We start from the raw sequence: 57,671 nt of genomic DNA on the forward strand, positions 1-57,671 counted from the left end.
TTAATTAATAAATGGATTCATATAGATCCAGGATACAATGCAGATGGTGCAGGAAGTCTTAACTGGATGACAAACTATTATAACCACTGGATTGTTGAACATCAAGATCCAGTCGAGTTACTTCAAAACTTCGAAACATGGTATAATAAGAATGTAAATCTTAAAGGTCCATTTGTTGTAATTATAAGCTACTATGAAACTACAGCAGAAGTAGAAGCATTAATTAAAGAATTTGAAAAACAAGGTAAACCAGTATTTTGTTTATATCAGTATGCTACTACAACTCCATCAATGACCGAATTACTTGAAATTGCAGCAACAAAAGGTTTAAAACGTGGAATTAGTGCTGGAAGTTCACTTTATGGATGGTCAACATCATATTCAACAATGAATACAAACACAACTGTTAATTCATACCTAAAAACTAACATAACAATACTAAATGCACTATCAGGTATTAGTAAAAAAAGTTATGAAAGTGAATATGGACCACAATCAGAATGGACATACCAAGTTACAATTCCAGAATTTGAAGGTATTATTGGACCTATTCCAATATCATATATTGATGATGATGGAAAAACAGTAATTATAAGTGAAAGTGTTAAAAAACATGTACAGCTTGTAAAAGGTTGGGCAAATCTTAAAGAAAAGAAAAATTCAGATAAAAAAATTACCATTATGGTTTATGATTATCCACCAGGAAAAGCAAACATAGGTGCATCATATCTTGATGTATTTACAAGTACACATGATTTACTTGTACAACTTGCACTCCAAGGATATGACCTAGGAATGGATATTAAAGATATTCCTACAGCAGAAGAATTAACTACAATGATGATTGATGCTGGTAACAAAGGTGGATGGGCACAAGGTTTCCTTGAAAAATATATCAAAGAAAACAATGCTACAATCACTAAAAATCATCAACTTATCAGTAAATCTGAATTTGAAGTAATGTTTAATCAACTACCTAAAAACTTACAAGATCAAATGATAAAGTCATGGAATACAGGTCTTGGAAATGGATCAATGATCTATAACAATTCATCAATTCTTATTCCAGGATTCTATCTTGGTAATGTTTTCATAACATCACAACCTGCAAGAGGTTGGGATTCAGTAGCTGATTACCACAGTGATACACTTGCACCACCACAACAATATGTAGCCTTCTATAAATACCTATACCAATACTTCCAAGGTGTTAAAGGATCAAGTACAGATGCTATAATAAGTATGGGTACACACGGAACCCTTGAATGGCTTCCAGGACGTAATCTTGGACTTCAAAGTAGTGATTGGACCTTCCAATTAACAGAAGTACCTATTATATATCCATACATTGTATCTAACCCTGGAGAAGGTATGACTGCAAAAGAAAGAAGCTTCGCTCAAGTTATTACACACATGACTCCTGTAACAACAGCTTCAACATTATATGGTGAATACTCACAACTTAGTGATGCTATATCAAATTATGATAATAACAAAAAAATTGGTGATGAAAGCAACATGGCATACTACAAAGAGTTAATATTAAATATTACCTCAACAAATAGTAGTTTCCCAACAGCAAACTTCCTTAAAATGCAGGAAAACATCACACAATATAAGTATGCACGTGATATGAACGATATAATGCTCATGGAATTAAGTAAAAGTTCAATCTTTAACTTATCAGAATCACTTAATAAATCCATGTATCAATACTTCAACTTCACATTACATAACCTTACATTTGATGAATACCTAGATAAAATGTATACATATGTAACAAGTCAAGAAGCATTTGAAGCATGGCTACAAACATTACATGAAAAACTTGAAAGTTTAAGTGGAGATACAATAACATATGGTGTACATACACTTGGATATGTATGGAATGATACAGAAATGGTTCAAGGTATAAAAACCATTGCATCTTCAAGAACAGAAATACTACAACATATCATGGAACTCTACTATCAAATAGATGGAGATTACTATAAAAAGATTAAATCAACAAGCTTCCTTGAACAACAAAAAAACATAGAAGCAACACTTGAAAATATAGTAACACGTCTTGTAAAAGATACATCACTTGCTATGGTAAATACTATTGCAGGAGAAGTAAACCAGAAACAAGGCAGTCCATTTTATGAAGATCTTCTTCAAATTAAAGGATTAATTGAAGGAGTACGAGATAACATGGAATGGAATTCCATACTTGGAGCATTAAGTGGTGGATATGTACAACCTGGTCTATCTGGTGATCCAGCATTATCAGATGTAATTCCTACTGGTAGAGCAATGTATTCAAGTGATACATCAAAAATGCCAAGTAAGGCTGCATGGTCAACAGCAGTAAAAACTGTTGATGAAACATTAATTAAATACATGAGAGACTTAGGTGAAGACACATATCCTGAACTTGTTGCAGAAGTAATATGGGGTACAGAAGTACTTCGTACAGAAGGTGTAAGTATTGCTCAATTCCTATACCTACTTGGAGTAAAACCTGTATGGGATCAAAGTGGAAAAGTAACAGGAATTGAAGTAATGCCACTAGATGAGCTTACACTCACAGTTGATGGTACAGTATATCAACGTCCAAGAATCGATGTATTTGCAACAATTGTTACAAATAACCCTCAATGGATAGGATTAATGTATAATGCAACACAACTTGTAAGTAAGTTAAATGAAAGTGTAGATGACAACTATGTCTTAAAACATCTTGAAAAGAACAACTCCACCTATAGACTATTTGGACTTAACGGTCCAAAACTTGAAGGTACAGGAGTATCAGATCTTCTAAACAACATTGCATCCTGGCAAAACTCCTCAGATGGAGTAAGTTATGAGGCAGCAAGTGTATATGAATCAAGAATTTCAAATGCTTGGACTGTTGATGCAAGTGGAAACATAGTTGTTAAACCTGCAGAAAAAGCAGCATTTGTATATCTACTTTCACACGTTGATCTTGTTATACAAAACCTTGACAGTACATGGAGATATCTTGACTCAGACGATTATACTGACTGGTTTGGAGGATTACTAAATGCAGCAAATGTACATGGAGCAGTACCAAATACAATGTTACTTGATATACGTAATAAAAATAACGTTGTAACAAACACTATTTCACAAGAGGTAAGTAAAGAAGTAATGGGTACAATTACAAACCCACAATGGTTACAAGCTATGACATCCTCAATTGGTGGATGGAACCAGCTATCACAAAACTTTGAAAACCTTATAAAATCAATCTTTACAACCCAGAAATATGCTGAAGATGAAAATGGTAAAGCTATCCATCAAACAAACAAAGGAAATAATACAGGACTTATAAGTAATGAATTATTTACCAATGTTGTTAAAACTGTTGTATATAGTGACTACCTCGTAGCAGATGCTGACTATAAATCATATGCTATGCAATCTATGACTGGATGGGCAATGACATTAGCAATGAATAATTATTGGAAAACAAATGACAATAAGCTAATGAAAGACTTAATCCAGAAATATGTTGATGGTGCAAATAAATATGGAGTTGCATGTTGTCACCACACATGTGGTAACGTAAACTTGCATGAATGGATTTTAAAAACAGGTTCTCAATTTGGTGTAAAAGGTTTAGAAAGATACTCACAACAGTACTACTCAGCTACAAAAACAGGTACAGTTCTTGGAACTGGTGACTCTGGAAATGGAGCTGGTTCAGGTTCTGGTGGAGAAGGTAACGGTACTGGTAGCAATGGCGGTACTCAAATTGGTGACTCAAGTTTCCAAGGATATGGAGATAATGGAGTATCAGATCCTAATTCTCAATATCAAGGTTCAGGATCTTCATCATCAGGAAGTAGTAGCAGTGCAGCTATAAGCCAGATGACAGGTCAATCAGGACAAAGTAGTGGAAATGATAAACCTAACTCTGGTAATAATACTGGTAATAATACCGGTAACCAAACATCAAATGGAACAAATGGAAATAGTACAGGCCAAAATGCAACAAATGGTACCAGCAATGGTAACAACAATGCTAATGGTCAAGCAAACAATAACCAAGGAAATGCAACAGGTAATGGAGATAAAACAGCAGGTGAATCACCAGCATCAGATGAAGCAGCATCAGCAGCTGAATCATCATCTTCACAAGCATCAGCAGCTTCAGCACCTGCTGGAACTACAAGTGCAACAGCAACAGTTCTAGAAGTATCAGCTTCTGGTGGACAGAAAGCATCATCTCAGGCTGAAATTTCACTCGGTTATCTTATTGCAATCGTACTACTTGCATTAATATTCCTTACAGGATTCCTTAAAAGAAATCCTAGGGATGGATAATTGAATCAAATTATAAATTACATCATACTTTGAAAGAAAAGTTAATTTAAAAAAATAAAATCCCCCCATTTTTTTATTTTTTTTATTTTTTTTAGTGTATATTGAATAGTGATTCCTAAAAATATCTCTATAAAATAAAAAAAATGATTTCTAAAATAATGTAAATTTTTTTTAATATCCTCACCACAAAAAAAAGTAGTAGTCTAATTTTAATAATAATTTAATAATTAATAATTTAAATAAAAAAAAAGAGGTTGAAAGAAAAGAACAACTTATAGTGTTTTTTGTTGCTCTTCAATTTTCATAGTTTCATAGTATTCTTCAGCTTCAGGTTTAAGTGTGAAACTATAAGTGTTTTGTTTATGTTTTTTAACTACTTGCTCTATATCACTAGGTTCTAATTTAAAGAATTTCATATGTGTTTTAATTTTATTTAGGTGTTTGTATTCAAATTTATGATAAAGTTAACTTTCAAGTATGAATGCTTTACCACTATAGATGAATACATGAATATAATTTAAATTTTATATTTTAAAAAAAAGGGGTATTGAGGTGGTGAAGTTATAATTTATATTTCTATAAGTTTTCTACTTTTGGATATAATCGTTGTGCATTTTCTTTGTACCAGTTTACTGTTTGCTCCATTGCATCTTCAAATTTCCATTTTGGTTCCCATCCAAGTTTTTTTGTTTTTGATGCATCGAGTGAGTATCTTCTGTCATGTCCTAGACGATCATCTACGTGTTTTATGAGACTTTCTGGTTTGTTTAGTTTTTCAAGTATTAGTTTTGTTATTTCGAGGTTGTTTTTCTCATTTCCTCCACCAATATTGTATACTTCTCCTATTTTTCCTTTGTGTAGTACTGTGTCTACTCCTGCACAGTTGTCTTCTACATAGATCCAGTCTCGTACATTTTTTCCATCCCCATATACTGGTAGTGGTTGGTCATTTAATGCTTTTAGTATAAATAGTGGTATGAGTTTTTCTGGGAATTGTCTTGGTCCGAAGTTGTTACTGCTTCTTGTTATTATTACTGGTATGTCATATGTTTTGTAGTATGCACTTACTAGCATGTCTCCTCCTGCTTTACTTGCAGAGTATGGACTTGATGGATCTATGTTATCTGTTTCTTTAAATGATCCTTCCTGTATACTACCATATACTTCATCTGTTGATATTTGTATGTAGCGTTCTATGTCGTATTTACGTACAAGTTCTAGTAGGTTTTGTGTTCCTAGTACATCTGATTTTACAAATGATGCTGGGTCTTCTATTGATTTATCAACATGTGTTTCTGCTGCAAAGTTTACTACATAGTCTGCATCTTTCATTGCATCTGCTGCATCTTTTTGTGATGCTATATCTCCTTTTATAAATTTAACATCTACACCATCAAGGTTTGCCATGTCTCCTGCATATGTTAATTTATCTAGTACTGTTATTTCATAATCATCGTATTTATTTGCTATGTAGTGTACAAAATTTGATCCTATAAATCCTGCTGCACCTGTTATCATTATTTTCAAAATAAGTCACCCTGTCTTTTTATTAGTTTATTATAGTTATTTATCTTTTAATTTATTAAAATAGATTATTATGAATATTTTTTTATATCTGAATTTATTATATCTTTTATTATGAAATTTTTTATAACAGGTGGTAGTGGTTTACTTGGTCAGAGAATTGCTACTGTTGCAGATAATAATGATGAAGTTATTTTAGCTCATAATTCTAATTGTATGGATAATAGTGTTAAATGTGATATTACAGATAAAAGTCAGGTTGCTGATGTTATTGGTGGATCTGATTGTGATGTTATTATTCATGCTGCTGCTATGACTAATGTTGATTTGTGTGAAGATGAAGTTGACATGGCATATGATATTAATGCTAATGCAACTGGATATATTGCTCAAACTGCAGAAGATATTGGTGCTAAGGTAATTTATGTTTCTACTGATTTTGTATTTGATGGTGAGGTTGGAAATTACACAGAAGACGATAGTGTTAATCCTCTTGGTATTTATGCAAAAAGTAAGTATGAAGGTGAGGTTATGCTACAGAAGTATTCATCTAACTGGGCTATTGCAAGGGTTAGTGTACTTTATGGTTGGCATGAGCGTAATAATTTTACTACTTGGCTTATTGATGAGTTAAGAAATCATAATAGTGTTAATATTGTTACAGATCAGATTAATTCTCCTACCTATGCTGATAATGCAGCAGAAGCTATGTTTGCTATTGCAAAAAGTGATGTTAATGGTATTTTCCATACTGCTGGTAATGATCTTATTAGTCGTTATGATTTTGCACTTAAAGTTGCAAGTGAATTTGATCTTGATGAGAGTTTAATTAATCCTATTACTTCTGATAAGTTTATTCAGAAGGCTCCAAGACCTCGTGATTCTTCTCTTAATGTTTCTAAAATTGAAGATGTTCTTGATTTTAAAATGGAGACTTGTTCTGAGTCTTTAAGACGTATGGCTGATTGTGAGAATTTATAGGTAATATTTTTTGTGATCATAGTATGTAACCGAAAAGTATATATACTATGATCACTAAACTTTATAATAGTTGCTATAGAGTGACATAGTAACATGCATTGGAAAATCCATCCAAAGTATAAAAACTAATTTTTTATATATGCGGGGGTGGTCGAGCGGTCAAAGGCGATAGGTTGAGGGCCTATTGAGGTAGTCTCTTCGCGGGTTCGATTCCCGTCTCCCGCACTTTACAATTTAAAAACTAATTTTAACAAATTTTTATTTTAATATTTATTTTCTCTAAAACTTTTAACAAACTTAATCTAAATTTTTTAACAATAACTAATTCTATAAAAAAAATATTTTTTCTTACTAATTTAAGATAACAATCTAAAATAATATAGTTTAATTGAAAAAATACAACAAATAAACTAAATATTTCTAAATTTCTATAATAAATACACTTTTATTAATAAAATCTATAATATTGTTAAAAGATAATATAATAACATCAAATTAAGAAAGTAAGAATTTAGATAAAACTGTTAAAGGTGAACTTAAATGATAAAAAATAAAAAAACCTTATCATTTCTATTTATCCTACTTTTTTTATGGTAACAATCACAGCAGCAACAGCAGCTGATGATAACACTACAACCACTACCACTACTACTGTAGATGCAACACACAACACTGATATAGTAGCAGATGAAAGTGTACAAACAACCACAAAAAGTAGTAATATAAATAAAGAAATAAAAAAATCTGAAAATAAAAAAGTCGAAACTAAAGAAGTTGAAACTAAAAAAAGTAATAATGATAATATAAAAACAGAAAAAAAAGACAACGAATATACAGTTGAAGACTACGCTGGACTTATCGAAAAATTTGAAGAAATAAAACAACAAACAACAGGAGACAGCGCAACAATCAACATTGATGGAGGATACTGGGGACTTGAAGATGGCTATGAATTATTAAACTGGACATCATCAAACAGTATTAAAACATTAATAATAAATGGAAACAACAACAGAATAAGTATGGACTCTAAAGGTATATTTATGAATGTTGGAGATGGTTTCACAGTATATCTTAATAATATAAGATTTAAATATGGATACACTCCTAAAACCGTTTCAGTAATTAACAACTCAAATGGACATATATACATGGAAAATGTAACTTTTAGTGACTGTAGAACTGATGGTATAGAAGATACTGGATTAATTTACCAGACAGGAGATAATGCAACACTAACACTTACTAATGTTTCAATGGATAATTCATGTAAAGGATCAATCTATGCTCTTGGTGGATCTGTAAATTTAATTAATTCTTCATTTATTGACAATAAAGAAACAGATGATACATATGCACAAGGTAGTAGACGATACAACATGATTATTGGTGAAAATGTAACATTTACATTAACAAATACCATTATAAGCTATGAAGTTAAACCATACGGTGATACAACAAGAGTAAATTTAATGTCACCAGTTAATTATAAAAAACTAACAAGTAATGATAATGTAACATTTATTGATAATGGAGTAGCACTAACTGATCCTGTTGCAATAGATGATGGATTTGTAAATACAACACATGAATTTGGAGAAAGTGTTGCAGATCCACATATAATTGAAATTAACTACCCTGGATTAACAGGTAATGCTACAAACAGCTCAATTAGACTCATAATTAAAGCAAGTATTGATGATTACATACAAATTCCATACACAACTACAGTTGAAGGAGTTGAAGTTACAACAACAGTAAAACTTTATGATAAACATGGAAATCCAATAACTGAAGATCTTCCAGTAGAAGTATTTATAACAGACTACAATGGACATGAATATAGATTACCTTCCATTGTTAAAGATAGTCAACTTTCATTTACAGTAACAGATAATGTAGATGCAGGACATTACACAGGATTTGTAAATACTCAAGCAACAGATATATATTCATCACATTCATTTAGTGCAGTAGTTGATGTAACACCAGCAAATGTTAAAATTACAGAAATAAGTGATGATATAAAAACAGCATCAAAACTTAATGCAACAGTAAGAGTTCAAGATGACAATCAAACACTAATTAATGGTGGATATGTAATCTTTAAAATTAATGGTGTAACACTAAAAGATGAAAATAATAAAACAATACAATCAGATGTAGTAGATGGTATTGCAAAACTTACAGAATATGAACTTAAAGGCAGATACAATACTGGAGATTATAAACTTGTAGCTGTATATAAAAATGGTAACGTTTCAAAAGAAGCTAAAAGAAGCTTTACAATTGAAAGAACAGACCTTGACTATTACATGGAACTTCCAGAATACACAACAAAAGCACTTACAAATACAACAATAGAATTAAATCTAACAGATGAATTTGGACAACAAGTTTATGGAAAAACAAAAGTATCAGTAAAAATAGGTGGAAAAACAGTAGTTGAAGCAGCAGAAGTAATTGATGGTAAAGTTAACATTACAGTTAACACAGAAAAAATGAAATGTAATGACTACTACATGGAAGTAATTATAGCAGGAAATAACAGATATAATGAACGTAGATTATACACATATTTAACAATTATTATACGTGATGCAACAATTGAAATAAGTCCAATTAATACAACAACAAAAGGAAATATTACAGCAAATATAACAGTTAAAGATGACGATGGAAAACTTGTAAATGGTGGATTTGTAATTGCTAAAGTTAATGGTAAAACATTAAAAGATGCAGATGGAAATACATTAAAATTCAATGTTGTTAATGGAAAAGCAGAAATAAATACAGCAGTTGCAGGTGGACTTAAAGCACAAGACTATGATCTTGAAGTTGTATATTCAAATGATAAATACTTCAACAGAGCATCAGAAATTTCAAAACTTAGCGTTGTAAAAACAGATATTAAAGATTTAGATATACCAAATGTACCTATAAATACTAATAAAGGTGAAAATACAACAATAGTTACACAAGTATACGATGTATATGGTAATGCTATTGAAGGAAAAACAAAAATAGCAGTGAAAATTAATAATAAATCAGTACAATTTACACCTAAAGAAAAATATATCATGAATGGAAATCTTAACATTACAATAGATACCAGTAATATGGGTGCTAAAGAATATACTATAGAAATTATACTTGGTGAAAATAATTATTATAACACCAAAAAATCTACAGTTGCTTTAAATATAACAGAACCAACTAATGTATTAGAAAGTAGAATTTAATTCTACTTTACATAACCTCCCCTTTTTTATTTAGAAAAAATATTTCTTTTTTTATACTTTTATTGTAACTTTAAGATCACAACTATTTTTAAGATCATCTACTAGTTTTTCATCAAGATCTGCTGCAGCTTTATCTGCATTTATCATGAGTGTTCTGCTACATGTAAAGTTACTTTTTCGACATACCATATCTGATGGATGATTGAGTGTTAATTTTTCTGATCCATAGCCTACGATTTTATCTTCACTATTTGGTGTTTGTAGTATTATTTCAATTTTTGTGTTATCTGTCATTATCTTTTCTCTTATTTCAGTTGGTATATCTTCTAGTGTTGTCCTGCTTGCCACACCTACTATACAATCTCCACGTGGTGTTAGTGTTTTATCTGTTGTTATTTCAAATGTTGATTTATGTTCTGATTTTACATTTTCATGTCCTTTTGCTATAAATGAAAATTCCATACTTAATCTACCGTCCCTTTAAAGTTTTTATTTTATATAATTATATTTTTATATTTCCTTATTTAATAATAAATTATTATGAAAGATGAAAATATAGACATTCCAGATAAGGGTAATTATTGTCTTATTATTGAGATGAAAAATGATACCACAATTAAAGTTGGTGCAAAAGGAGATATAGATTTTAGGAGGGGATTTTATGTTTATGTTGGATCTGCTCTTGGAAAACTTTCAAGTCGTATAAAAAGACATCTATCAGATGATAAGAAAAAACATTGGCATGCTGACTACCTTCTTTTAGATAAAAATACAAAAATACATCAGGTGATATACACCTATTGTACTGAGAAGATTGAATGTAGTATTGCAGGTGAAATTCTTAAAGATAGCTCTGATTATATTAAAGATTTTGGATGTTCTGATTGTAAATGTCCTAGTCATTTATATTATTTTAATACTTATGATGAAGCTCTAAGAAGTAGTATAAAGTCATATGAAAAAATAGGATACACAGCATATAAATGGTATGAATAAATTAATTCAAAAAAAAAGAGTATGGTGTGAGGATTTTATACATATGAAAAGAAGAAATCCTCAAATTCCTCAACACCCATAGGTTTAGGTGTTGAAATATCATCATTTTCCATGATATCACAAATTAACTTACGATAAATGTCAGCTTGTTGAGATTCTGGGAATGATTCAATAACAGTCTTTGCCTGATATTCACTTTTTTGTACAAGATCAGATCTTGGAACAACACCAATAACACGACTTGAAATACGCTGTGCAAATTCAGTGACAATTTCAACTTCACGATCAACATTACGACAGTTACAAATTACACCACCAAGCTTACCATTAAGTTTTTCAATACCTTTTGCAATGTTATTTGCAGCATAAAGTGACATGTACTCACCACTAGTTACAATATAAACCTCATCAGCATACTCATCACGAAGAGGTACACTAAAACCACCACATACAACATCACCTAAAACATCATACATTACAACATCAGGATCATCATCAAATGCACCAAGCTTATCTAGAAGCTGCATAGCAACAATAACACCACGACCAGCACATCCAACACCAGGCTCTGGACCTCCTGATTCAACACAATGAGTATTATTATATCCATCAAATTCAATATCCTCAAGTGAACAGTTACGATTTTCACGCATTGTATCAAGAATTGTAGGTATACGTTCACCTACAAGTGTACGTGTTGTATCAGCCTTAGGATCACATCCAATAACAAATGTTAATCCATCAAATGCTGCTGCCATATTTGAAACAGTTGTAGATTTTCCTATTCCACCTTTACCATAAATTGCAATTTTCTTTAAAACCATAAACTTAATCCTCCTTAATATCTTTTTTTAAGTATACATGATCATTTTCACGAACTAAATTATCAACCTTTATTCCAACAAGTCCAGAATCTATAGTTTTAATATTTTCACCATCAACTTGCATTGATTTTACAGATTCATTCACACTTCCTGTCTTATTTCCCTGAATTATTATTTCATCACCAACAGATAGTTTTGACCATAACTTTATTTCAGCAACACCTACTTTTTTATAGTAATTTGTAACCTGTCCTATGTCAATTTTTTTATATGTTGCCTTATTATCAAAGCTCATCTTTTTAGGAACACGGTAGTAAAATCCAGTGTCAAATCCACGATTAAATACAGATGATAGTTCTTCCATCCATCCTGGTAGTAGTTGTTGTGATTTTTCATTCCAAAGTTCCTCTTCATATAACTTTATTGCCTCATGATATGTATGTGTAACAGTTGCAACATAATCTGCAGCACGTGCACGTCCTTCTATTTTAAAAGCATCAATACCAGCATCTATTAGATCATCAACATGTTCTATCATACACATATCACGTGGACTTAGAAGTCTTGAATGTTCAATACTATTATTTTCAGGTTGAGTTAGTATTAATTCTTTATCTTCTGTTGATGATAGTTTCCATTCCTGACGGCATGGTTGCAGACATTCACCACAATTTGCATTACGATCATAGAAGTATGAACTAAGGAAGCACCGCCCTGATATTGCAACACACATTGCTCCATGAATAAATGTTTCAATTTCAATTGGTGAATTTTTCTTAATTTCTTTTATCTGCTGTAGTGATAATTCACGTGAAAGTACAGCACGACTAATTCCAAGATCCTTATATAACTTTAATGCTTCTGTATTTGTTGTATTTGCCTGTATACTAAGATGAAGTGGTATTGATGATTTATTTGCAATATTAATCAATCCCATATCTGAAATTATCAGTGCATCAACATTGAAACTTTCAAGCTTTGGAAGTTGACTTTTAAATAACTCCACTCCCATATCATCTACAATAGTATTTGTACATACATATAATTTTACATCATGATCATGGCAAATATCTACATAATCTTTTATTTCATCAACTGCTATATTTGCTACATTTGCACGCATATTATAGCCTTCAACTCCAACATAGATACTGTCAGCTTTATTGTTTATTGCAGCCATGAGTGATCTTTTATCTCTTGCTGGTGCTAGTAATTCAACCATAAAAATAATAACTCCTTAATTAAAATTATAAGCTAAAAATTATATAAAAAAAATAAAATTTAATAAAAAAAAAGAAAAGAAATTTTTAGAATCTAGAATTCATCTTCTAGTTCTTCTGGTATAACAGTTGGATAATTACCTGTAATACATCCTAAACAAAGATCATCATATGGTGTTCCTATTGCATCAACAAGTCCATCAATACTAATATAATGTACTGAATCTACACCAATTGCATCTCTGATTTCTTCATTGGTCTTACCAACTGCTAAAAGTTCATCTTTTGTTGCCATATCAACACCATAATAACATGGTGATATAATTTCAGGACATCCAACAAGAAGGTGAACCTCTTTTGCTCCAGCTTTACGTAGCATTTTTATAATACTTTTTGATGTTGTTCCACGTACAACACTGTCATCTATTACAATAACACGTTTATCTTTAATTTGTGATGTTACTGCATTCATTTTAAGTCTTACAGCAATTTCTCTATCTTCCTGTGTTGGCATAATAAATGTACGTCCAACATATCTGTTTTTAATTAATCCTTCAGCATATGGTATTCCTGATTTCTTCGCATATGCTAGTGTTGCAGGTATTGATGAGTCAGGTACTGCAATTACAACATCTGCATCTATTGGATATTCTTCTGCAAGCTTTTCTCCAACTTTTAATCTTACATCATATACACTTTTATCAAATATTGTACTGTCTGGTCTTGCAAAGTATAAGTATTCAAACATACAATTTGCTGTATGATCAGGTGTATCTAAAAAGTAGCTTGTTTCATTTCCATCTTCATCAATTTCTAGTATTTCTCCAGGTTGTAGTGTACGAACATAATCTACACCAATTGAATCAAATGCCACAGTTTCTGATGCTAGTACTGTGAATCTATCATCCATACCAAGTGATAATGGCTTCATTGCCAGTGGATCACATATTGCATATAGTTTTCCATTTAATAATAATACCAGTGCATATGATCCTATTAACATTCCACATACACTTTTAAGTGTTGCAATTATATCTTTTGTTTTAGGATATTCTCTGAGTATTAAATGACAGATAACTTCAGAATCAGTATTTGACTTAAATTTAAATCCATCATCAATTAACTGTTTTCTGAGTATTTCTGAATTTACAATGTCACCATTGTGTGCCATTGATATTTGTAGATGTTCTGTTTCTTCAACAAATGGTGAACAATTTTCATGGGATGATGTTCCTGTTGTTGAATAACGTACATGTCCTACACCCATATGTCCATTTAAAAGTTCTACTATATTATCACTAAATACATCAGCAACAAGTCCCATACCTACATGAGTATTTACTATACCATTTTTTATAACACTAATTCCTGCTGATTCCTGTCCTCTATGTTGAATTGTATGTAACCCTGATAATATCCAAGGTGCAACTTCAACATTTTCATCAGGAGAATATATTCCTATAACACCACATTTATCTTGCAAATCATTTTGCACTTTATGTCTCTCCATATCTTATCTTTAAAAAAAAATCTAGGTTTAAGTATAATTATATTTTTATTTTTAACAATACTTATAATTTTAGTATATAAAACATGACTAAAACTTCAGTTAATAATAATAATAAAAATTAGTTAATAAAAAGAAATGATTTTAAGACTATAAACTATAAAAAGGAGGTTAAGGGGTTGTGGAGTATTTACTTATAATAAGTTTTCTCCAAGTTTCTGTGCTCTTTTTATTTGTTCATCAGATAGACTATTTGGTTCATTAACATCTCCAAAGCATTCAATATCCATAATTTTAAATCCAAGTGATTCAAATCCTTTTGCTGCAAGTTCTGCAGATGCTCTGAATTCATCTTCATCTGCTATTTCTTGTGTTGTTATTATTGAAAACTTCTTACCTTTATATTCTTCTGGAAATGTTGAAAGATAGAATGCATATAGTCTATCAATAAATATTCTAGTTATTCCTGTTAGGTCAAAGAAGTATATTGGTGATGCTAAAACTACTCCATCACATTCTTTAAGTGCACTATATAGCTGTTGCATGTCATCATTTACTGGACATTCACCATTGTGTGATTTACAATAGTCATCTCCTTGACAGTCTGCTATATTCATCTTTGTTAGATCAAAGATTTCAACATCAGCACCATTATCTTTTGCTACATCCAATGCTAGATTTAATGCTGTTGTTGAATTACTTCCTTTTCCTCTTGGACTGGATGTTATACCTATTATTTTCATGTGAAATCACATGCTGGTTTATAATAAGTTTTCTCCGATTTTTTTAGCTTTTTCTACTTGTTCATCAGTTAAGCTGTTTGGTTGGTTTCCGTCTCCAAATGCTTCTACATCTACAACTTCAAAGCCTATTGTTGCAAATGCTTGTGCTGCAAGATCCATTGCTGCTTTAAATGCACTTTCATCAGGCATTCCTTGTGTTGTGATGAGTGAGAATTTTTTTGCACCGTAGTTTTCTGTAAATGGTGTCATGTAGAATGCATATAATCTGTCGATGAATGCTCTGGTTCTTGCTGTTAAGTCAAAGAAGTATATTGGTGATGCAAGAACTAATGCGTCACATTCTTTGATTGCTTCATATATTGGATCCATTCCATCTTTGATTGCACATTCATCACCGTGTGCTTTACAGTAGTTATCTCCGTGACAGTCTGAAATTTCCATTTCTGCTATGTTGAAGATTTCTACTTCTGCTCCTTTTGCTTCTGCTGCATCTAATGCTGTTTTTAATGCTATTGTTGAGTTACTTGCTTCGCCTCTTGGGCTTGATGCTATTCCTATAATTTTCATTTAAAATCACCTATTATGTTTATACATTGTTAAATATAGTATTTAAATATTATGAATGTTTAACAAACCTAAAACACTTAAAAGAACAGTAAATACTAAAATAATCCCTAAATTACCCTTATTTGATAAAAAAATATATTGTTAATCATTATATCATATTTAAAAAGAATATTATGACTATAAAAAAGATAATACAAACTTTCTTAAAAAAAATAAGAAATATTAAAATTTCCTTAAAAAACTTCAATATATACTATAAAATACAAATATAATATTATTATAAAAGATTCAAATAAAGAAAAAAGGAAACTTGAAAAAATGAAAGTAAACTATGAATGTGCACCATGTATGATGAGACAAGCATCAGAAGCAATAGAACATGCACTAGATGATGAAGATAAAAGAATGCAAGTAACACTAAAAATACTAGAATATTTAAATGAAAACTTTAAAGAAAATGTACGATCAAACAAGCTAGGAACAGATATGCATCATGAAATAATGAAACTAACAGACAACAACGACCCATACAAAGTACTCAGAGAGATGGGAAATAATGTTGCAGAAAAACTCATACCTTCAATGAAAAAAGTATTAGATGATGATCCAAGCTTTGCAAACTATGTGCAAATAGCAGTAGTAGGAAATATAATAGACTTTGGTGCTCTAACTCAGGATACTGATATGGAAGCAATGATAAAACAACAACTAACACAACCACCAGTAATAAATGATATAGACAAACTAGATGAAGCACTAAGAAATTCACAAAACATACTATATTTAGCTGATAATGGTGGAGAAATAGTATTTGATAAATTATTAATTGAAAAAATAAAACAAGACTACGATGTAAATATAACACTTGCACTAAAGGAAAATCCTATACTTAACGATGCACTACTACCAGATGCACAGAAACTTGAACTTGACAAGTATGCAAAACTAATAACAACAGGTGCAGCATCAGTAGGAGTAGTTGAAGACTACATATCAGATGAACTTAAAGAACTTATTGACACATCAGATATTATAATAAGTAAAGGTATGGGAAACTATGAAGGACTAACAGAGATGAACATAAAAACACCAGTATACTTCCTTCTTAACACAAAATGTCAAGTAATATCAGATGATGTTGGTGTACCACTTAAAAGTAATGTTGTAATAAAAAGAGATCTATCAGATAACTAGATTCATATATTACCTCTCCCCACCTACCATTTTTATATTAAATCTAATTTTTTTCATAAAAAAATAGTTCATGACATATAGATATCATGCTAAAAAAAGAATAAAAAAAGGGTGTTATGTGTTGAAGGTCATTTTTATGCTTTTGGATTTGTTGTTGTATTTAAAACATCGCTAAATTCTAGATCTGCTTCCCATTTATCTTTACATGCACATGTAAATTCTTCAAGTTCTTTTGTAACTTCTTGTTTAAGATTTGATTCAATTATAAGATTTTTAAGTTTTGAGTTACATTTTTTACAATTATATGGGCCACGTCTTGTTCCAAATCCTGCTGTATCCATTATCATTGGAATGTCAACATTTGCACGTACCTGTTTTATTATTTCAACTGTTGTCCATATCCATGGTGGATTGTATGATCCACGTTTCCAGAGTGAATCCATTAGTGTTCCTCCATGTACTGTTGCAGGACAGTATGCAAGACGTTTTACACCTACATCTTTTGCATATTGTGCAGATTGTACTGCTTCATTTAATGCATCTTTTTCAGATAGAAGTATTGGTTTTACAAGAAGATATGCTTTAGCACGTACATCATAATCTTTTATTGAATTAATTTTATTTACTGCATCTTCAAATGACTTATTTGTAATTCCCTTATTAATATTATTAAGACGTGTTTGTTCATTTGATGTTTCAAGACCTATACCAATTTCAAATATTTTATCAGGTATTAGTGATGCAAGATGAATAAGTGCATCTTCTTCTATAAATTCAGGTTTTGATTCAACAATTACCTCTTTTATGTTATCATACTTATTAAATTCATTGAAGATATGATCTTGTACATTTTCTGCAACTTCATTTCTATTAAGAAAACTACCTGATACAAAGAGTTTTATTGCAACATTTTCATGTGATGTAATATCTGTCTTTTCAAGTTGACGATTCCATTGTTCATCAAATATTTCAATAAGCTGATCATCACTAATTGGACAAAGTGGTGAATCTGCAATATAACTACACATTGTACATCCACCAGTATCTACAGCCCATTGACATCCACTTGTTGGAAGAACAATAAAGATTGTATATCCAACAGAATCATATAATCTATCTTCTCCTGCCCAGCTTGCTGCATACTTATTTATTGGCTTTTTATCTTTTTTACGTTCTCTTTTATTTTTAATATTTTCTATTGCATTTTCTCTTAATTGTTTATTTATCTTTTGTATCTGCATATTAACTCATAAACCCCTATTATATTTATTTCATATTTTTATTTAGAATGATGCCAGTACATCCTCTAGTAATCTTAGTGAATTTAGCCTATCTTTTCCTATTGGAGAACCTACAACAAATTCATTAATTCCAATATTTTCAAATAACTCAATTTTCTCCATTATATTTTCTGGATTTCCACATACAGCAAATGCATTACACATATCATCCGTTACAAGGCTTGCTGCCTTTTTAAAGTTATGACTTGCAAGGGCAACATTAATATCATCTGCAATACTTAGTGGTATGTTATGACGCTCTAGCACTACACTTGGTGCTCCTGCTATAATAAATGCCACAACTACCTTTGCATTATTATATGCTTTTTGCATGTCATCTTCAATACTACATGCTGTATATGCTGCATAATTAAATTTCTTATCCTTATTTGCTGATTTTTCAATTCCCTTATTTATCAGTGGTATTGCAACTTCAAAGTCTTTTTCATTTGATGCATTAATAAGTGCACCATCTGCAACTTCTCCTGAAGCTTCAAGCATACGTGGACCTTGTGCTGCCATATATATTGGAATATAGTCTTGAACCTTACTTATACCACTAAGTGATGCTTTATTATCATTTATCTTATCACCATCAACAAGAGATCTGATAGTTCCTATTGCATCTTTAACAGTTGACACAGGCTTATTCCATGAAATATTTAATGTTTCCATTGTAGCCTTATCACCAGGACCTACACCTACAATTGCACGACCATTTGATATTTCATCAAGTGTTGCAGTTGCAGCTGCAATTGTAACAGGATTACGTACATATGGATTTGACACACCTGATCCCATCTTAATTGTTGATGTTTCATGTGCAATAATTGCAAGTACTTCAAAAACATCACGATTATTATAATGATCTGTAATCCATACATTTTCAAAGCCAATATTCTCTGCTACCTTAACAACATCAACAACATCACCTATTGGCTCATTTGGAAGTAGTTCTAAACTAAATTTCATCTGATTTAATCCCCTATTTTTTAGTTGAATATAAAATTAATTAATTTTTAATAAATTTGATATAGATTTATTAATTATTAGAAAAATAATTTTTATTAATAAATACTATGTTTTACTTAACATATAATTTTTAATAACAAAATATACTAAAATTTAAGAAAAAAATTGAATTTATAGGAGTGTAACAATTTATATGAAACAAGAAAATTGGCTATTAAACAATATTATTGACACAGATCAATGTGCAAAATGCGGAACTTGTACAATACTATGTCCAAATAATATACTTACATTTGAAGATGTGCCAACTCTTACAGATAAATGTCTAAGAAATGGACGTGGAACATGCCATGAAGTATGTCCAAGAGTATCATCATCAAAATATCAGATACAAATCAGAGAAAAACTAGAAGATCACAGATATACAACACCACTAAGCTATGATGATGCACTAAAAGCTATAATTAAAACACTCATGGATAAAGATGAAATAGATGGTGCAATAATTGTAGGTGAAGACCACTGGAAATCATTATCACTTGTTGTAAATGAGCCAGGAGAACTAGAAGTTGAAGAACACACACATAACTACTACCAATCTCCTCTTGCAGCACTAGAGCATATGGGAGAAATTGACCTTGAACGTGTAGCAATAGTAGCACTTCCATGTCAAATACAAGGATTTAGAAAAATACAATACTTCCCATATATTGCAAAACATGAACTTGAAAAAAGTCTCAAAGGTCATAAGCCTGTAAAAATACCACAGATAAAATATCTGATTGGTCATTTCTGTACAGAAAAATATGATCATGGAAATATGATGGAAGTTCTAAGAAGTGAAGGAATTAATATTGAAGATGTAAAAAAATTCAAAAGAGAAGTTCCAAAACTTAAAGTTGAAACAGAAAATGACACATACACACTTCCACTTAAACCAATTGCAATGAATGAAGGATGTAAATTATGTAATGACTATGAAGCTAACATGGCAGATATTTCAATAGGTGTTGAAGGAAAAACAACATGTATTAACATACGAAAAGATGAACTTAACTACTTCAAAGACATACTAGATTTAACAGAAGATACAGAAGATCTTCCAAAAACAAGACATGAACATAAACTTAACAGATTCATGGTAAATGTTACAAAAAGACAAGATGAAGGAAAACCAGTATCATACTACTGGATGGGAGACTATCCTGGTGTTGGAAAACAGATGGATGGAAATCATTTCATACGTCTTAAAGCAGGAAAATCAGGATGGTATACACACAGACAACTTGAAGATATACTAGATATATCAAAAAGATATGATCTTGAAATTAAAATTACAACACGTGGAGCATATGAACTTCACAATGCAAAATCATCCATGGTACCTGTAATTATTGATGATCTTAAAAAACGTGACCTGGTATCAGGATCTGAAGGACCACTTCTCAGATCAACAATTGCATGTCCTGGAGATAAACACTGTAAAATGGGATTAATTGATACACTTGCACTTTCTGATAAAATTGAGGAAAAATTTGCAGAATATCCAACACCATATAAATTTAAAATTGCAATATCAGGATGTCCAAATAAATGTGTAAGACCTACAATACATGATATTGGTATTATGGGAGTTGTATATTCAACAGTAAATGCTGACATGTGTGTAAATTGTGGACGTTGTGCTGAGGTATGTAAAGTTGATGCAATAGACTTCACAGATGTTGCAGTGCCAAATAGTGATATATGTATTGATTGTGGTAAATGTTATCGTGCATGTCCAAATAATGCAATTGAACTAGATCATATGGGATTTGAAGTATTCCTTGGAGGTAAAAGTGGACGTGAAGTTGTAGAAGGACGTAAAGTTGATATTAAAGATGAAGATGAACTATTTGAATTCATTGAAAAAGTATTAATTTTATACAATAAACTCGCTGATATGCCACAAAAAGAAAGAGTTGCAGATACAATTAAAAAAGTTGGATTTGACAACTTCATAGCTCAACTTGATGATATAAAATTATAAAATAAGAAAGATATCTTCACCCTCCCCATAACCACCTTTTTTATGAGAAGACTAATTTTTAAAAATAGAATAAATTTTTTTTTGATAAAAATATTAAAAAAAAATAAAAAAAAAGAAAGTTAAATAACCTTAGAAATAATTCTAAAATGGTAGTTCTATGTATCGTTTATGATTAGTACAACTATACCAATTTACAATATTTCCAAAGCTGTTACGTTTTGATGTAGCATCACATTTATACCATTTACCATCTATATATACTTCTGCCCATACGTGTCCTGTTACAAGTCCACTTGAGAAGTAACATGTTGCATGGTTATATCTTGCTGGTATTCCAAGTGTACGCATCATTGCAATAACAAGATTTGACATATCACAACAGTTACCATATCCACGACTTAATGTACCTTTTGCACCATAACGTGTATTATAATATCCACTATATGATGTTCTATCACGTACATAGTTAAATATTGCAACTGCCTGGTTATAGATACCTGTAACACCAGATATTGCTGTATGTACTGCTTGTTTTATTGCAGAATCATTTACTTCACAGTTTGCTGTTCTTTTTACATAATCCTCATATCCCTCAGGTACAGGATATGGTTCATCTCCAGCTGAAAATGAAAGTACAGTTCCATATGCAGAACATATTCCATGATTTGCAATATATGCTACAGCTCTTGTATAGAAATAGAATGCATCAGCAAAGTCCATAACTTTACCATTTACTTCAAGAGTTCTTGGAGCACGTCCATTTTTAGCATAGCATTGAACTATTTCATTTGCAAGTTTAATGTAGTCTTCTTTGTATATTTTTTCATTATTACAATTTGTTTTTGATGTAACACCATTATCAAATCCTGCTACACAGAATGTTGAATTATCAGTATATACCTGACATAACATGTAGAGGAAATCCTCAGGTGATACATGGTCATCTGGAAATGTTACATAGTTTGGAAGTTGTCCCCATTTTTCAATGAAAACTTTTGTATCATTTGCTTTTCTGAGAACATCAGCATAGGAATAGTTTGCTACCCTTGATTGTACTCGAAGAGTTGATGTTGCATTTGATTGTGTTATATAACTATTACCTGAGTATTTTACTGTAATATTATTTATTACATTAGATAATGCATCAGTATTTGAATATACAACTTTTGCTTCACCATTTGATACTTTTACATTGTCAACTGTTTTTCCATTTACTTTAAATGCTACAGTTCCTGTATTTATTTTATTATTTTTTGAATCTAAAATTTGTGCAATTATTGTTACTGCACTACCTTTTTTTGCAAAAAATATGTCATTAATTATTATTTTTGAAGAACTTCTAAAGACAGCATTTGATGTCTTTGAGTTTTCATTAGTATATGAAGTTTCACCAACTTTAAGCATAAGTGAGTATTCTCCACTTGATGGTGCTGTGTAGTTAAGTGCTACTACTCCATTTTTTACTCGTGTTGAACCTATTGTTTTACCATTTAACTTAAATACAGCTGGTGCATCAGCTAGGATACGTCCATCTGTATAGTATACATTAGCTTTAAATTCAACATTACTATTTCCATCTTCTGAATATGATGGTAAATCAATTACAATGTTACGCTTTTGTAGTGTTAGTGTTGAAGTTGTAGAACCTCCATATGTTGAATCTGTTTCTCCAACTTTCACTAGCATTTCATAATCTTTTGATGTCCAATTTGGAATTTCAAGATAAAATGTAGCGATTCCATTGATTACAGTAGTTCTTGATTTTGTTATTCCATTGATTTTTAGCACTGATTCAGGTCCTGTTACTTTACTTCCTGATGTTGTTTTTACTACTGCATTAACTTCTATTGTTTGATTACTTACTGTTTTTATTGGATCTAGTTGTATGTTTATGTCTGATTTTGATTGTGTTGCTATTTGTTTTGCTGTGGCTGTTTTTTGTTGTTTTGTTGTATTGTTTGTAGTTTGAATTGATTCAGTTTTTTCAGATTTTATGCTTACATTATCATTAGATTCAAAATTTGATTTTTTTAATGAATTAACATTATATGATGTAATATCATTGTATGATGAGTGATCATAATTATCAGATGTTACTGTTGGCTGTTCATCTAAAGATAATGTAGTGTGATTAGATGAATCTGCTGCTACAACAGTTCCTGCTCCGATAAATAATGTGACTAAAAAAATCAAAAATAAATGAGCCTTAATCTTACCGCCTCCATAATAAACCAAAATATGAAATATTATTTAATTTTGACTAAGTAAGGTATTTACACCTTTATATTCTGATTTTTTTTTCTAAAATTTGTTTTTTGATAATCAATTCTTTTATCTATAGTCATTTTTTTTAATAAAAAAATTAATAAGCTCTGAAATAAGAATCTTTTTTTCAATTCTTAACTATATTTTTAGTTTAGAAAGTATTTAAAAGTAGTGTCATATTTAATTGAAAAACAAGTCAAACCGAAAAGTATATATACTATGATAAGTATATATTAATATGTGCCTTGAGCACAGCCATATAAGTTAGTCCCGTAGGGTAGTGGCAATCCTCCTGGTCTTTGGAACCGGGGACAGCGGTTCGACTCCGCTCGGGACTACTATTTTCTAAAAAATATGGAAAAAACTTCTCTTTTTAACAACAATTAATTTAAAATCTAATTTTACATAATAATTTTATAAATATATATAATAAACAAACTATTTTAATATAACTATAAACATAATATATATTTAACAAACAGATATTATACTTTTAATAAAATAAATTTAAGGGAGTAGTAGAAGATATGCCATATGAAGATGTAGTAACTAAATATTTAGATGAAGATCCAGAAAGAAGAGTAAAATTATTTAAGTTATATACAAGACTTATGATAATTTCAACATTTACAATAGCAGCTGGAGTAATTCTATACATATTTATAGCATTCCATATAATATAGACACTAACTACTATTTTAATTTAACCTTCCTTCCATTTTTTTAATAGCTACTTTTATTTTAAAAACCTGAATTATAAATTAAATTCTGCAAAGAACGAGTTCTACTCATAGCATTCTCAAGGATCTTATCTGAAACAACAAGTGTAGCAATAGGATCACCAACATCATAAACATAATTCATATCACACAAATCATGCACACAATCAATATTACGTAAATCATAACAAGCTTTCTTCTGACTAAATACAATCAACTTAACACAAAAACTAGACACAGGATTCATTTGAACTTCAACTCCACTGCATGCATCAATATGAGCCTGAGCCATATTCATATTATATGAATTTTCAACACACTCAAAAGTACCCTGAATTCTAGGATTAACCTCAATAACATAAGCCTTATTATCTTTAATAATAAAATCAACACCATTAGATCCAACAAGCTTATACATACGAGCAATCTTTTGTGAAATATTTTCAAGCTTATCAATATGATTAATACAAGGTGTAATATTACCACAATATGAAAAATCACTCTTATCAAGTCCACGAGGAGCAATAATTTGATCAGAAGATGTAACCATAGTAGTGCTATGATCAGGATAAGCTAAAAATGATGTACTAACACTATTTCCATCAACAAATTCCTGAAGTAAAAACTTATCATCATATTCAAATCTTGCATCAAACCACTTAATATTCTTACCACCAGAACCATTAACAGGCTTTGTAATAAATCTTTTATCAGGATAATTTTGTACAATTTCATCAGCCTCATCCATACTAGATACAAGATATGTATCAGGCATTAAGAAATTCTTATGTAACTTCTTATACAACTTATACTTATCATTAACAGCACCTGTATCTTTATTTCCAATAATCTTAGATTTAGGAAAACGAGATGTATCAATATCTCCACAACAGATAATATAATCAACATCAACAACATAATTAAGAGCTAAATTTTCAATATCAACATTATTATAACCAGGCTTATCAATAATAATAAGCTTATCTACATAATCATGCATATCAAGAATATCAAAAAAACTAGTAGCATAAACAGTATGACCTAACTGCTTTAAGGATTTTGCAACAGCACGAGTATTTGAACCTACAACTAAAAATTTACTAATAAAAATACAACCCCTTAAAATTAATTAATGGATATAGATATGTTAAACATAAAATAAGTATTTAATTAAAAAATAGAATTCTAATATAAAAAATAAAATCTAGATAAAAATAAGTAAAAAAATATAATTCAAAAAAAATAGTCTTTTTCTAAAAAAGAAGTTTAAAGAAAGAAAATCATGGAAAAATCCATGAAATCTATTCTGCTTCTTCTCTTGCATTAATGTTTTTCTTAATAACTTTAAGTTGTGCAAAACTTTCTCTTTCCATTTCCTCTAAACGCATTTCAATAAATTTGATTGTGTTTTGAATACGAGGAATAGTTACATGCTCTAAAGCATTTACTCTTCTTTTAGTTGCTTCAACTTCTTTTGCAAGAAGCATGATGGTTTTTTCAATTTCACCAAGTTCTATAATAATTTTTATAGATTCTTCAAATTCCTTTGCAGCTACATCTAAGTTAGCTGAAGTTCCAGCAAAACCGTAACCTCTGCTTATTACATCGTTGGTTGTAGTTTTACTTTTTACAACTGGTACTGAAACTCCCATAATACTTCTGGAAGTAATATCAAGTTCAAGAGATTCTCGTACAGATAAAGCTGCACGTTTTACTGCCATATCTCCCATGTCTATTTGAGCTTTATTAAGTTCTGAGTATGCGATTGTTAATTTTTTTTCAACTTCATCACGAGAACCTTGAACACGATCAAGAATTTCGAAAAACTCTTTAATGAGAGCATCTCTTTTTTCTTTAAGAAGACTATGTCCTTTAGTAGATAATTTTGCTCTATCTTTCAGATTAAGAAGTTCATTACGTGTTGGGTTAACATCGTCTAATCTTTCATCTGCCATATTTAGCCTCCTATACTGAGATACTTAAATCGAAAGAATAAATGAATTTATTCCTCAGAAGATTCGGTTGATCCTTCTTTAGGTAAGTATTTTTCAATAAGTTCTTCTTTAACACGTTTAAGTTCAGTTTCAGGTAAGATAGATAATAATTTCCAACCTAAGTCAAGAGTTTCTTGAATTGATCTGTCTTCATCTTTAGCTTGTCTGATGAATTGATCTTCAAATGCATCAGCAAATTCTAAGAATTTAAGATCACGTTCGGTTAATGCTTCTTCCCCTACTACAGCGGTTAAGTCACGAAGTTCACGACCTTCTGCATATGCAGCATATAATTGGTCTGATACTCCACTGTGGTCTTCACGGGTACGTCCGTCACCAATTCCACCACTCATTAATCTTGAAAGTGAAGGTAATACATCTACTGGTGGGTAGATACCTGTCCTATCAAGTTCACGTGAAAGTACGATCTGACCTTCTGTAATATATCCAGTTAAGTCAGGAATTGGGTGAGTAATATCGTCCTGTGGCATAACTAATATAGGCATCTGTGTAATTGAACCAGGTTTACCTGATATACGTCCTGCTCTTTCATATATACCTGCTAAGTCGGTATACATGTAACCAGGGTATCCTCTACGTCCAGGTACTTCGTTACGTGCTGATGAAATTTCCCTTAAAGCTTCACAGTAGTTTGTAATATCTGTAAGAATTACAAGTACGTGCATTCCTTTTTCAAATGCAAGGTATTCTGCTGTTGTTAAAGCCATTTTAGGTGTCATAATTCTTTCGATAGCAGGGTCGTCTGCTAAGTTCATGAATACTGTTACTCTTTCAAGAGCTCCAGTTTGTTCGAACTCGTTCATGAAGAAGTTTGCTTCTTCGTGAGTAATACCCATAGCACCGAAAATTACAGCGAACTCACTGTCTTCTGAAATTACTTTTGCTTGTCTTGCAATCTGTGCTGCAAGGTCGTTGTGAGGTAATCCAGATCCAGAGAAGATAGGTAATTTCTGACCACGTACAAGAGTGTTCATTCCGTCAATTGTGGAAATACCTGTCTGGATAAACTCTGCAGGGAATTCTCTTGCTGCTGGGTTCATTGGGGAACCGTTTACATCTAACTCTACTTCAGGAATGATGTCAGGTCCACCGTCAATAGGTTTACCTATACCGTTGAATATTCTTCCAAGCATGTCTGTTGATAGACCAATTTTAGCTGTTTCTCCTGTGAAACGAACTTTTGTTGATTCTGTGTTGAGGTCACTTGTACCTTCAAATACCTGAACAACTGCAAGGTCATCTTTAACTTCAAGAACTTGACCAGTTCTCATTGAACCATCTGGTGTTTCAATATCTACGATTTCGTTGAATGCTACACCTTCAACACCTTCAACCATCATTAAAGGACCTGAAACTTCTGCTACAGTTGTATATTCTTTTGTTTTTACATCTATATCATTCATTGTAAAGCCTCATTACATTGTGTTGTTATACTTTCTTTGATTTGTTCAACTTTTGTCATGAATTCGTCTTCAGGAACGTATTTCATTCTGTCAAGATCTACTCTTACATCTAATGTTACAAGTTTATCTACATCTGCACCATCAGCAAGTGCTGCTTGTGCTGTTGTGTTGTATTGTAAGATAGTTTTTAACATGTTGTACTGTTTTTCTGGTGAACAGTATGTATCTGTATCATCGAAAGCGTTTTGTTGAAGGAAGTCTTCTCTTAACATACGTGCTGCTTCAAGAGTTACACGGTCTTTTGGTGGAAGTGCATCAGGACCTACAAGTTGTACAATTTCGTTAAGTTCTGATTCTTTCTGTAAAAGAGCCATAGCTGTATCTCTTAATTCTCTCCAATCTTCACCTATTTCAGAAGTCCACCATTTGGTGATACTGTCAACATAGAGTGAGTAACTGCTTAACCAGTTAATTGAAGGGAAGTGACGTTTATCAGCAAGTGATGCATCAAGTGCCCAAAATACTTTTGCAATACGTAATGTGTTCTGTGTAACAGGTTCAGATAAGTCCCCACCAGGAGGTGATACTGCACCTACAATTGTAATGGATGATTCAGCTTTGTGAGATCCAATTGTTGTTACACGTCCTGCACGTTCATAGAACTGTGCGAGTCTTGATGCGAGGTAAGCAGGGTAACCTTCTTCCCCAGGCATTTCTTCAAGACGTCCTGAAAGTTCTCTCATAGCTTCTGCCCATCTTGATGTACTGTCTGCCATAAGAGCTACATCGTATCCCATATCTCTGAAGTATTCAGCAATGGTAATACCTGTGTATACACATGCTTCCCTAGCTGCTACAGGCATGTTTGATGTGTTTGCGATAAGAACTGTTCTGTCCATTAAAGGATTTCCACTTTTTGGATCTTCTAGTTCAGGGAACTCTGTAAGTACCTCTGTCATTTCGTTTCCACGTTCTCCACATCCGATATATACTACAATATCAGCGTCTGCCCATTTTGCTAATTGTTGCTGTGTTACAGTTTTTCCTGAACCGAATGGTCCTGGCATAGCTGATGTTCCACCTTTTGCAAGACAGAAGAATGTATCTTGTGCTCTCTGTCCTGTTATAAGAGGTACATCTGGGTCTAATTTGTTAACAAATGGTCTTCCTACACGTACTGGCCAAATTTGCATCATTTGAACTGTTTCAATACCGTTTTCAGTTTCAACTTCTGCAATATCGTCAACAATTGTGTATTTACCTGGAGCTACGATTGATTTAATTTTACCTGACATTTTAGGTGGTATCATAATTTTGTGTTCAATTGATGATGTTTCATCTACTGTACCTATGATGTCTCCACCATTTACTTCGTCTCCAACTTGTGCTGTTGGTTTGAAGCTCCATTCTTTTGTTTTATCTAATGCTGGTACGTCTACCCCTCTAGGAATGAAATCTCCTGTTTTGAATTTGATTTCATCTAAAGGTCTTTGAATACCGTCGTAAATTGATTTAAGTATTCCAGGACCTAATTCTACTGAGAGTGGACCACCAGTACTTTCAATTTTTTCTCCTGGTTTAATACCAGCAGTTTCTTCGTATACTTGAACTGTAGCTGTGTCGCCGTGAAGTTCAATAATTTCACCTATGAGTCCTATGTCTCCTACACGTACCATTTCGTGTACTTTGGTACCACGCATACCGTCACCGACAATAACCGGACCTGCAATTTTAATAATATTTCCTGTGATCATTTTACCATCTCAACCCCAATAACTCTTTTAATAAGTGCATTCATTGGGTCAGTTTCTCTTTTATGTGAACCTGACTTATCGGGTACTTCTATTATCATTGGTAATGCTGTTGATTCACTGTATTTTGTGATATCATCACGTAATTCATCACCAATTTTTTCTGTAGTTATGATGATTGCATATTCATCATCAACTAATTGCTTTAAAGTAGCTTTTGATTCTTCTTTGTTATGTACAGGGAATCCACTTTTGATTCCACCTAACATAAAACCAGTTACTGTATCTGGATCTGCCATTATAGCTATATTATTTTTCATAATAACATCTCCTTAATTTCGGAACTAGGTATTGAGTTTCCTCTTTTACTTCTTGCAATAATTTTTAGATTTTTAATTTCAGTTTCTTTTTTATTTAAGAAACCAATGATTGGACCTACTCCGAATGGTTTTTTCTTAAATATGTTATTTGCCATATCTCTTTCGTATCCATCTAATGCGTCATCAAATACTGTGATAGATCCAGTTTGATTGTATTCTGGAATATGGTCTATGATAATTTTACCATATTGTGAACTTTCAATACTGCTTAATAAAGAAGTCATATCTTCAGATTCCATGAGTTCTTTAAGTTTCCAATCACGTAATTCATATCCGCTTTTTATAACATAAGGCTTAATTTGATCGTAACTTAAGTTATCAGATTTTGCTCTTAATATTATTTTAATGTTTGCAATGTCTACTTGAGTTCCTACATAACTGTGTAACATTCTAGTGTTTTCATCAGATTGATCTGCTGATTTTGCTAGTAATCTTTCATAATAGTAATTATCTAATGCTGATTCTAATGTTAATAATGTTTTATTTTCATTGAAATCAGGAAGTGCATCTTCTAAGATTTTTGCATATGGTGTTCCTTCAAGAGCAACAATCATATTTTGTACAGAATCTGCTTCAACAAGTTTTGAAAGATCGTCTTTTAAAACTCCGTAAGGTACGAGTAATTCGTTTGTTTCTTCTTCGTTTAGTTTTGCTTCTTTAGCAATTAAAACACTTTTAATGTTTTTAATATCCCATTGATCAAGCATTAAATCAAATGTTGGTTTAAGATCTTTAGGTGCAATTCTTGCAAGTAAATCATATGATTCAGCAAGGTTTACATCAAGTGCTTGTTCTGTTGGGTATTTGTCAACTAAACCTGCGAAGTCTTTGTGACCTCTTAAGTAGTTTTTAAATTCGTCTTCGTTTTCTGTTTCTGTTAATTCTGTAAGTTGTTTATCATTGAAGATTTTACCTATTTTTGCTCTTACCCTTGAGTTAGGATAAGTGTATGGGTAATATTCCATTAAAGGTCTGAATGTAATTACTACAATGAGTGCTCCAATTACAGCAAGTCCTACAACTAATAATGCCATGAATGACTCAATAGAAGAGAATCCAAGAGATGTTATGATTCCTGTAATGGTTTCTTCCATTTAAATCTCCTCCATTAGTTAAACAATGTTTTTGCAACTTGTGATCTTAGATATTTTCTATATCGAAGCATACGTGCTTCAATTGTATTTTTAACTTCAACATCACCATCAATTGTGCTTACTACAGCTCCACCAATAATGTCAATTGGTGCTCCAATGATGAATGATATTTCTTCACCAGTCTGTTCTTTAACAGATGCTGAGATTTCGTCAATCATATTTTTTACATTATCAATATCGTCTGCTCTGACGAAAATTTCAAGTTGATTACTTCCTATTTCTACAGAAGCATCTTCAATCATTCTTTTTAATGCTTCCACATAATTTGCGGAATTTTCAGATGCTAATTTTTCGATTTTTTCTGATGCAATTCTGAAAGCTTTTTCAATTAATTCTTCACGTGCTTCTAATTCTTTACGTCTTGAATTAACTTTTGCTTCTGAAATTATTTGTTGATATTTCATATCAGCTTGTTTGTTAGCTGATTCAATGATGGATTCTTTTTGTTGTTGTGCTTTAACTTGTCCATCTGCTATGATTTTATCACTTTCAGCTGTAGCTTTGGAGATAATTTCATCAGATTTTACTTTAGCATCGTTTTTAATATTTGCTATTATTTTATCTGCTCCAACGCTCATCTACGTTCCTCCGAAAAAAATATTAATTTTAAAGGCTAAAATCAGCCTTTTTATTTTTAACTCTATGCTCCGAGTATTCCACCGAATACTAATAATAAGATAGCGATAAGGAAACCGTAAATAGCCTGTGTTTCAGGAATAGCTGTGAATACTAAACCTTGTGCAAACATATCTGGTTCTTCTACAACTGCTCCTACGGATGCTGATGATGCGATACCTTGACCCATACCTGAACCAAGACCACCGAAACCAACTGCTACACCTGCACCAATTGCTACTAAACCTGATGCTACTCCAAGTGGAGATCCTCCCATAATTCCTGAGAATACTAATAATAAGATAGCGATAAGGAAACCGTAAATAGCCTGAGTTTCAGGAATAGCTGTGAATACTAAACCTTGTGCAAACATACCTGAATCTTCTGCTACTGCACCTACAGATGCTGAAGATGCTATACCTTGACCGATACCTGAACCTAATGCTGCAAATCCTACTGCTGCTCCTGCACCAATTGCAGCTAGGGCTGAACCTAATGCTAATTCTGCTGCCATGATATTTTCCTCCAATTTAATGAATTTAAATTTATTTTTTTAATATAATAATTTTGTTTTGTTTAAGTAAATAATTTTAATACTAAAGTATTTTTACTTATTTTTTTACTTTAGTATATACTCTTTCTGCTTCAAATGGTTCGAATGCTTCACTAGTTCCATTGTAGAAGTTTCCGAAGAATTCAACAAAGTGGAGACGTAATGCGTGAATGAATGAACCGAGTGATTGGAAAGCAATGTTGAATAAGTGTACTGCAAAGAATACAACTATTCCTATTATTATTCCTACGAATGGGATCATGTCACCAAGTAACTGGAATAATAAGTTTGCTGTCATACCTATACCACCAGTGGATAGACATAAAGCAAGAAGTCTTGAGTATGAAAGTACATCTCCGATAAATCCGAAAATGTCCATAACTCCCATTGCACCTGCACCGTAGATTAATAATACTAATGCTATAATGAATAATACAGCAAATGGTACTACTCCACCTACAAGTAAACCAACAATAGCAAGTTCAATTAATACCCAACATAATTGACTTCCACATAATTCTTTTATGTTGTGACGTTTTATGTTGTCTATCATACCGAATAAGAATGCTATGTTGAGGTGTATTAAACCTATGATGATTGCTAAAATCAAGATGTTTTCTGGATGTGCGAATGCATTTATATCTGGAATTACTGTTGGTAGTGGTGCGTTAGCATCACCTAAGATAAATCTAGGTACAAAGTCTCCTATGAAACCTCCAGTTAACAGACCCAGCAATATAGTCCATAGACCCATTTGGGTGAGTATTGTTCCAAATGATTTGAATGTTTTGTTTACTTTTCCAATTCCATTGTATAATACAAATCCTACAATTGCAATTATAATTCCATAGAATGCATCGGTTAAACAGAAACCGAAGAAGAATGGGAAGAATAATGCCATAATTATTGTCGGATCTAAGTCGTTATAGTTTGGTGTTGAATACATGTTAACAAGTAACTCGTATGGTTTTGCAAAACCAGGGTTGTCTTGTTTTACAGGTACTTTATTTTCGTCGATTTCTTCCTGTGTAGGATCTTCAACTTCTATGATACTGTTACCTTCGGTAACTTGATCAATAACTGTTAAAGTTTCATCAACGTCTTTTTTCATTACCCAAACTTTAAACATTTTTGTTGTTTGTGTTTCACCGAAACAAGAGTAGATTTCTGTACGTTCTTTTTCAATTGCAAGTTGTTCATTTAAAACTAGTAATTGATCTTTTGAACGAAGTCCAACTTCTCTTATATCTTTTACACATTGTTCTTTTTCGTTTTTTAATTCATCTAGTTTTCTTGTAGCTGCTTCAATGATTTCACTAGATTTACCACTTAATCCTGTAATGTCTAGTTTTTCAAATTCTGAGCGTCTTAAGATACTAGAAATTTCCTCTTCAAATCCAGCTGATGATACTACAACAAGTGGTGTTACTGCTGTATCGCCGTCTGAATTTGATGAACCTTCAAATATAATAACTTCATCAGTTACTTCATCAATTGCTTCTTTTGCTTCAGATAAGTGTTCATTTGGGAGTAATCCTGTTGTGAATTTTACATATTCTGTATCTTGAAGATATGCAAAGTCTATATCAAAGCTTGATAATTGAGTTGCAACTTTGAGTTGGTCTTTATATTTATTTTCTTCAGTACCAATTGCATTCATGTGTGATTCAATTGGACTGAGAACTGAATCAACTTTATTAATGATACTTTCAGCCTGTTGAACTAAATCTTCAGGAGAGAGATTTTCTACTTCTTCAGGTTTAATTTCTTTAGGACTGAGGAATCCTTTAATAACGTCAACCATACCTGTTTTTTGCTCTGCAGATTTTAATGTATCAATGATGTTATCACATTTCATTGATAGTGATGCAATCTTAGTAGCATAAGGATCCTGTTTTGATACATCTAAGCCTGTGTATTCTTCATCTTCCCCTATTTGTTCTGAAAGATCTTCTATTTCTACAAGACCTCTTTCATAGAGTACATCTACTACAGGTTTAATGTATTGATTCAATGTTACTATGCTTAATTTTTGCATTCTTGCTGGTCTAAACATAGTACTGCTCCTATAATACGGTTTCGATTATTACATCAGCTGCGCTTTCAACATTTTGTTCTGATCCTGCTAGGGATTGTTTAATGTCAGCATCAGATTGATTGGTTATAACTACTGCTTCTTTTCCTGCTTCTTCTTCTTTAGCAAGAATGATGTGTTTTGCTTCATCATTAGCTTCAGCAATAGCTGCTTCAATATCTGAATCTACTTTAAAACGAGCTTCTTGGATCATTTGAGTTGATTTTGTGTTTGCTTCATCAATCATGCTTTCAGCTTCAGACTCTGCTTGTCTGATTGAACTGATAGCATCAGAAATATTTGCCATTTATAAATCACCTTTTTTATGATCTTTGTTTTTTCTATAAATATACCCAGTAAAACAAAAAAATTTCTCTCTTTATATTTTGTTTTTTAAAGAGATCTGAGCATACACTTTGTAATATTTAATTTAAATAAAAAATTTATAACTAATTCAAATATCACCCCAATAGACATGAGAACTTAAAATTTAACATAACCTAAAAGTATTATGAAAAATTTTAAAATGTTCATAAAATTATCTTATAATAATATATTAGGTATTATTAGTTATATAATTTTATAAAAAAAAGGTATTTTAACTATGAAATTTGGAGGTTAATTTTTTTGAAAATATTAGAAAATATGATTTTTAGTAAAAAAAAATTAAAAAGTAATTAAAAAGTAAATAACTATAATAATTACCTACATTTTTTGATGATTTTTCATATATATTTTATCAGCACCAGTTTCAATTCTAATTATCGGCTTTGAAAGATGACGTCTTGCCTCAGTTGGCACTTCATAAAATCCAACTTCTACATCACTACGTGGAATTTCAATTTTTACTTTCTCAGATGATCTTATCCTATTTTTACACTTTGGACATTTAAATCCTTTATCTTTTCCTGCTGATTTCATACGTTTTCCACATTCACATACTGGATTTTCATATGAATATATTGTAGCTTTTTTATTTAATTTAAATTTTTCAATGTTAAGTGTATGATTATCATTAACTCCACCATATATTGTAAGTTCATCACCAACTTTTAATTTACGAACAATATCTCTAAATGATTTTGTAGGCTCAAATGCTGCACATTCAATAGAACCACTACCATCTTCTACTTTGAAAAATACATGTCCACCTTCAATATCATGTGGATCTTCAGATACAACACAATCAAATTTATAACATCCAGTATTTTGCATATCACCAATTGCTACACCCTCTTGTATGTGCATATCTGTATGTTGATTTGTTGAAAATATACAATAATCTGCAATTTCCTCACCTGATTTTACAATAGAATGTGCTTTAAGTACTGCATCTGGCGTATTTCCACGTATACCATATAGTACTGGACATGGTGTGTGTGGTTCTATTGCTGCATAGTTTTGGTCTGTATCAATATTTTCAAATGTATCAGGATATGTTATTTCATTCATCTCAAATATGGATGCTTCATCTAGTTTTCTTTTTGTTCCAATATTTTCAGGCATTCTATATGCAAGAAGTTCAAATGTTTCATCTGTAAGTTCAAGTGAAATTGCAGCAATTGCACCTATTATTCCACGACCTTTTTTAAATCTATGTGATCTTGCACCAATTTTATCTGCAAATTGCTGTGCATAGTCTATTGTATATATCTGATATATTGCATTTTTTGCATATTCTCTCATTTCATCTGTTATTTCACCTTCATAGAAGATTACTCCAGGATTTGTATTTTCTCCATCAAACATTGCATATTTTTCAACATTATCAAGTACTATTTTTTCAATTAAATTTACATCTTCTCTATCATCAAGTTCTACTTTAAATGATAATGCTCCATTTCCCCGTGTTTTATATCTTGCAAATGGGTTGAGTCTTATAAGTCTTGGATAACCTACTGGTTGTATGTTATGTTTTTTTAGTTCATTTATTATGATACATGTTAGATATGTTGTACACATTCCATCTGCTGAGTCTGTATCATCTATTCCTATGTGTAATTTTATTGGTTTTTTGCTATTCAAAATAAGATACTCCCATAAAAAATATTTATTTAAAGTTTTTTTCTTTTAAAAAAAAATATAATTTCTATAATTCCATCTATACTACATACTATATTTTCCATATAAATTCAATGATTTTCCCATATAATTAAAATTCATACTATATGTAGTTATTTTTCATAATAATATTTTATAATAAAAAATATATATTATTATATATGCAATTAGATTATTCTTCAATTACAAGGGAAAATATGTTAAATGATATCAATGTCTTACTTACATTGAATGATTTTAAAACATCTAATATCTATGATAGAAGTTGTTTTGATATTCTTGCACGTAAGGATGATGTTCTCATAATTCTTAAGATCTTCCGTAACATTGATAGTTTAACACAACAACAAGCTGAAGAATTATCAAAAGTAGCAGGTACATTTCTTGCAAATCCTATTATTATAGGTCTTAAATCAAAACATAACTTCCTTGAAGAGGATGTTGTATATGAACGTTATGAACTTCCTGTAATTTCACCACAAACACTATGTAATATTATTGTTAATGAAATTCATCCTGAAATTCTTTCAAAACGTGGTGGATATTATGTTAAAGTTGATGGTAATCTTCTACGTGAGGTTCGTGAAAAAAATAACTTATCACTTAAGGAACTTGCAGATTTAAGTCATGTATCTCGTGAAACTATTTATAAATATGAACAGGGAAATAGTCAAACATATCCTGAGACAATTATGATGCTTGAGGAAATTCTTCAAACAAATCTTGCTGTTGGTATTAATCTTCTATCAACTGCTGATCAATTTAACAAGACTCTTGATGAAGTTATAAAAGAACCACAAGAATTAATTAACCTTGGATATGATGTTAAATCCTCATCAAAAACTCCATTTGATGCTATATCTGAACGTAAGCTTGAAAATGAGAAGTTAAATAAATTAAAAAAGAAGCTTGAAGATACAATTGATGAGGTTGAAAAGATTAAAAAAGAAATTAATAAGAAGACTGTTCGTAACAATATCCTAATTACTAATATGGAACGTCAAAGAAATGAAAAGAAACTCAATGAAATAGCTGAACAAACAAAGGATATTGCACAAATTACACAAAATGAAGCACTCTTTGTTCTTGAAGATAGCAAAGACACAAAAGTTGTTAAAAATATACCCTCTATATATACATGGGAACTAGAAAATATGGATAGTTTTGAAGATTTAAAAAAATTATTAAAAGAAAGAAAACAAGAAGTTGAAGAGTTATGATTTAACACTATTAATAACTTCCATTGTTTCTTCAACTTCAGAAATATTAGCCATACCAACACATACACAATCCAAATAATCAATATCCTTAATAAAATTATATGCTTCAGATGGCATAAGAACACCTGCTGCAAGAGTTCTATTTGCAACTATTTTTTTATCTGAAAACTTACCAATTAAATTCTTAATTAATGCTTTATTGTCATTATTTAGGAAATTACAATCCATCATATAACCATAAAAGTTAAGTGGAAACATTAAAACATCAAAATAATCCATAAGCTCTGAATTTGCAATTAAGTCAAGATGTGTAAATGGCATACGTGTTTCAATACCTGCTGTGAAACCAGCATCTTTTATTAACCTTAGATATTTAATAATTTCATCAAAATTACCTTCTTTTAGGTTATCATCAACAAAGAAACCATCAACAATAACACAACTTGTATCATATTTTGCAAATAACTCCATAGAATAGTCAAAATTTTCAATTGTTGTAAATCCAACACACCTCCATTTTGACCCATTTGCTATTGATATATCAATTGCACATTCAAGTTCATCAGACTTTTGAAGCATAAGAGTGTCAACACCCATAGAATATGCCTTATCTAAAATTTTAGCCACATTTTCTGGCTGTCTTTGAAAGTCAAGTTCATATAACCTGGATCTGTGACCAAATTGTTTTGCAAATAAAAATGGTGAAGTTCCAAATATTACCTCATTAAATGTCATGTGAAAAATATTCCTCCCCTTTATTATATTTTTAAATTTTTTCCATAATATTATATATTAAATTTATAGATTCTCTTAATATATCAAAATTTTTAAATTTCATAAATAAAATTAAAAACAAATATTAGTAAAAATACCTTCCATAGTTCTTAAATATTTAAAATAAAAAAATAGAATATTTATAATAAAAAAAATATAATTATATATATCTTAGTAATAAGGTAATAAAACTAAACTAATATAAATATTTTAAAAAAAATATGATTTTAACTTAATTCAACTTATAAAGGAGAGTTTATATGCAGAAAGTTTTAGTTGCAGATAAGATAAATGAAAAAGGAATAGAAGTACTTGATGGTGTAGCTGAAGTTGTAAACAACCCAGAAATCACACCTGAAGAATTACTAGAAACAATTGATCAATACACAGGAATCATTGTAAGAAGTAGAACAAAAGTAACAAAAGAAGTTATTGACAAAGCAGAAAACTTAAAAATTATTGCAAGAGCAGGAGTTGGAGTAGACAACATCGATGTAAATGCTGCAACAGACAAAGGAATTCTTGTAGTAAATGCACCACAATCCACATCAATTACAGTAGCAGAACATGCAATGGGATTAATCCTATCATTAAGCCGTAAAATTGCAATTGCTGATGCATCAGTAAAAGCAGGTAAATGGGAAAAAAGCAGATTCATGGGAATGGAACTTAGAAACAAAACCCTAGGTGTAATAGGTATGGGAAGAATCGGAAGTCAAGTTGTAAAAAGAGCAAAAGCTTTCGAAATGGATGTAATTGTATACGACCCATACATAACAGAAGACACAGCAAAAGAATTAGGTGTAAGAATTACAACACTTGATGATCTAGTAGAAAATGCTGATGTAATGACAATCCACGTACCACTCACACCAGAAACCAAAGGATTAATATCCAAAGATGAACTTACACGTATGAAAGATCATGCAATAGTAATCAACTGTGCAAGAGGAGGAATCATAAACGAAGAAGACCTCTACGAAGTACTTAAAGAAAGACCAGAACTCAAAGCAGGTCTTGATGTATATGAAAATGAACCACTCGAAGACAGTCCACTTGCAACACTAGATAACGTAGTACTTACACCACACATTGCAGCATCAACAAAAGAAGCACAAAGAGATGCAGCTATCATTGTAGCTAAAGAAGTTAAGGAAGTGATTAATGGTAACAACCCCAGTAACGTACTGAATGTACCCATCGTAGATTCAGAAACCTTACAACAAATCAAACCATACTTCAGCTTAACACAAAAACTTGGACAAATTCTTGTACAAACAGCATCACCAAACATAAAAGAAGTAAAAATCATCTACAGTGGTGAAATTACAGGAAGAGCAAAAGAACCACTTACACGTGAATTATTAAAAGAATTCCTAAACCCAATTCTTACAGAACCAGTTAACTCAATAAATGCAAAATCTGTAGCAAACCAGAGAGGAATCACCATCACAGAAGGTGAAACTGACAAAAACGGTAAATACGATGCTACAATAAAAGTAGATGTAATCACAGAAAATGGTGACGAATTTACAATAGAAGGAACAGTAGAAAACGGTGATGTAAAAGTTATATCAGTAGATGACTACGACATAAACCTTGTAGTAGAAAATCTTATGGCAATCATCAAATATGTAGATCTACCAGGCACAATTGGTAAAATTGGTAAAATCTTAGGAGACTATGAAATTAACATTGGCGAAATGAAAGTTGGTAGAAAAACTGCTGGTGGAGAAGCTGTAATGGTTATTAAAGTTGACCAAGAAATACCAGAAGAAGTTGCAACAAAACTTGAAGAAACAAAAGATATTGAAAGTGTAAAAACACTCAACTTATAAGTTTAACAACAACACCCTAACCTTCCTCTTTTTTTATATTTTTTTTAGGATTAATTTTAATAAATACACATTAAATCTAGTTTTATAAGTAAGATAATTCTCATTAAAGAAAATTTAGTAAAAAAAATAGTAAAATGGGGGTTATTATAAATTGAAAAAATGAATTTTCTCTATTCATTACGCAATTGCTCATTTTCAGCTTTAAGTCTTTTAATGTCCTCTTCCATCTTCTTAATTTCATCTTCTAATTCTTTGGAAGTTTTAGGTTTTGCATCTACTTCATCAACTGGTTTTTGTGCATCTACATCTATAATACCACTAGCATCTGTTGTAGATTCTATTGGCTGTTGTCCTGGTTTCATAACATTAATTGTTATTTCATCAATTTCATCACCAGGTGTTTTATCTGTACGTATTGATACTTCAAGATCATCTCCTGGTTCATATTCTGGTGGTAGTGGTACTTTTTTTGTTATTAATTCTCCGTTAACTTCTAGTTCTAATTCTACTACGTGCTGTTGTTGTTGCATATTATTCACATCCATTGTAATATTGTTATCTATAATATTTTCATTGTTTATATTGTTAGTGTTACTATTACTATATTCTAACTCATTTATACTATTTTCACTTGAATCTATAAAGTTTTGATTTATACTACTTATTTCATCAGATACTTTCTTATTTGCCATTTGAAGATCTTCAATTACTTTATCAATATCACTCATTTGACTATTAGATGTAACTTCATCTTCTTGTTCATCATCTAGTAGTTGTTGTTCATCTTTTTTCATTTCCTCAATAAATTCCTCATCAAAGTAGTCTTCAAATTCAAAATCTTCAAGTTTTCTAATTTCAACATCTTCACCCATATCCACTACTCTATATGGTACAGGATTTCCTGATGGATCATATGAGCCTATTGTATATTCATTATATGGCTGTGCTATAATCATATGGAAATACCCATTTTTTCCAAAAAATTGAAGATCAGCATCAGATGGCATATTACTTGGTCCTGGATGACTATGTACAGATCCCACTGCATCAGTTGAAAGTGGTAGCATAAATACTTGCATCACAGCACTTGTTGATGATGCCTGAAATGGTAGAAATATAAGTCCTTTAATTTTAAGAATCTTCTTTTCTACTTTTCCTGAAAGTAGTGCTACATATTCCTCTGGATCTGCCTGTCTTGCAATATCTATTATTTCATCTATTACTCTTTGATCTATTTGTACTTCATTGAATTTCTTATCATTGCCTAGTAGTTTTGCTAGTGTTTTATTAAAGTCCATTGTCTTTTAATCCTCCAGTTTAGATTTAATGAGTTGTCTTTTTTTTATGTTTTATATTTATTTGATTATAATTTTTCAACTTCTGTGTCTGTATATACTATATTTTTCATTGATATATTCTTTTGTCCAGTTTTAGGATTAATGCCAACACTTTCTTTTTGAATCTTATAAACTGCTATGCCACGCTTATGCCATGTTGGAACATGTGATATGTTAATTCCATTATCATATATTAGATCATTAATTTCACTCTTATTTAATTTATATAGAATTTCTGCTGTATGTTTACTTGAATGATTCATATTTAGTATTGCCTGTGCATAACTATTAAGACAGTTACGCCATGCCTCATTTTGTCTTGCTTTAAAATACTCCCTTATATTATTATATGCCATTATGATACGACAATCAAATGATGGTATTTTAAGGGAATCTATATCTACATCAAATTTATCAGAAGATTGCATTAAATGTTTCATAAATGATGATGAAATAAACGATGCAAATACAGAATCTAGCTTTTCAATACGTCCATTAAATGGTACATCTTCAAGTAGTATGTTTATTTCATCAGAAAATGTATAGATATATCGTGGATTAAACTCTGCCATTAAATCACATGAAACATCAATAAATAAATCACGAAGCCGCACATCAAATGGTTTTTCTAGTTTTAATTGTTTTGTATACTTTGAAAAATAGCGTCCATCAGCACGTAGAATTACAGGCATATTATGGACTGTTTTAAGTGATGAGAATTGTTCATAATCTTTAAAAATAAATAACATCTCCCCTTTTTAGTTTATAGTCTCTCTCTTTTTTTGTTAGAAAATATTATAAAAATAAAAATTAATAAAAAAAAAGTTTTAAAGTAGGTAAAAAAAGTAAAAGAATTTGAAAAATAAAAAAAAATACATATCAATTATTTTTCATTTCCCATTTTTTTCTAATTAAATAATAGATCTTCTATGATCCAACTTGAATAGTTTTTGATAACTTATTAAGAAGACTTGCTGCTGAAAATGCTGCAAGCATACTTGTTTTTGGATTTTCAGGACTACTTACATTAGATGTGATTGTTGTAAGTTCTCCAAATGTTCCTTTAAGATGAATTTCATGAGTATTATTTTCAATCTTTGGATCTGCAATTATTTTAACATCAACATTTATTCCTGATGCTAAACTTAAAGTTGAAGAAACATTAATATTTTTTGGAAATTCATTAACAGCATCTGATGCTTTACCATCAAATAATACAACTTCATCCATACCTTCAACTTCAACAGATAATGATTTTGGAGGTTTACGTGTTGTAAGTGAAATTGATGTTATTTCACCAAGTGTTGCAGCTTTTACTGTGTCAATTCCTGTAATTGCACCTGTTGGTAGATGAATTTTTGAACCACTATTTTCTGCTTTTTGCTCAAGTTGTGATCTGAATTCCTCATCCATTAGTGCTCCAACACTCATTATTATTACATCACAGCCATGATCTATAATGTTTGGCATTAAAGCCCGTACAGCTCCCTGAGATGCTGCTTCCATTATAAGATCACAGTTTTCAATTAAATCATTAATATCTTCTGTTGCTATTGCATCTGCCTTTTTTGCAAGTGATACTGCACTTTCATGATCTATATCATAAAAGTATGCTATATTTACTTCAAGTTTATCTTCTAGTTGGAATTCAACTAATTTTTTGGCAATAGATCCACAACCTATAATACCTATATTCATCAAGTTATTTATTCTCCTTTTACCTAGTTAGGTTTTTGTAATGGTTTTTTTGCCTGTTTTTGTGGCATTGGATTTGCTTTTTGATATGCTGCCTGGTACTGGTTTAGTTTTGCTTGTTCTATGATGATAATGTCACCTACAGCTGAAACAATTTCATATGGAATATCTACAATTTCTTCTGTTACTGCTGCTGTTTGTTCTTCTTCTTCATCACCATCTGGTATAAGTCTCATTGAATTTCTTAGCACATCACGTAATCCAACATTTTTGTTATCTTCTGATATTGCTTTTGTTTTGAAAAATGAAATTCTTCCTTTTTTAATGTTAAGTACTACTTCTTGTACTTTTCCTACATATTTTCCTTCTGTGTTGTAAATTTTTTTATTATAAAATCTAGTTAAGTGTACCATTGATTTCACCCAATTTTGTGATGCTTTTTTTGTGTTATAAAAAAATATTTAATTAGATTTAATATATTCCTTTAAAGTATTTTAATAAACTGATAAAATATTTGTTTAACATATTATATAATTATTTCTTTATAATAAAAAAATTGCTTATTATTTAAGTTATAATATAATAAAAGATAAAAAAAAGAAATTATATAAATTATAATATTATTATTTAAAAATTATTTTTATGTGAGTTAATATAAATGTGGGATACAAGTAAAGATTACAGATTAAAAGTTGCAGAAAAATCAATTGAAGATTTTATAAGAGTTGTTGAAGGAGCAAACCTTAGAGGTTCATGGAATAAAAAACAGGTAAGACTTATTGCAAAAAATATGAATCCTGATATACAAACATTGTATTATTCATATGTCTCACCAGAGGAACTTGCAAAAACACCACAGATGGATAAGTTACTTGCAAGTATTGATGATATTATTGAAAATCTTGGTGGAAAAGATTATGCAAGAAAATTTACCTCAGAACTTAATCGTGAAGAACGTGAAAAGATTGATCTTCCACTTTCTAAGATGAAATTCTTCTTTAATACAATACGTGGACTTCCTGAAAGACTTGCTCTTGGTGAAGTTGATGATCCTGTAATGGGTGTTGATATTAAAGTTGGTGAACTTGTAAGTGTAAGTAAACATCCAAAAACAGACACTCTTATGGTATGTAATGTAAACATTGGAAGTCGTGCTCTTACTGTTATTACAAACGATTTAACAGTACGTGATAATGATCATATTGCTGTTGCTCTTCTTCCACCTACAGCTTTCATGGGTATTGTTAGTGAAGGAATGTTCCTTGGTGCAGGAGAAGGTATTCTTAAAGATGTTGAAGGTGAACTTGGAACTCTTCCACAACATATTGATGTTGCAGCATTAAATGAAACACGTAACATGGTAGATGCATACCTTAAAGACTAAAAAAAGGGGGATAAGTGGAAATTTTATTATATTTCCTCTTTTTTTATTTTTTTAACTACTCCCCCAAAATTGGAAAACTTATTTTATTTTTTAAAGATTTTTTATATGATTATCTAGTTGCATAAATTTTTCATTTAATGAATCTAGATCTGTGCTAAATTCACTACCAAGATCTATTATGTAGTTTTGATACATATTCATCATTATCATTACAACTATGACAATTGCAGATATTAGTAGTATTAATTCAACAGTGCTTTGTGCTTTTATGTCATTTATTATGTTCATGTTATATTCCCCCTAATAGCATGTTTGATATTAATAGTTGTGAAATATAGTAGATTGCTACTGCAGTTGGCAGTATTAGAAAGATGAATTTTATACTTTTTTTATAGTTTGAATACATTACATCTGCAATTAGAAAGCTTACAATTATTGAATGTATTATTATATATCCTATTGATGCTATGGGTATTGAATTTATGAGTGGATTTGTTTTTCCAAGTTGTGCTAGAAATAGGCTGTATAGTTGCATCATTGAAAATGAAAATGGTATTGCTACTGTTGATGCAATTAATAGAAACATTACAGACATCATTACAGCTGCCTTTTTCTCCTTTTTTAGTTGTAGTGTTTGTGTTAAGTCATCTGCTATCATTTCAAGAATTTCAGCCAGGTTTGCTCCTGCATTTCTTGTATGTATTATTATTTCTATTGTATTTTTCAGGTTTTCTGATTTATTACGTTTTGTTATTGATTTTAATGCATCATTGAATGTTTTTCCAAATTGTATTTCTGTTAGTGCTATTTTTATTTCATTATTTAGTGGTCCTGTCATATTTTCTGTTAGTTCATATAATGCTCCTTCAAGTCCTACTCCTACCTTTAGTAGTGATGATATACTTCGAAGATATAAGGGTAAGTCTTCTTCTATTTGATCTTTTATTTTCTCATTTTTATAGATTATATAGTTTATTGTAACTGTTGGTATAGAAATTAGTACAATTAGTGTTATGATGTGTGTCATTTTAAGTATTTCAACAATTATTGCCACTATTGTTGTTGTAGTCATGGTTAGTGTTGTTATTATTATGAAGAATTCTTCAATTTTCAGGTTGAAGTTTGCTAAAATTAGTTGTCTTTGTAGTTGTGATAGTTTTTCATCAGAAAATAGTGCCTTCAAAATATTTTGTGATATTTGAATTAATTTATTATACATAACATTTTTTTTAGTATTATTCTATTTTTTATTATGATAATTTTTAATATTTAATAGTTTTTAATATACAATGTATAATAAATTTAATATTTGATAAAAAAAGGAGAAGTTTGAAAAAAATAAGGGTGAGGATGTAGTGGTGTTTATATTATAATGTGAAGTCAAGCTGTTTTTCAAGTTTTGATGTTAAAACTTCACTGTTTTTAGATACAAGTACATCATCTTCTATTCTTACACCAAATTCTCCTGGTATATAGATACCTGGCTCTACTGTTATAATCATGTTCTCTTTTAGTATATTATCATTATTATATGATATATTTGGCTCTTCATGTATGTCAAGACCAAAGCTGTGTCCTGTTGAATGTATGAAGTATTCACCATATCCATACTCATCTATCACATTACGTGCTGCCATGTCAACATCTGAGCATTTAACTCCCACATCTACTGTATCAATTGCAGCTTTCTGTGCTTCTGCTACTATGTCAAATATTTCCTGTTGACGTTCAGAGTCTATAAATGTACGTGTTATATCACAACAGTAATGATCATATCTTGCACCAAAATCAACTACAATTGGTGTTTCAACTCTTTTTAGTGTTGGTGTTGCATGTGCTGATGCTGAATTTTCACCTGATGCTACAATTGTATCAAATGCTGGATAGTTTGACCCATTAATTGACATATTAAATTCAAGTGTTGCTGCTGCATATTTTTCTGTTGATGTAAAGTCAATTTCTTTTATTGATTTAGATGCTATGTCTATTGATTTTCTAATATTTTCAATTTCAGAATTTGTTTTTATCATTCTCTGTTTTACTATTGCATCTGATGATTTTAGTGATGAAATATCACCAGTTAAGTATTTAAGAAAATTAAAGTCAAGTGTTGATTCAACAGCAATACTGCCAGAGAGCATGTCTTTTATTTCTGATAATTTTCTGATGTCTTCTGTTTTTATCTGTGATTGTTTTTCTGCTTCTGGTTTATCTATACTATTTACATATAATACTGGTTCATCACCTATTACTAGGTATGCAAAGCTTGTTGGATAAAATCCTGATATGTATTTTATATTGTATGGATCATAGATAAACATTGAATCAAATCCACTACTTTTTAGGTTGGTTATTATTTCTTCATTATTTTTATTCATAATTATCAAGTCACATTCTTTAAGTTCTTATATTATATTTATATAAAATCTAGAATTTATTAATACTATTATATTATTATTAAAAAATTAGTTATATTATCTAAATATAATATAATATTAAAAATGAATTATACAATAGAATTTTTCATTTAATTATAATCAATAAGTAAAAAAAAGAAATTATATGGGAGGTGTATGTAGATATGGTTAGTTTTTCAAAAGTTGAAATTAAAGATCTTAGTATTGCAATTGTTGTTATAACACTGCTTTTTGCATACCTATTTTCAGCTGGAGGCTCAGTTGGTGGATTAATAATTCTTATACCTTTATCATTTATTACAGTTGGTATTAGTTTTATTTTACATGAACTTGCACATAAATTTACAGCACAAAAGTATGGATTTTTTGCAGAATTTAGAAAATGGAATATGGGACTTGTAATTGCTGTTATTTCATCACTTTTTGGATTTGTATTTCTTGCACCAGGTGCTGTTTATATAACATCATATATGCGTGAAATTACAGATAAAGAAAATGGTATAATATCACTTGCAGGACCTGTTGTTAACATAATTCTTGCCGGAATATTTTATGTAATATCTGTTGCTATTAATCCTATAGCTCAAACATCTATATGGCTTATGTATCTAGCACTTATTTGTTCAATAGGATTTAATGTTAATAGTTTCCTTGCATTTTTCAATCTTCTTCCAATACCACCATTTGATGGATCAAAAGTTTTCAAATGGAATAAAATCATATGGATTATTGCAATAGGAGTATCAGTAATATTAATGCTAAATCGATTTATATAACATTAAATAAATTCTTCACCTTTTTTTTATTACTTTTTTTAAGATCTATTCTAATTTAATTTAAATATGACTTATTTTTCATTTGATTCATTATATATTATCTTTAATTAATATTTTAAGAGTTTTATTTCAAAAAATTAAATAAAAAGATAAAATAATTAGTAAAATATAAAAAAAATCTAATTAATATATATACTAAGTTAAAGAATAAAAATATTAATTTAATACAAAAAATATGAAAATAAATTCCTAACCACCAAACTAATTTAGAAAAATATAAAATATAAAATTTTAAAGAGTAGATAACTATGATTAAAGTTTCAATTATACTTCCAATATATGATAATAAAAGTATAAACAAAACATTTGAAAGTATAATTAATCAAAAAATTACAGATATCGAAGTTATATGTATTCTAGCTGATACTACAAATACTACAGCTGAGAAATACTCACAAAAATATGATTTTATCAAACTATATGAAGAAAACATAAAGCAACAATCAACTATACGAAACTATGGAATTGAAATTGCAAAGGGTGAATATGTAGCATTTATTGATGAGGACACTATATTAGTTGATGAAACATCACTTGATAAGATGTTTCTCTTTGGATATGCAAACGATGCAAACATAGTATGTGGAAATATTAAAACACGACAAGATAATGAGAAAATAGTAAGATATGAAAATAAAGATATACAATTTGATTATTTCCTAACTAAACCACGTGAAAATAGTATTCCAACACTATTTATGAGATACATATATAAAAGAAGTTTTTTAATTGAAAATAATATAAAATTTAGAAATAATATCTCAATTACAGATCCACAATTTCTCATTGAAGTTCTAATAAATGTAGAAAATGTATACAATGTAAATACAAACTACCAATTTGTACGATATAATGACTTAGAACTTAGTTCATATGAAGAAAAATATGAATTTATTAAAATATCAAAAGACTGCTATGACATGCTAGATGATGCAGGCTTTAGTGAAATGGCAGAGAAATTAATGGATTTTATCATGTACTATATTAGATATAAAAAAAATAGTTTGGAAATGCGTCAAGTTATAAATGAAGTATTTGATGATAAAGATCATTACTTTAAAAATAAGACTGATAAACTATTAATTGAACTTGTTGGACAAAAACAACTAAATAAGTATAGTGAAATTAAAAAGCAGATGATAAATGAAACATTAACATCAGATAACTTCATAGACTATGAAACACTACGTGAATATAATACATGTGAAGAAGATATCAATGAAAAATTCAACAAAGAAGATGTAAAAAAAGCATCAAAACTTGCAATAAAAACCATAAAAACGATGTAAAAGACGAAATAGAACAATAGAAATAGAAAAGAGGAGTTGAAATTATGGCTAAGGTTTCAATAATAATGCCAGTACTTAATGCAGAAAAATACATAGATACAGCATTTGAAAGTATACTCTGCCAGAAACTATCAAATATAGAAGTTATATGTATTGATGCAGGATCATCTGATACATCATTTAATATACTTCAGAAATATTCAAAACAATACAACAACATTGAAGTTTATCAAATGCCTGATATGCACTTTGGAAAAATAATGAATCATGCAATACGTCGTGCAACAGGTAAATATATTGCATTTTTTGATGTTGCAAATGGATTTGTTGATGATGAATCACTTAAGTTAATGTATGATGAAGCAAAATCTCAAGATGCTGATGTGATGTGTGGAAATCTTCTTAAAATATCAAAAAGTGGAACACAAGGATATGCAAGTCGTATTGTAAAGATAAGATATTTTGAAAGAAAAGATACTCTTGAACCAGCAGAATATGGACTTCCATATGCATTTCATAAAAACATATACAAAAAAGACTTCTTAATTGAAAATAACCTGGAATTTCCAGACATAGTATATTATGATGATCCACTATTTATGGCAAAGATACTTAGTAAAGTTAATGAATTACATGTAATAGATGCAAATCTATATAATTTCAAGCCAAGAATTCAATATAAAGATATGCAAACATACAAACAACAATATGCATATACTCAAAACTTCAAAGATACACTAGATACTCTTATAGATGCAGGTTTTGAAAGTATGGTTAGAGACTATCGTAAAGAAATGATAGAACATATTAAGTTTGAAGACAATATTGAAGATGAAACACTAAAAACTATTATATGTGATGTATTTGGTGATGTTGATAAATACTTCAAGGATGATGATGAAAAATATGTTATTGATCTTCTCCTAAATGATGATGTAGATGAAGATGATGAATATTATTCTATGAAAAAAGAGTTATATGATGATATTTTAAATAGTGATGAACTAGACTTTGATATGCTACATAAATTTATTAAATGTGAAGATAAATACACACAAGATGAAGTTCAAAAAACATCATATAAACTACAAAAACAGGTAATAAAAGATATTAATAATGAAGAAGATCATCTTAGATATGAAAATATGAAGCTTGATGAATATATAAAACTTCAAGATGACATTAAAAGACAGATAATGGATTCAAAAAATACTAAAGCTATAGAACTTCTTGATGAAAAACAATTATAAATTTGGGATGTGATGATGAAATGATTAAAGTCTCAGTTATAATTCCAGTATATAATGTTGAGAAGTTTCTCAGAGACTGTATAGAAAGTGTTATTAATCAAACACTCAGTGATATTGAAATAATATGTATAAATGATGGATCACCAGATAATTCAATTGACATACTAAATGAATATGCATCAATAGATCCGCGAATTACAGTGATAAGTCAGGAAAATCGTGGACTTTCAGTTGCAAGAAATAGGGGAATGAGGTTAGCTAAGGGAAAATATCTCTACTTTATAGACTCTGATGATAAACTCTTAGATCCTGATGCACTTGAAGTATTATATACAAAAGCAGAAGAGAAAAATACAGATATTTTAATTGCAACTAGTGTGTATTATAGTCAGCTAACAGGTAAATATGAAAGAAGACCTGTACATACACAAGTAGATAAGCTTGCAGAAGAATTTGGTGATAGAGTATTTAATTATCATGACCTGGATAAATATCTCTTCTATATTCCTGTAACAATATGGGATAAACTTTATAGGCGTAGTTTTCTCATAGATAATAATATCTTTTTTATTGAAGGATTAATATTTGAAGATAACCCATTTCTCTTTGAAACTATGCTTAAAGCTCAAAGAGTATGTGTACTTAACAGGCCAATATATCAATATAATATTGAAATTCCTAAGACATTATCAAATGCTGATGATTTAAGACTTCTTGATATGATACAAATAAATGACATGTTAATTGATATGTTTAAAGAACATGGAGCTTATAGAAAATATGAAAAAGAGTTAATTCAACGTAAAATTAGCATGGCATATAAACGAATCTTATCAATACAAGATGAATATAAGGAAATAATCTTTCAAAAGGTACATGAAAGCTTCTTTAAATTATTTAATGATGAAAAATCATACAATAATATTCGACAAATTATAGACTATTCACATGCTAAGATGTTTGAACAGGTAATAATATCTGATAACTACAGGGAATTTAAGTTAATTCATGATGCACAAGAAAATGAGAATGTAAATCGTAAAGAAAGAAAATACATGCTAAATACAATAATTAATGAAGAAGTGGGAAATCTTAAAAACCTACCAAAATCTCTACAACAGTATCATTATAACAAGATACGAAACTTCATAAAAGTACAACTAGAAGATGCATATAACTTCAGACGATTTAAAAACATACTATCAAATAAAAATAAGATGACAGTAAAGAAGATCATTATATGTGCTAGCTATGATGAATACTTACAACTTGAAGAAATACAGAAAAACAACAATAAAAATAAGACAGAAACAGAAGAACTTAAAAAGCAAGAAGATAATATCATCAAATTCTATATGAATTTAGAAGAAAATATCAGCACACTTCTTTATGATAGAGAAAAATTCAATACATACATACAAGGGTCACATTACACAAAAGAAGAAACATTTGAAAGAATTCTACTACCATCAAGATATAATGAACTTAAATTAATAGCAAACATAAATGAAATAATTAATGAAATAAGATATGAAGTTCTAAATAAGATGATAGATGAAGAAATAGAAAAACTAGAAGATATGAACAGTGATGAATCTAACAACTACTACATACAGATGAGAAACTTCATAAAAACACAGACAAAAGATAAAGAAAAATTTAACAGATACATAAAACTACTAAATAATAAAAATAAGAAGATTGTTAAAAAATTCACACTATGCTATAATTACTCAGAATATAAAAAGATAGATTCAATTAAAAAATCAGAAAAACAAAGACAATACCTTGAGTTTTTATGTGATAATAAAAATGAAATAACACAACAATTCTTCAATACATTAAAAGCAAATCTTCAGGAAATTTTAGAAGATAAAGATGAATTTGAAAAACTAATAGAATCTCTAGATTACACTACACATAAGATAATAGAACAAATATTAATTGCATCAAATGCTACTGAATTCTATAAAATACGAAAAACATACAATATGAAGATGAAAAGTGAAAATAACTAATCTTCACTCTTATTTTTTTATGAAATTAAGTTATATTAAAAAATATAATTTAAAATGCTTTTTTTCTAAATTAATAATCTAAAGTAAAGTTTAATATTTTATTTTAACATAAATATAAAACATAAAATAGAATACTATAAAAAATTCGAAAATAGGAAAAAATATGGTTAAAATTTCAATTATAATGACAATAAACAATACTGAATACTTAGTTGAAAGAACAGTTGAAAGTATTATTAAACAGACAATAAAGGATATTGAAGTTATATGTGTTGATTGTAACTCTGATAGTGGAGTACTTAGAAGACTTAGTGAAGAGTATGATTTCATTAAAGTATTTAGAACAACAGAAATATCACAATCTGAAGCAAGAAACTATGGATTATCAAAAGCAAACGGTGAATATGTAGCATTTATCAATTCTAAAGATCAATACATGGATGAAAATGCACTTGAGAAAATGTACATGTATGCACATAAAAATGATGCAGATATGGTATGTGGAAATATTCAAGTTATAAAACAGGATGGATCAGTGGATAAATCATATGATAGAAAATCTTCTAAATTTAACTATTTCCTTAAAAAGGATGTTCTTGAACCTGTAGAGTATGGAACTCCTGAAATATTTAATAAAAATATTTACAAAAGAAGTTTCCTCACCCAGAATGGATTTGAATTTTCAAATGACATAACATTTGATGATCCTATTTTTATGGCAAAAGTACTTACTAATATCCGTGATCTTTATGTTATAAACACAGACTTCTATGGACTTAACAACAATATTGATCTTATTGATACATATGATAAGAAATATGAATATATCAAACAATTTAAAGAAGTATTTGACATACTATCTGATGCTGAATTTGAAAGTCCACTTGCAAGTTATAAGAAGGAATTTATCAATATAATTGAATATAAAAATAATCTTAAAGATGAAGAAATTAGTGAAATTACAACTAACTTATTTACAGATGCAGAAGAATACTTCAAAGATGAAGAAGACCGCTTCATAATAGAACTTCTTAAAAATTCAAAAGTAGATAGTGACTTTGATGAATTCAGTAATCTTAAAAAGGAAATGTTTGAAGAAACATTAACATCTGATAACTTCATAGGCTATGATCAACTATATAATTACATTAAATGTAAAGAACAATTAAAACAGAAACATGATAATGTTGAAATTAAAAAAGCATCATACATGGCATTGAAAGATATTTCAAATGAAGTATTAGATGAAAGAGAAATATTAAATGAGAAAAATAAGAAAATGGATAAAGATATTGCATCACGTAAACATGTGAAAAATGAGATATTATCATCAAATAGCTGGAAAATCACTTCAATTCTAAGAAAAATAAGAAACTTATAGAGGGTGTAGGAATGGTTAAAGTATCAGTTGTTATACCTGTATATAATGTAGAAAACTATCTACGTGATTGTCTTGACAGTATTGTCAATCAAACACTTGATGATATTGAAATAATATGTATTGATGATGGATCACCTGATAATTCTATTGATATTCTCAATGAATATGCAGCAAAAGATAAACGTATGACTGTAATACGCCAGCCTAATGGTGGTCATGCTGTTGCTACAAATCGTGGAATGAACATGGCAAAAGGTAAATATCTTTTCTTAATGGATTCAGATGACATTCTTGATATTCATGCTCTTGAACATGCATATGAAAAGGCAGAAGAGAAAAATGTTGACTTTGTACTATTTAAGGCAATAAACTATGATGATCCAACAGATTCATACTATGAAACAGAAGTATATTCAATGGATAAGATTGCAAAAAAAAGTAGGAGAAAATGTATTTAACTATAAAGACATTGGAAGTTTAATGTTTGAAGCTAGTATAACTCCATGGAGTAAATTATATAATCATGAATTTATAATGAACAATAATATTCGCTTCCCAGAGGGTCTTATATTTGAAGATAATGTATTCTTTTATGATGCACTATTTTGTGCAAAAAGAATCTACTTCCTTAAGGAGTTTCTCTTTATACGTCGTTGGTATGCAACATCATCAACAAAAGCGGGAGATCTACGTTTCCTAAATTCAATTGATGTTATAAATCTCATGATTAAAGTATTTAAAAAACATGGAGAATATGAAAACTATAAAAAAGAACTCTACAATATTTAATTCATTAAATAGGTTATTTTTGAAAAAATAAATATAAATATATTATTTTATAAAATTAAATATTAGTATAATAATAAATAAAATTTTTAAAGTAAATTTTTTAACTAAATGGAGTATATTATAAATGAGTCAAAGTGAACCTAAAATATCAGTAATAATGCCTTCATTAAATGTAGGAGATTATATGGATCAATGTATTTTAAGTGTTATTAATCAAACACTAGATGATATTGAAATAATATGTATTGATGCTGGTTCTACTGATGGAACTATTGAAATAATTAATAAATATGCAAAAAAGGATCCAAGAATAACACTAATAAATACTGATGTTAAAAGTTATGGATATCAGGTAAATCTTGGAATTAAACATGCAAAGGGTAAATATATTAGTATTGTTGAAACTGATGATTATATAGCAAAAGATATGTTTAAATCATTATATGATCTTAGTGAAGATGAAACAGTTGATATAATCAAGTCAAACTTCTATCATAGATATGATTATAAAGATGGAAGCTACACTCTACGATGTGATGCAGCAAAAGATAATCTTAGAAATACTGAGAAGTTCATACTTTCTGATGAACCACTATTTCTTGAAGGACATCCATCAATATGGTGTGGACTTTATAAGCGTAGTTTTATAGAAGATAATGATATTGAATTTCTTGAAGAACCTGCTGGTGGATGGGTAGATAATCCATTCTTCTATGAAAGTGCAATAGTAGCAGAAAGTATCAAATACACACCAGATGCATTCTACTATTACCGTGAAAGTAATCCAAATTCATCATCAAATACATTTAAATCATTTACACTTCCAATGTATCGTATTATGGACATATTTGATGTAATAGAAAAATATAACTGTCATGATGCAAATGTTATGGAAATGTTTTACAATAGACTATTTCGTTATATTGAAATAATTCTTGAAAACAATGATAATAATCCAGAAAATCTTGATATGCCAACAAAGCAAAGTATTTATGATGTACTAAAACGTATAAATCCTAATGATATAAAAGATGTAAAAACAAGCTTCCAGAAACTATACTATAAATATTCATCACCACTATTTATCAAATAAGTATTCAAAAAAATATAAAAAAAAATAAAATAAAAAAAAGAGGAAATAACAAAATGGTTAAAGTTTCAATTATAATGCCTGTATATAATGCAGAAGAGTTTCTTGATGAAACATTTAAAAGTATAATAAATCAAACACTAAAAGATATAGAAGTTATATGTGTTGATGATGGATCAACAGATGAATCACTCAAAGTACTTAACAACCTAGCTGAACAATATGACTTCATCAAGATCTTTTCAATAGAAAATCAGGGATCAGGAAAGGCAAGAAATTATGGAATAAGCAAAGCTACAGGTGAATATATTGCATTTCTAGATGCTGATGATAGCTTCCTTGATAAAGTAGCACTTGAGAAGATGTACATGTTTGGACATAAAGAGGATGCAAATATTGTATGTGGAAATCTTCTAAGAATCCGTCAAGATCGTAGTATTGAAAAAGGTTATGATCCTAAAGGTGCAAGATTTAGCTACTTTATACAGAAAGATATTCTTGAACCTGTTGAATATGGAATACCATGGGGATTTTATAAAAATATCTATAAAAGAAGCTTCCTTACAGAAAATGGTATAGAATTCCCAGATCTTATACGTGGACAGGATCCAATCTTTCTTGCAAATGTACTGACAAAAGTTGATAAAATTTATGTAATGAATACAAATCTCTATGGATACAATCATAGTGTAAGTGGTGGAGTTAATATTAAACTTAACACATATGATAAAAAATATGCATATATTCAACATTTCAAAGATACACTTGACATACTCATAGAAGCAGGATTTGAAAGTCCAGTACATGAATATAAAAAAGAGTTTATAAACTATCTTAAATTCCAGGATAACCTTGAAGATGAAGATTTACATGAAATTATTCCAACTGTATTTGGAGATATAAATGAATACTTCCAAGATGAAGATCAGAAATTCTTTATTGAATTACTTTCAAATCCAGAAGTAGATCGTGACTTTGATGAATTTTGTGATATTAAAAGATGTCTATTTGAAGAAACATTAATTTCTGATAACTTCATAAATTATGATACATTATGTAAATATGTTGAATACAGACAAAATTTAGAAGATAAATATGAAGAAAATGAAATTAAAAAAGCATCATATCAAACACTAAAACCTTTAGCAAATGAAGTGCATGATGAAAAAGAATTACTTGAAGCTAAAAATGGAAAACTTGATAAAGATATTGCTAAAGAAAAACGTGTGAAAAATGATATTTTAACATCAAATAGTTGGAAAGCAACAGAAATACTAAGAAATCTAAGAAATAGAAGATCAAACTAGAGGTGTAAGAAATGGTTAAAGTATCAGTTGTTATACCTGTATATAATGTAGAAAACTATCTTCGTGACTGTCTTGATAGTATTGTTAATCAGACACTAAGAGATATTGAAATTATATGTATTGATGATGGATCACCAGATAATTCAATTGACATTCTTAATGAATATGCAGCTAAAGATAAACGTATGACTGTAATACAACAACCTAATGGTGGTCATGCTGTTGCTACAAATCGTGGAATGGACATGGCAAAGGGTAAATATCTCTTCTTAATGGATTCTGATGATATTCTTGATGTTCACGCACTAGAACATGCATATGAAAAGGCTGAAGAGAAAAATGTTGATTTTGTTCTTTTTAAGGCAATGAACTATGATGATCCTACAGATTCATACTATGAAACAGAAGTATATTCAATGGATAAGATTGCAAAAAAAGTAGGAGAAAATGTTTTCAACTACCATGATATTGGAAGTTTAATGTTTGAAGCTAGTGTAACTCCATGGAGTAAGCTTTATAATCGCGAATTTATTATGAACAATAATATTCGCTTCCCTGAAGGTCTTATATTTGAAGATAATGTTTTCTTCTATGATGCATTGTTTTCAGCAAAAAGAATTTACTTCCTTAAAGAATTTCTTTTTA

50 protein-coding genes and 2 tRNA genes (2 of these 52 cut by a window edge) are annotated in these 57,671 nt (G+C 30.0%); 22 read left to right on the top strand and 30 right to left on the bottom strand.

Annotation, left to right across the window (positions count from 1 at the left end; all coding sequences use genetic code 11):
• Nucleotides 1-4,332, top strand: the 3' portion of a protein-coding gene (locus MRZ80_RS03830; RefSeq protein WP_292536325.1) for a cobaltochelatase subunit CobN. 1,197 nt of this gene lie to the left of the window's left edge; 4,332 of the gene's 5,529 nt are visible here — the last part of the coding sequence; its start codon lies off the left edge, out of view; the stop codon is at nucleotides 4,330-4,332.
• A 272-nt stretch (nucleotides 4,333-4,604) separates the two neighbouring features.
• On the opposite strand, the gene MRZ80_RS03835 is transcribed toward MRZ80_RS03830, so the two are convergent.
• Together MRZ80_RS03835 and rfbB are read right to left on the bottom strand one after the other, a co-directional pair.
• Nucleotides 4,605-4,748: a hypothetical protein gene (locus tag MRZ80_RS03835; RefSeq protein ID WP_292536326.1), complete on the bottom strand. Its 144-nt coding sequence runs from the start codon at nucleotides 4,746-4,748 to the stop codon at nucleotides 4,605-4,607.
• Between the two features lie 160 nt (nucleotides 4,749-4,908).
• The gene (gene rfbB, locus MRZ80_RS03840; protein ID WP_292536930.1) at nucleotides 4,909-5,862 is read right to left on the bottom strand and encodes a dTDP-glucose 4,6-dehydratase; all 954 of its coding nucleotides are present in this window, start codon (nucleotides 5,860-5,862) and stop codon (nucleotides 4,909-4,911) included.
• A gap of 108 nt (nucleotides 5,863-5,970) precedes the next feature.
• On the opposite strand from rfbB, the gene rfbD reads away from it, so the two are divergent.
• The 3 genes from rfbD (at nucleotide 5,971) to MRZ80_RS03855 (ending at nucleotide 10,079) form a co-directional block, all read left to right on the top strand.
• Nucleotides 5,971-6,837, top strand: a complete 867-nt coding sequence (rfbD, locus tag MRZ80_RS03845; RefSeq protein ID WP_292536327.1) for a dTDP-4-dehydrorhamnose reductase — start codon at nucleotides 5,971-5,973, stop codon at nucleotides 6,835-6,837.
• Nucleotides 6,838-6,978: 141 nt separating this feature from the next.
• A tRNA-Leu gene (locus tag MRZ80_RS03850) sits at nucleotides 6,979-7,062 on the top strand.
• A gap of 365 nt (nucleotides 7,063-7,427) precedes the next feature.
• Nucleotides 7,428-10,079 carry a hypothetical protein gene (locus MRZ80_RS03855; RefSeq protein WP_292536329.1) on the top strand — a complete coding sequence of 884 codons (2,652 nt, stop codon included), beginning with the start codon at nucleotides 7,428-7,430 and terminating at the stop codon, nucleotides 10,077-10,079.
• Between the two features lie 51 nt (nucleotides 10,080-10,130).
• Here MRZ80_RS03855 and MRZ80_RS03860 read toward each other — a convergent pair whose 3' ends face one another.
• Entirely contained in the window at nucleotides 10,131-10,541 is a 411-nt protein-coding gene (locus MRZ80_RS03860) for a DUF371 domain-containing protein (protein WP_292536331.1), read from the bottom strand.
• Nucleotides 10,542-10,619: 78 nt separating this feature from the next.
• Here MRZ80_RS03860 and MRZ80_RS03865 point away from each other — a divergent pair, with 78 nt between their 5' ends.
• A complete protein-coding gene (locus MRZ80_RS03865; protein WP_292536332.1) occupies nucleotides 10,620-11,075 on the top strand; it encodes a GIY-YIG nuclease family protein in 456 nt (151 codons plus the stop codon).
• Between the two features lie 35 nt (nucleotides 11,076-11,110).
• Here the strand turns inward: MRZ80_RS03865 and cfbC are convergent, their stop codons facing one another.
• From cfbC to MRZ80_RS03890, 5 genes are all read right to left on the bottom strand, one after another.
• The gene (gene cfbC, locus MRZ80_RS03870; RefSeq protein WP_292536333.1) at nucleotides 11,111-11,899 is read right to left on the bottom strand and encodes a Ni-sirohydrochlorin a,c-diamide reductive cyclase ATP-dependent reductase subunit; all 789 of its coding nucleotides are present in this window, start codon (nucleotides 11,897-11,899) and stop codon (nucleotides 11,111-11,113) included.
• Nucleotides 11,900-11,903: 4 nt separating this feature from the next.
• Nucleotides 11,904-13,121 (bottom strand): peptidase U32 family protein, encoded by a 1,218-nt coding sequence (locus tag MRZ80_RS03875; protein WP_292536335.1) that lies wholly within the window; start codon nucleotides 13,119-13,121, stop codon nucleotides 11,904-11,906.
• Nucleotides 13,122-13,213: 92 nt separating this feature from the next.
• On the bottom strand, nucleotides 13,214-14,629 hold the full coding sequence (gene purF, locus MRZ80_RS03880; RefSeq protein WP_292536337.1) for an amidophosphoribosyltransferase: 1,416 nt from the start codon (nucleotides 14,627-14,629) through the stop codon (nucleotides 13,214-13,216).
• A gap of 191 nt (nucleotides 14,630-14,820) precedes the next feature.
• Nucleotides 14,821-15,369 carry a flavodoxin family protein gene (locus MRZ80_RS03885; RefSeq protein ID WP_292536339.1) on the bottom strand — a complete coding sequence of 183 codons (549 nt, stop codon included), beginning with the start codon at nucleotides 15,367-15,369 and terminating at the stop codon, nucleotides 14,821-14,823.
• A gap of 18 nt (nucleotides 15,370-15,387) precedes the next feature.
• On the bottom strand, nucleotides 15,388-15,936 hold the full coding sequence (locus MRZ80_RS03890) for a flavodoxin family protein (RefSeq protein ID WP_292536341.1): 549 nt from the start codon (nucleotides 15,934-15,936) through the stop codon (nucleotides 15,388-15,390).
• Between the two features lie 318 nt (nucleotides 15,937-16,254).
• Between MRZ80_RS03890 and MRZ80_RS03895 the strand changes: the two genes are divergently transcribed.
• A complete protein-coding gene (locus tag MRZ80_RS03895) occupies nucleotides 16,255-17,130 on the top strand; it encodes an ARMT1-like domain-containing protein (RefSeq protein WP_292536342.1) in 876 nt (291 codons plus the stop codon).
• A gap of 134 nt (nucleotides 17,131-17,264) precedes the next feature.
• Here the strand turns inward: MRZ80_RS03895 and MRZ80_RS03900 are convergent, their stop codons facing one another.
• Entirely contained in the window at nucleotides 17,265-18,371 is a 1,107-nt protein-coding gene (locus tag MRZ80_RS03900) for an archaeosine biosynthesis radical SAM protein RaSEA (RefSeq protein ID WP_292536344.1), read from the bottom strand.
• Nucleotides 18,372-18,413: 42 nt separating this feature from the next.
• A complete protein-coding gene (locus MRZ80_RS03905; protein WP_292536345.1) occupies nucleotides 18,414-19,382 on the bottom strand; it encodes a 5,10-methylenetetrahydromethanopterin reductase in 969 nt (322 codons plus the stop codon).
• A gap of 193 nt (nucleotides 19,383-19,575) precedes the next feature.
• Here MRZ80_RS03905 and MRZ80_RS03910 point away from each other — a divergent pair, with 193 nt between their 5' ends.
• Entirely contained in the window at nucleotides 19,576-21,411 is a 1,836-nt protein-coding gene (locus MRZ80_RS03910; RefSeq protein WP_292536346.1) for a Coenzyme F420 hydrogenase/dehydrogenase, beta subunit C-terminal domain, read from the top strand.
• 141 nt (nucleotides 21,412-21,552) lie between these two features.
• On the opposite strand, the gene MRZ80_RS03915 is transcribed toward MRZ80_RS03910, so the two are convergent.
• Complete coding sequence (locus tag MRZ80_RS03915; RefSeq protein ID WP_292536347.1) at nucleotides 21,553-23,604, bottom strand: transglutaminase domain-containing protein; 2,052 nt, start codon at nucleotides 23,602-23,604, stop codon at nucleotides 21,553-21,555.
• A 338-nt stretch (nucleotides 23,605-23,942) separates the two neighbouring features.
• Here MRZ80_RS03915 and MRZ80_RS03920 point away from each other — a divergent pair.
• Nucleotides 23,943-24,014: transfer RNA gene (locus MRZ80_RS03920), tRNA-Gln, on the top strand.
• Nucleotides 24,015-24,203: 189 nt separating this feature from the next.
• Entirely contained in the window at nucleotides 24,204-24,359 is a 156-nt protein-coding gene (locus MRZ80_RS03925) for a hypothetical protein (protein WP_292536348.1), read from the top strand.
• A gap of 58 nt (nucleotides 24,360-24,417) precedes the next feature.
• On the opposite strand, the gene MRZ80_RS03930 is transcribed toward MRZ80_RS03925, so the two are convergent.
• The 11 genes from MRZ80_RS03930 to MRZ80_RS03980 all read right to left on the bottom strand — a co-directional run bounded on the left by MRZ80_RS03930 (nucleotide 24,418) and on the right by MRZ80_RS03980 (nucleotide 36,302).
• Nucleotides 24,418-25,395, bottom strand: coding sequence for an ATP-grasp domain-containing protein (locus MRZ80_RS03930; protein WP_292536349.1), 978 nt, complete (start codon nucleotides 25,393-25,395; stop codon nucleotides 24,418-24,420).
• A 301-nt stretch (nucleotides 25,396-25,696) separates the two neighbouring features.
• Entirely contained in the window at nucleotides 25,697-26,350 is a 654-nt protein-coding gene (locus MRZ80_RS03935; RefSeq protein ID WP_292536350.1) for a V-type ATP synthase subunit D, read from the bottom strand.
• Nucleotides 26,351-26,397: 47 nt separating this feature from the next.
• Nucleotides 26,398-27,813, bottom strand: coding sequence for an ATP synthase subunit B (locus tag MRZ80_RS03940; RefSeq protein WP_292536351.1), 1,416 nt, complete (start codon nucleotides 27,811-27,813; stop codon nucleotides 26,398-26,400).
• Nucleotides 27,810-29,567 carry an ATP synthase subunit A gene (locus tag MRZ80_RS03945; RefSeq protein WP_292536352.1) on the bottom strand — a complete coding sequence of 586 codons (1,758 nt, stop codon included), beginning with the start codon at nucleotides 29,565-29,567 and terminating at the stop codon, nucleotides 27,810-27,812. Before MRZ80_RS03945 ends, MRZ80_RS03940 begins: the two co-directional genes overlap by 4 nt.
• Complete coding sequence (locus MRZ80_RS03950) at nucleotides 29,564-29,884, bottom strand: V-type ATP synthase subunit F (protein ID WP_292536353.1); 321 nt, start codon at nucleotides 29,882-29,884, stop codon at nucleotides 29,564-29,566. The genes MRZ80_RS03945 and MRZ80_RS03950 overlap by 4 nt, the downstream gene beginning before the upstream one ends.
• Entirely contained in the window at nucleotides 29,881-31,038 is a 1,158-nt protein-coding gene (locus MRZ80_RS03955; protein ID WP_292536354.1) for a V-type ATP synthase subunit C, read from the bottom strand. Before MRZ80_RS03955 ends, MRZ80_RS03950 begins: the two co-directional genes overlap by 4 nt.
• Before the next feature lie 14 nt (nucleotides 31,039-31,052).
• Nucleotides 31,053-31,676: a V-type proton ATPase subunit E gene (locus MRZ80_RS03960; RefSeq protein ID WP_292536355.1), complete on the bottom strand. Its 624-nt coding sequence runs from the start codon at nucleotides 31,674-31,676 to the stop codon at nucleotides 31,053-31,055.
• 62 nt (nucleotides 31,677-31,738) lie between these two features.
• Entirely contained in the window at nucleotides 31,739-32,227 is a 489-nt protein-coding gene (locus MRZ80_RS03965; RefSeq protein ID WP_292536356.1) for a V-type ATP synthase subunit K, read from the bottom strand.
• A 97-nt stretch (nucleotides 32,228-32,324) separates the two neighbouring features.
• On the bottom strand, nucleotides 32,325-34,322 hold the full coding sequence (locus MRZ80_RS03970) for a V-type ATP synthase subunit I (protein WP_292536358.1): 1,998 nt from the start codon (nucleotides 34,320-34,322) through the stop codon (nucleotides 32,325-32,327).
• 10 nt (nucleotides 34,323-34,332) lie between these two features.
• Nucleotides 34,333-34,587 carry a hypothetical protein gene (locus MRZ80_RS03975; protein WP_292536360.1) on the bottom strand — a complete coding sequence of 85 codons (255 nt, stop codon included), beginning with the start codon at nucleotides 34,585-34,587 and terminating at the stop codon, nucleotides 34,333-34,335.
• Between the two features lie 458 nt (nucleotides 34,588-35,045).
• Nucleotides 35,046-36,302 (bottom strand): tRNA(Ile)(2)-agmatinylcytidine synthase, encoded by a 1,257-nt coding sequence (locus MRZ80_RS03980; protein ID WP_292536933.1) that lies wholly within the window; start codon nucleotides 36,300-36,302, stop codon nucleotides 35,046-35,048.
• 296 nt (nucleotides 36,303-36,598) lie between these two features.
• Between MRZ80_RS03980 and MRZ80_RS03985 the strand changes: the two genes are divergently transcribed.
• Complete coding sequence (locus MRZ80_RS03985; protein WP_292536362.1) at nucleotides 36,599-37,621, top strand: transcriptional regulator; 1,023 nt, start codon at nucleotides 36,599-36,601, stop codon at nucleotides 37,619-37,621.
• Here the strand turns inward: MRZ80_RS03985 and MRZ80_RS03990 are convergent.
• Complete coding sequence (locus tag MRZ80_RS03990; protein WP_292536364.1) at nucleotides 37,616-38,356, bottom strand: hypothetical protein; 741 nt, start codon at nucleotides 38,354-38,356, stop codon at nucleotides 37,616-37,618. The genes MRZ80_RS03985 and MRZ80_RS03990 overlap by 6 nt on opposite strands.
• Nucleotides 38,357-38,655: 299 nt before the next feature.
• Here MRZ80_RS03990 and serA point away from each other — a divergent pair, with 299 nt between their 5' ends.
• Nucleotides 38,656-40,233: a phosphoglycerate dehydrogenase gene (serA, locus tag MRZ80_RS03995; protein WP_292536367.1), complete on the top strand. Its 1,578-nt coding sequence runs from the start codon at nucleotides 38,656-38,658 to the stop codon at nucleotides 40,231-40,233.
• A 170-nt stretch (nucleotides 40,234-40,403) separates the two neighbouring features.
• On the opposite strand, the gene MRZ80_RS04000 is transcribed toward serA, so the two are convergent.
• The 4 genes from MRZ80_RS04000 to MRZ80_RS04015 all read right to left on the bottom strand — a co-directional run bounded on the left by MRZ80_RS04000 (nucleotide 40,404) and on the right by MRZ80_RS04015 (nucleotide 43,678).
• Complete coding sequence (locus tag MRZ80_RS04000) at nucleotides 40,404-41,531, bottom strand: Mov34/MPN/PAD-1 family protein (protein ID WP_292536369.1); 1,128 nt, start codon at nucleotides 41,529-41,531, stop codon at nucleotides 40,404-40,406.
• Between the two features lie 65 nt (nucleotides 41,532-41,596).
• On the bottom strand, nucleotides 41,597-42,319 hold the full coding sequence (locus MRZ80_RS04005; protein WP_292536373.1) for a tRNA(His) guanylyltransferase Thg1 family protein: 723 nt from the start codon (nucleotides 42,317-42,319) through the stop codon (nucleotides 41,597-41,599).
• Between the two features lie 178 nt (nucleotides 42,320-42,497).
• A complete protein-coding gene (locus tag MRZ80_RS04010) occupies nucleotides 42,498-43,268 on the bottom strand; it encodes an aspartate dehydrogenase (protein WP_292536934.1) in 771 nt (256 codons plus the stop codon).
• 23 nt (nucleotides 43,269-43,291) lie between these two features.
• Nucleotides 43,292-43,678: a PRC-barrel domain-containing protein gene (locus tag MRZ80_RS04015; protein WP_292536375.1), complete on the bottom strand. Its 387-nt coding sequence runs from the start codon at nucleotides 43,676-43,678 to the stop codon at nucleotides 43,292-43,294.
• Nucleotides 43,679-43,923: 245 nt separating this feature from the next.
• Between MRZ80_RS04015 and MRZ80_RS04020 the strand changes: the two genes are divergently transcribed.
• Entirely contained in the window at nucleotides 43,924-44,649 is a 726-nt protein-coding gene (locus MRZ80_RS04020; RefSeq protein ID WP_292536377.1) for a tRNA-binding protein, read from the top strand.
• Nucleotides 44,650-44,739: 90 nt separating this feature from the next.
• Here the strand turns inward: MRZ80_RS04020 and MRZ80_RS04025 are convergent, their stop codons facing one another.
• From MRZ80_RS04025 to MRZ80_RS04035, 3 genes are all read right to left on the bottom strand, one after another.
• Nucleotides 44,740-44,937, bottom strand: coding sequence for a class III signal peptide-containing protein (locus tag MRZ80_RS04025; RefSeq protein WP_292536379.1), 198 nt, complete (start codon nucleotides 44,935-44,937; stop codon nucleotides 44,740-44,742).
• A gap of 1 nt (nucleotide 44,938) precedes the next feature.
• Entirely contained in the window at nucleotides 44,939-45,832 is an 894-nt protein-coding gene (locus tag MRZ80_RS04030) for a type II secretion system F family protein (RefSeq protein WP_292536381.1), read from the bottom strand.
• A 184-nt stretch (nucleotides 45,833-46,016) separates the two neighbouring features.
• Nucleotides 46,017-47,027: an aminopeptidase P family protein gene (locus MRZ80_RS04035; protein ID WP_292536382.1), complete on the bottom strand. Its 1,011-nt coding sequence runs from the start codon at nucleotides 47,025-47,027 to the stop codon at nucleotides 46,017-46,019.
• Nucleotides 47,028-47,230: 203 nt separating this feature from the next.
• Here MRZ80_RS04035 and MRZ80_RS04040 point away from each other — a divergent pair, with 203 nt between their 5' ends.
• From MRZ80_RS04040 to MRZ80_RS04085, 10 genes are all read left to right on the top strand, one after another.
• Nucleotides 47,231-47,842, top strand: a complete 612-nt coding sequence (locus tag MRZ80_RS04040) for a site-2 protease family protein (protein ID WP_292536383.1) — start codon at nucleotides 47,231-47,233, stop codon at nucleotides 47,840-47,842.
• A gap of 308 nt (nucleotides 47,843-48,150) precedes the next feature.
• Complete coding sequence (locus tag MRZ80_RS04045; RefSeq protein WP_292536385.1) at nucleotides 48,151-49,191, top strand: glycosyltransferase family 2 protein; 1,041 nt, start codon at nucleotides 48,151-48,153, stop codon at nucleotides 49,189-49,191.
• A gap of 44 nt (nucleotides 49,192-49,235) precedes the next feature.
• Nucleotides 49,236-50,441, top strand: a complete 1,206-nt coding sequence (locus MRZ80_RS04050; protein WP_292536387.1) for a glycosyltransferase family 2 protein — start codon at nucleotides 49,236-49,238, stop codon at nucleotides 50,439-50,441.
• Between the two features lie 20 nt (nucleotides 50,442-50,461).
• Nucleotides 50,462-52,459: a glycosyltransferase gene (locus tag MRZ80_RS04055; protein WP_292536389.1), complete on the top strand. Its 1,998-nt coding sequence runs from the start codon at nucleotides 50,462-50,464 to the stop codon at nucleotides 52,457-52,459.
• A 163-nt stretch (nucleotides 52,460-52,622) separates the two neighbouring features.
• Entirely contained in the window at nucleotides 52,623-53,840 is a 1,218-nt protein-coding gene (locus MRZ80_RS04060) for a glycosyltransferase family 2 protein (RefSeq protein WP_292536392.1), read from the top strand.
• 11 nt (nucleotides 53,841-53,851) lie between these two features.
• Complete coding sequence (locus tag MRZ80_RS04065) at nucleotides 53,852-54,298, top strand: glycosyltransferase family 2 protein (RefSeq protein WP_292536394.1); 447 nt, start codon at nucleotides 53,852-53,854, stop codon at nucleotides 54,296-54,298.
• A gap of 22 nt (nucleotides 54,299-54,320) precedes the next feature.
• Nucleotides 54,321-54,629 carry a hypothetical protein gene (locus MRZ80_RS04070; RefSeq protein WP_292536397.1) on the top strand — a complete coding sequence of 103 codons (309 nt, stop codon included), beginning with the start codon at nucleotides 54,321-54,323 and terminating at the stop codon, nucleotides 54,627-54,629.
• A 124-nt stretch (nucleotides 54,630-54,753) separates the two neighbouring features.
• The gene (locus MRZ80_RS04075; protein ID WP_292536400.1) at nucleotides 54,754-55,722 is read left to right on the top strand and encodes a glycosyltransferase; all 969 of its coding nucleotides are present in this window, start codon (nucleotides 54,754-54,756) and stop codon (nucleotides 55,720-55,722) included.
• Nucleotides 55,723-55,775: 53 nt separating this feature from the next.
• Nucleotides 55,776-57,026, top strand: coding sequence for a glycosyltransferase family 2 protein (locus MRZ80_RS04080; protein WP_292536402.1), 1,251 nt, complete (start codon nucleotides 55,776-55,778; stop codon nucleotides 57,024-57,026).
• An 11-nt stretch (nucleotides 57,027-57,037) separates the two neighbouring features.
• Nucleotides 57,038-57,671: the beginning of a glycosyltransferase gene (locus tag MRZ80_RS04085; protein WP_292536405.1), read on the top strand. It continues 758 nt past the right edge of the window; only the first 634 of its 1,392 coding nucleotides appear in the window; its start codon is at nucleotides 57,038-57,040; its stop codon lies off the right edge, out of view.

It is taken from the genome of Methanosphaera sp. (genome assembly GCF_022768985.1).
In the GTDB taxonomy this organism is placed as follows: domain Archaea; phylum Methanobacteriota; class Methanobacteria; order Methanobacteriales; family Methanobacteriaceae; genus Methanosphaera.

Excerpts from the sequence above, each read along its gene's own strand:
- MRZ80_RS03835 (WP_292536326.1), bottom strand. The coding sequence starts at position 4,748 with ATGAAATTCTTTAAATTAGAACCTAGTGATATAGAGCAAGTAGTTAAA.
- rfbD (WP_292536327.1), top strand. The coding sequence starts at position 5,971 with ATGAAATTTTTTATAACAGGTGGTAGTGGTTTACTTGGTCAGAGAATT.
- MRZ80_RS03855 (WP_292536329.1), top strand. The coding sequence starts at position 7,428 with ATGGTAACAATCACAGCAGCAACAGCAGCTGATGATAACACTACAACC.
- MRZ80_RS03860 (WP_292536331.1), bottom strand. The coding sequence starts at position 10,541 with ATGGAATTTTCATTTATAGCAAAAGGACATGAAAATGTAAAATCAGAA.
- MRZ80_RS03865 (WP_292536332.1), top strand. The coding sequence starts at position 10,620 with ATGAAAGATGAAAATATAGACATTCCAGATAAGGGTAATTATTGTCTT.
- cfbC (WP_292536333.1), bottom strand. The coding sequence starts at position 11,899 with ATGGTTTTAAAGAAAATTGCAATTTATGGTAAAGGTGGAATAGGAAAA.
- MRZ80_RS03875 (WP_292536335.1), bottom strand. The coding sequence starts at position 13,121 with ATGGTTGAATTACTAGCACCAGCAAGAGATAAAAGATCACTCATGGCT.
- purF (WP_292536337.1), bottom strand. The coding sequence starts at position 14,629 with ATGGAGAGACATAAAGTGCAAAATGATTTGCAAGATAAATGTGGTGTT.
- MRZ80_RS03885 (WP_292536339.1), bottom strand. The coding sequence starts at position 15,369 with ATGAAAATAATAGGTATAACATCCAGTCCAAGAGGAAAAGGAAGTAAT.
- MRZ80_RS03890 (WP_292536341.1), bottom strand. The coding sequence starts at position 15,936 with ATGAAAATTATAGGAATAGCATCAAGCCCAAGAGGCGAAGCAAGTAAC.
- MRZ80_RS03895 (WP_292536342.1), top strand. The coding sequence starts at position 16,255 with ATGAAAGTAAACTATGAATGTGCACCATGTATGATGAGACAAGCATCA.
- MRZ80_RS03900 (WP_292536344.1), bottom strand. The coding sequence starts at position 18,371 with ATGCAGATACAAAAGATAAATAAACAATTAAGAGAAAATGCAATAGAA.
- MRZ80_RS03905 (WP_292536345.1), bottom strand. The coding sequence starts at position 19,382 with ATGAAATTTAGTTTAGAACTACTTCCAAATGAGCCAATAGGTGATGTT.
- MRZ80_RS03910 (WP_292536346.1), top strand. The coding sequence starts at position 19,576 with ATGAAACAAGAAAATTGGCTATTAAACAATATTATTGACACAGATCAA.
- MRZ80_RS03925 (WP_292536348.1), top strand. The coding sequence starts at position 24,204 with ATGCCATATGAAGATGTAGTAACTAAATATTTAGATGAAGATCCAGAA.
- MRZ80_RS03930 (WP_292536349.1), bottom strand. The coding sequence starts at position 25,395 with ATGCATGATTATGTAGATAAGCTTATTATTATTGATAAGCCTGGTTAT.
- MRZ80_RS03935 (WP_292536350.1), bottom strand. The coding sequence starts at position 26,350 with ATGGCAGATGAAAGATTAGACGATGTTAACCCAACACGTAATGAACTT.
- MRZ80_RS03940 (WP_292536351.1), bottom strand. The coding sequence starts at position 27,813 with ATGAATGATATAGATGTAAAAACAAAAGAATATACAACTGTAGCAGAA.
- MRZ80_RS03945 (WP_292536352.1), bottom strand. The coding sequence starts at position 29,567 with ATGATCACAGGAAATATTATTAAAATTGCAGGTCCGGTTATTGTCGGT.
- MRZ80_RS03950 (WP_292536353.1), bottom strand. The coding sequence starts at position 29,884 with ATGAAAAATAATATAGCTATAATGGCAGATCCAGATACAGTAACTGGT.
- MRZ80_RS03955 (WP_292536354.1), bottom strand. The coding sequence starts at position 31,038 with ATGGAAGAAACCATTACAGGAATCATAACATCTCTTGGATTCTCTTCT.
- MRZ80_RS03960 (WP_292536355.1), bottom strand. The coding sequence starts at position 31,676 with ATGAGCGTTGGAGCAGATAAAATAATAGCAAATATTAAAAACGATGCT.
- MRZ80_RS03965 (WP_292536356.1), bottom strand. The coding sequence starts at position 32,227 with ATGGCAGCAGAATTAGCATTAGGTTCAGCCCTAGCTGCAATTGGTGCA.
- MRZ80_RS03970 (WP_292536358.1), bottom strand. The coding sequence starts at position 34,322 with ATGTTTAGACCAGCAAGAATGCAAAAATTAAGCATAGTAACATTGAAT.
- MRZ80_RS03975 (WP_292536360.1), bottom strand. The coding sequence starts at position 34,587 with ATGATTGATGAAGCAAACACAAAATCAACTCAAATGATCCAAGAAGCT.
- MRZ80_RS03980 (WP_292536933.1), bottom strand. The coding sequence starts at position 36,302 with ATGTGTACAACATATCTAACATGTATCATAATAAATGAACTAAAAAAA.
- MRZ80_RS03985 (WP_292536362.1), top strand. The coding sequence starts at position 36,599 with ATGTTAAATGATATCAATGTCTTACTTACATTGAATGATTTTAAAACA.
- MRZ80_RS03990 (WP_292536364.1), bottom strand. The coding sequence starts at position 38,356 with ATGACATTTAATGAGGTAATATTTGGAACTTCACCATTTTTATTTGCA.
- serA (WP_292536367.1), top strand. The coding sequence starts at position 38,656 with ATGCAGAAAGTTTTAGTTGCAGATAAGATAAATGAAAAAGGAATAGAA.
- MRZ80_RS04000 (WP_292536369.1), bottom strand. The coding sequence starts at position 41,531 with ATGGACTTTAATAAAACACTAGCAAAACTACTAGGCAATGATAAGAAA.
- MRZ80_RS04005 (WP_292536373.1), bottom strand. The coding sequence starts at position 42,319 with ATGTTATTTATTTTTAAAGATTATGAACAATTCTCATCACTTAAAACA.
- MRZ80_RS04010 (WP_292536934.1), bottom strand. The coding sequence starts at position 43,268 with ATGAATATAGGTATTATAGGTTGTGGATCTATTGCCAAAAAATTAGTT.
- MRZ80_RS04015 (WP_292536375.1), bottom strand. The coding sequence starts at position 43,678 with ATGGTACACTTAACTAGATTTTATAATAAAAAAATTTACAACACAGAA.
- MRZ80_RS04020 (WP_292536377.1), top strand. The coding sequence starts at position 43,924 with ATGTGGGATACAAGTAAAGATTACAGATTAAAAGTTGCAGAAAAATCA.
- MRZ80_RS04025 (WP_292536379.1), bottom strand. The coding sequence starts at position 44,937 with ATGAACATAATAAATGACATAAAAGCACAAAGCACTGTTGAATTAATA.
- MRZ80_RS04035 (WP_292536382.1), bottom strand. The coding sequence starts at position 47,027 with ATGAATAAAAATAATGAAGAAATAATAACCAACCTAAAAAGTAGTGGA.
- MRZ80_RS04040 (WP_292536383.1), top strand. The coding sequence starts at position 47,231 with ATGGTTAGTTTTTCAAAAGTTGAAATTAAAGATCTTAGTATTGCAATT.
- MRZ80_RS04045 (WP_292536385.1), top strand. The coding sequence starts at position 48,151 with ATGATTAAAGTTTCAATTATACTTCCAATATATGATAATAAAAGTATA.
- MRZ80_RS04050 (WP_292536387.1), top strand. The coding sequence starts at position 49,236 with ATGGCTAAGGTTTCAATAATAATGCCAGTACTTAATGCAGAAAAATAC.
- MRZ80_RS04055 (WP_292536389.1), top strand. The coding sequence starts at position 50,462 with ATGATTAAAGTCTCAGTTATAATTCCAGTATATAATGTTGAGAAGTTT.
- MRZ80_RS04060 (WP_292536392.1), top strand. The coding sequence starts at position 52,623 with ATGGTTAAAATTTCAATTATAATGACAATAAACAATACTGAATACTTA.
- MRZ80_RS04065 (WP_292536394.1), top strand. The coding sequence starts at position 53,852 with ATGGTTAAAGTATCAGTTGTTATACCTGTATATAATGTAGAAAACTAT.
- MRZ80_RS04070 (WP_292536397.1), top strand. The coding sequence starts at position 54,321 with ATGTTTGAAGCTAGTATAACTCCATGGAGTAAATTATATAATCATGAA.
- MRZ80_RS04075 (WP_292536400.1), top strand. The coding sequence starts at position 54,754 with ATGAGTCAAAGTGAACCTAAAATATCAGTAATAATGCCTTCATTAAAT.
- MRZ80_RS04080 (WP_292536402.1), top strand. The coding sequence starts at position 55,776 with ATGGTTAAAGTTTCAATTATAATGCCTGTATATAATGCAGAAGAGTTT.